The following is a 44415-nucleotide window of genomic DNA, read 5'->3' as shown; positions in this document are numbered from 1 at the left end:
CGCCAGGCCGTAGTGGAGCTGCTGCAGAACTACGGCCTGGCGCTGCTGATCGGGTGGGGCATCGAAGACACTTCGATCCAGGGGCTCCTCGCCGGGTGGAAAGTTGATCGGCATCGCAGTGTATGGCAGGATGGCCCGAGGATTCTTTACCCACTCGCTGATGTAAGTGGCTTGCAATCGGCGATACACCTCATCGAGGGCGGGGGCTTCGTTCGGCATGGCCAACTTCCCAGGACCGCTGGCCGCCAAGCGATGACACTTTCCACAGTACGTTTTCGTATCGTGAATCAGTTTCTCTGCCAGTTCGAGCCGACGTAACCGGTCCTGCTCCTGGACCGCAGCTTCCGGCTGCCCTGCCACCGCCTCCTCCTGCCCTGGAATCCCCGGATGCACAGCCTGAAAGTACCCCACAAGGCAGTCGATCTCCTGGGGACTCAATTTGTACAGCGGCATCGCCAGGGGAACAGCGGGACGAAGGGAAACGGGTTTCCGCAAAAACTCCCGCAACCACGTCTCCTGAACCGCAACCCCTTCGTAACAGAGCGGCGGCGGAACGGCCCCCCATAATTCTGAGGGACCCACATTCAACGCTAGTTGCCGCGCGTAGTTTGCGAGCTGACCATAGAGCTCCGCCGCCCATTCACCCCCGTCCTGCGGATTGATGCCGACGATCTGCGGTTTCGCAATCGGCAGGGCTGCCTGTCCCACTGGCCAAATTTTATTCCCAATTTTTACGGGTCGCCACGGTTCGAAAAAATAGAGCGGATTATCCAAGTCATCGACATCTTCCAGGAGTTGGCCTGCCGTATCACGCTGGGGACGCCCCACAATCACGGCAAAACTGAACACGGAAACAGGTGCTGAAACCGGCTCTCCTCGCGCTTGAGCGGAACCCATGATGTCTTGTGTTTGAGTTTGGGTTTCTGGTCGCGGAGCCATCGGCGGCTCAGGCGGCTCTTCTGTCAGATAGCGAAAAGTCCACCTTTCCGGATGGAGCATATGACACCGATCACAGCCATGACGTTCGATCACCATCCTGCCGACGGCGAGCGCCGCCCTTCGCGAATCCTGGTAGGGCGAATACTCCGGGGGTGTGTGAAATCCAGCTAACCCAAGCACGAACGTCATGATGGCCCAGCGCTGCTCTCGAGTGAGGGGAAACTGCGGCATCCGCAGTCGATGTAGAGGACTCTGGAATGTTATCCCGTAATCGAATATACGGGGTTGCGTTAATTTCAGCCACACCCAACTTTCCGGACGGCGCATCCCTAAAAGCATCACAAGTTCCGGCCGATAGCTCGCCTCGCGATAAAGAGCGCTCCCGGCTGCTGTCTCTTGCAAGAATTGCAGGCTACGACCGAAATCCAGAAGCGCTGCGGGCTTTTGACCGAAGGTGGAAAGATCTGGCCCAATTGCCGGTTGTCCTTCGAAGCCAGGAATACTGTGACACGCGTAGCAGCCGTATCGGGCAATGGCCTTGCGTCCCAAATAACGTAGTTTTTTTTCCCGCGAAACCGGCGCCACTAACTCGGCCAATTCCACAGCCAATCCGGGGCTGAGCCGTTCAATCTCCTCCGAAGCTACCCCGCGATCAGCGTACAACTGGGCCTGCGGGAGACCAAATTCTTCCGCCAGATAAGCGGTCACCACCGCGTCGATCTGAGTCTCATCGACCGTGGGCCGAGCAGGATCGATGTTTCGTTCTGTTCTTTGCAGCAGGAAGCTCGCAAGTGCCCGGATCAAAGATCGCGGTGTCCAGGATGGGGTGTGGGCGGAGGAACTCTCGGCGTCCGCCGAATTGTCGGCTATCGGCTCTGAAGTAGCTAGCTTGTAGAGCCAGGAATCCCCACGCCATTGTGGGCGAGGCATTCGCGTGTCGGGATTGAGCGACCGCGGGTCCTCCAACCAGCGTTCCAGCCACTCCCTGGCCCGCGGCCCAGTCCAGCGCCTTCCTAGGTCAGACAAATCGGGGCCAAGAGTCGGTTTCACCGAAGCGGCGGGAAATTCGCGATGGGTATGACAGGCCAGGCAGCCCTGGGTTTCAAACAGGATTTTCCCCCAAGCTGCTTCGTTCGGCGTGGTATTTTCTGCTGCTGCCGTGGTACCAGAGCTTGTTTGTCTCGACAATTCAACGGAGCGACTTCGGGTAAGAAGGTATTCCGCAATTCCCGCTATTTCCGCAGCGGCAAATCCGTTAACATCAACCACGGCGTGAGAGGACGGCGGATCGATGCCGAAAAAACGCGGCATCTTCGCCAATGGAAGAACGCTCTGGGGATCTGCTATGATCGCTTCTAACTGTTCGCGGGAAAGACGCTCGCCCACATGCCGCAGACTAGGCCCGGGTTTGCCCAGACCACCCAGCCGTTCCCGAGATAATCGAAGCACTCCTAGCAACCGCCGAATTTCCAGTTGGCGAATGTGCTCTTCGGGAGATGGCGACGGAACGCTCGATAGGCCGGAAAGCCAGGATTCGAGTTCTTTTTCCAGCGTCTCAATCCCACGGGAATTGTCGGGCGATTGCAGCACCCGCCGCACGGCTATGACGACGCTCTCCGGCGGATGACGGGCAAGGATTTCCTCAGCTACTTCGGCAGCCGGACCGCGCACTTGCAAATCGGTGCCTAGCCGCTCCCTGCCGACCCCATCGCTGCCGAACCGATGACAGGCATAACATCCGTAGCGTTCGACAAGTCGCCGACCGGTCACCAGTTGAGAGGCCACCAAATCCTGCTCTCGCGGTGTTTCCACAAGGTCATACACTCTTTCGTGACACCGCAAGCAACGGCTTTCGACCAGTGAAGTAGGAGGCATGGGATCGATGGATGCGCAAAACGGGGCCGCCGATTGTTCAACTTCCACCTGCTGCCGAAAATGCTCCGCCCCCAGCACATCTGTGGCCAGCCCCACACCTCCATGACAAATCGTGCATCCGAATCGCCTGACCGGATGGGGACTCTTCTCACCGACATACAAATCCGGGCGAGGATGTCCGGCGAACGGTTCCCCAAGGCCGCGAAGAACGGTGACACTCACAGCGGGAACTTTTTCACTATTGGCGCCAAAATCCGCAGGATAGTAAATATATTTTACTGCGTTAGATAGTGCCTTTTTATCACGCGGGAGCAATTCCAAGCATCGTCGTAATTCGGCTTCCACCTCGTTCGGCGACGCGACATTTCGCGGTCCGATTCTGATGATCTGATCACCTGGTTTGAGGCCGGCTGCTTCCGCGGGACTGCCCCGCTCGACGGCCGCTACTCGGGCCTCCGGATTGCCGAACAACCCACGGGACATCCATCGAATCCCCAAGTTTTTTGTAATTACCGACGATGCTTCTTCGCTGTATTTTATTCCTTCTAAACTATCTATTTTCTTCAGAATAAGCGGCAAAGCGAGTGTGATTGTGTTTTCTTTCTCCATCACGGGACGGGCGGCGGGACGATATTCTGTCGGCTGCGCCCATGGAAAGCTCTTTTCTGTGCCAACCGTTTTGGAAACCTCCTTCGGCTCCGACCCCGGCGTGCTGTGCTCCATCGTCCAATCCACGAACAGATGGCACGTCGTGCAGCGATCTCGCCGCGTCACCACCCTGTCGGAGCTCGGCATTTCCAGGTCTGGGAGAACAATTTCACGGAGCCTGAGGGTCCATCGCCCCGTTCCCTGCAGCCCCTGTGGGTTTCCCCCACCGCCCCCTATCGGCGGCAGGATGACCCAGTCGTTTTTTCCCAATTCCCGCTCCAGCCGCCGGGATTCGGCCCGGACAGTCTCCCCCATCGTTCGTCCTAGCCGCTGGTAGTGCAACCATTCACGATGGTGCTCCCGATAAAGCGCCCAACCGACCAGCCCAAGCAGCACGCCGCAAAAGATCGCGCACAAAACGTGCAAATACACTACAGAATAATGATGTCTTAATGGATTTGTCATAGACCTTCCATCAATTCATGATGGACGTATATTTCGCTCGCGGTCATATATTGATGCCTATCTCCGGGAAATATAGTATGTCATTTATATTTAGGATCCAATTGAGGTACATCTTAATCGCAATCAAGATCATAAACGCCAGCAAAAAACTCATTGTCCAGTGGGTCGGCCCTGACCACTGCGGTACATATCGGCGAACAAATTTTGCTCGCAGAGCCAGCGGCAAGCCACCAAATAATATGCTTACCAAAACAATACCGGGACCTTCCCGGATCAAAACCTTCGCCATATTAACGTCCCTCGCGCGTTGTGCCCCATTTTCTATTCCCCAAATGACGTTCGAAAGTGGACGTGTTTCATTACCCATCGGCTTTTTGATGGTCCGGGGCTCGTAGAGACCATAAAACTGCCAATCTGGACCTCGATAGAACGTTCCTATCACAATGAGGACCACCCACAAAAGATAACCGCTAAGAAATACACTCGTCGCGAACTGACGTTCGCGGAAACCATAGAATCCTGTTTCTTGTGGCCGTGTGTCCACATAAGGAATCAAACACAGGCCCACGATGATAAGGACCGGAATGACCACGCCTGCCAGCCACGGATCGAAGTATACGAGGAGTTCCTGCAATCCCACAAAATACCATGGTGCTTTGGCGGGGTTGGGTGTCCACGTGGGGTCGGCTGGGGATTCCAAAGGTGCGGGAATGAGCAACGCCCACACGAGCAAAACTCCCACCATCGCCAACATGGCGAGAAGTTCTATGTACACCAGATCCGGCCAGACAAAGATGCGCTCTTTCTCGTGAGGCTCCGCCTCTACCGCCGGCTGATTCTGCCGTCTGCGGTGATCATTTTCCGCAGCCAACCCCAATCCGAAAACAAGGCCTGCCAGAGAGGCCGCAATGAACAGCAGCACGGCTACATGATCAGGAGCAAGCACTAGAGCCGCAAAGTTCCTGTCTTCTAGTGAGAGCAGAAACCACAACCACATGCCTACCATGGCATGGACGGCCAGTCGTGGGGACCATCCCGTTTTGACCCCCGTCAAAAAGATAAACGCTGCAGTAAATACCACAAATGTGAAAACGGGAGGCGTAACATAGCGATTGATTGCATATTTCACCCAGTTGGGAAGCGCCCAGGGATGCCCCATGCTCGCAAAAATCCCACCGACTAGAAACAGCAAAACATAAACAGTCGGCGCGATCGCCTGTAACTTCGGTGCGCCAGACCGGGCCAATCGAATGGCCATCCACACGGCGGCAACTAAAACTGACCCAAGATAGAGGATTGCTAATGATTGATCTCTCATTCAACTCTAAAAAATCAAATGTCGGTTTATGATTCTGTCTTCCGGATGATTATCACTACTTAGAAATATTGTTTTCGAAATACAAATTAATCACAGTGGCCCGCTGATACCCCCATCCTTTCTCACGCGCCAGAAATGAAGTCCGCAGAAAAACGTCATGGCCAGAGGGAGGGCCACACAGTGCCAGATATAAAACCTGTTCAGCGTCGCTGGTCCGATCTCGTCACTTCCCAGCAAAAAGTAGCGCAAATCGGAGGAACGGGTTATGAGCGGCTCGCCGTGCAGGGCAAGAAGCTCACTTCCTGGGCCTTGATGCCCGACAAACGGCGCAGCAGCCACCATATTCGTTCCCACCGTCGTCGCCCAGTAAGCCAATTGGTCCCAAGGCAACAGATAACCCGTAAAAGAAAGAAGCAGGGTGAGCACCAGAAGACTCACTCCTATCACCCAATTAAATTCTCGGGGTGGGCGATAGCTGCCCGTCAAAAAAACCCGCAGCATATGGAGCATCACGACCACAACCATGGCGTGTCCTGCCCAACGGTGAAGCTCGCGCATAATTCCGAAATAGACGGAATGTCGCAGATTGAGAATATCGGCGTAAGCATACTCGGGGACAGGCCGATAATAGAACATCAAGGCCACTCCCGTGACGACCTCCACCAAAAAAAGAAAAAACGCAAGCCCGCCCATACACCAGGTGTAGCGTATTCGCACAGCATACCGCGGCAAACCCACCGGATGGATGTGGAGAATAAAGGTATTGAAAATCATGAGGACTTTTTCCCGGGTGGTTCGCGGTAGCGGTACCCGGAAAATACTGCGGTAAAGTCGCGATTGTTTTACTTGATTCCACATTCCCATCCCTGATCCCCTCAACCCACAGCACGTTCCACTATCACGAAGCTTCTCGGATCATCCCACCCGCCGTTTTCCCTACGGAAAGTGAGCCGCGTGTTTACCAGCAGAATTCCATCCACGAGATCAACGGCACACCGTTCCAGAGCTCGCCGGGCCGGACCGCGTAGCCGGTGGCCTTCTTTGCCAAATGCACTGCCATGACAGGGGCACACGAATTGCCGCAAGCCGGCGTCCCATTGAGTCATGCAACCCAGATGGGTGCACGAGGCTTTTAACACGACGATCCGTTCTCCCTGCTCCTCCGATTGCCGGACAACGTAAACGCCCAGCGTGTTCAACCACGCTGTCTGGACGCTATCGGGAATGATTTGATCTACGGGAGCCACGGGGATCCAATCGTCTGCTCTCTGAGGGCTCCTCGGCCAAAGGAATCTCACGCCCGCATAGCTTGCCGAAACACCGAGGATACTCCCAAGGACCGTGAGCACCCGGACAAGCAAACGGTTGCACTCCGCCGCTGCGGCAATGGATTGAACCGCTCTCACAAAGAACTGGCGACGTGCCGCCGACGTACCAGAGGGAAGTCTCTCAGCGGTTCGCGGATTTTCCGGGGGCGATGAATGGGCCAGAACCTTTTCGTCCATCTGCAACAAAAACTCCTGCCGAAAAATGATTTATTTTCGCTGCGCCCAGGGCAGCCCCGATATTGGTCCCTGGCGCTCGTACGGAGGAGCGTGCGTCCTCCTGCGTGTCGCTCGCGCCGTTATCGGCGAGTCGTCCCCTCCCGATTCTCCTATTGTGCCTTATCGCCCCACACAGGTCTAACGCACGGACCAGAGGCATGCATCCCCCGGCCGGACTTACGGTTACACCTTGCCCGCCGAAGCTCGGGATGTGATCGCCCGGCGAGGTTTTTCGTCCCCTGCTCTCTACGCACAGTGGGGGTCGTTCGGTTCCCATTCCGCAGAGCGAACACAGGCGGTGTATCTTCCGACCAAAAAGAGTGTGCTCGAAAATCAGTTTCGGCGGGCACGACAAGCGTGCCCCTCCGGTTCTCCGGAAAACCTGCTTGTCAGGTACGCTTTTCCACCCGCGCGAGACTGAGACAAGGCGCAAACTCCCGGAAGAGCGGCAATCCTTCTCACGCTCCGCCCTATCACCTAAAATCAGGGTCTAAAGCAAGTTGGTAGAGTGGCATGCGATTTGGAAAAGGTCCGACGCGATGAACGTTTTGGTGATTGGAAGTGGAGGTCGGGAACACGCACTGGCGTGGAAACTAAAGCAGAGTCCACTTGCTGATCGGGTATTTGTGGCGCCTGGCAATGCAGGCACAGCCCAGGACGCCGAGAACGTTCCCATTTCCGAAAAAGACTTTGCGGGTTTGATCCGTTTTGCTAAGGCCAACCGGATCGGCCTGACAGTGGTCGGACCAGAAGCCCCGCTCGCTGAGGGGATCGTGGATATCTTCCGCGCCGAGAAATTGCGCATTTTCGGCCCGACCAAAGCCGCCGCGGAACTGGAGGCCAGCAAAGTTTTTTGCAAGCAATTGCTGCGCACAGCCGACGTCCCCACAGCCGATTTCCAGATCTTTTCAGATCCCGCCTCTGCCCGGCGCTACCTCATGGAAAAAGAAGACATGCCGCTGGTGGTCAAAGCTGACGGGCTGGCAGCCGGAAAAGGCGTGATCGTCTGCGACAATCGCGACCAGGCCCTCCAGGCCATCCGGCTCATCGCGGAAGAAAAAGTGTTCGGGTCGGCGGGCGACCGACTGGTCATCGAGGAGCGGCTCCACGGAGAGGAGGCCAGTGTCTTGGCGATTACCGATGGGAAAACGATCGTCACGCTTCAGCCCGCTCAGGACCACAAGCCTGCGTACGATGGTGACACGGGCCCCAATACGGGTGGCATGGGGGCCTACTCCCCAGCTCCGGTGGTAACCGAAGAAGCTCTTCACTGGATCGAGGCCAACATCCTCGTTCCAACCGTGCATGCCATGCGGAAGGCAGGTCGTCCATTCACTGGAGTGCTCTATGCGGGATTGATGATGACGCCGCTTGGTCCGCGGGTGCTGGAGTTTAACGTGCGATTCGGCGATCCCGAATGCCAGCCCCTCATGATGCGGCTGAAATCGGATTTACTGGAAATCCTCAATTTGGCTGTGGATGGCCGGCTCGACCAGCTCGAATCACTGGAATGGGATCTGCGCCCTGCGGTGTGCGTTGTGATGGCCAGCGAGGGATATCCCGGCTCTTATCAGAAAGGTTTTCCGATCCGCGGTTTGGAAGAAGCGGCTCGCCTGCCGGATGTTAAGGTCTTCCACGCGGGAACAGCGATGAAAGATGGCCAAATTATCACGGCGGGTGGCCGGGTGCTGGGAGTAACTGCCCTCGGCGAGAACATCGCAAGGGCGAAATACCAGGCCTACGCGGCCGTCAAATGCATCCGCTGGCAGGGGGCGTGGTGCCGGAAGGACATCGCCGACAAAGCCATTCGGCGTTTAACCCAGCAGAAGGTCTAACCGCCGCACCAGATGCCTGCTGACAGTGAGTTCATCCACTAACTCTGGCGACGCGGCGGTCTGCGGTCCCGAGGCCGTTTTAATCGCGCAAGATCCCTTTCGTTCAGCGTGTCAATCGGTTGTTCAAGCTGATCGGGGGTTAGACCGAAGTCCACCATCGGGAGAGGTTCAGAAAGGGATTGCACGGAGTCTTCTTCGTTGCCGGCCGCCGAGTTGGGCTGGGATGCTCCGGTGGGTGGGCTGTTGCTGGGAATTCTGGTCTCTGAGCCCATGCGGGACGCCGCGTCGGCCACCCTCTCCGGCTCCTCGCCAGTGGTGTTGTCGGGGACTCCGAGCAGCCGGAGCCACTCCTCGGTGTTCATGTTCGAGATGGCGGGTAATTTGGACGGTGCTTCACTTGAACGAAGGGACGAGGGGCCCCGGTAAGATCTTCGCATCAGCAACTCGCGATACCACTTCTCGCTATCCACGAATTTTGCCCGCCGGCGACGCGCCGCCCGCTGGACTCGGTGATCACTCGAGATGACCGTCAGCTTCCGCGGAGAGGTGTGCTCATTAATGAGTCGTTCCAGAAGCGAATCCGCATCGGGATAGCGGACTGCAAACTTGACTAAGATACCACAGTACTCGAACTCGGCCGGCAAGGGGCGCGGAGGGCTGTGCGCATCAAAAACCACGAGAGTTTCCTGGGCTTCTTCGGGTGTCAGATGTTTCACGAGAAAATCCAGAAGCGCCTGACGTGCCGCCCCCAGAGGAGTGAGACCCGCCGCCCCGGAATTTTTCACTTCGATCCCCGAGCAGTTGAGAAAGTTATAGCCATCGACCAAAAAACGAATCACTTCCTTGAGTCTCCCCTCCGCAGACCATAGTCCGACAGGACCCTGTTCCCGCAGCGTTCGCACGACACGCCGTCAAGCTCGCTCACCCCACTGGTATTTTATCACGCCCCCGACCATGACCACGGTGGCGCGACCTTCCATCACCCAACCGGCAAACGGCGTGTTTCTCGACTTGGAATGGAGTTGTTCCGGGTCGACCGTCCATTTCACATCAGGGTCGATGACAGTGACATCGGCGTCCGCCCCGATTTGCAGCGTACCCTTGGGAATTCCGAGAATGCGGGCGGGATTGATGGTAAGTTTGGCGAGTGCCTCGGGCCATGAGAGAATACCAGGCTTGATGAGCCGCATGATGACGAGGGGCAGGGCTGTCTCCAGCCCTACAATACCGAACGGTGCGCGGTCTAGCTCCTGCATCTTTTTTTCCTTGGCGTGTGGGGCGTGATCGGTAGCAATCACGTCAATCGTGCCATCCCGCAGGCCTTCCAGGCACGCTTTTACGTGCTCTTCGGACCGTAATGGGGGATTCATCTTGAAGTTCGAATCAAACGTGCGGAGCGACTCGTCTGTGAGTGTGAAGTGGTGAGGCGTCACCTCTGCGGTGACGCGGACTCCGCGGGCTTTCGCCCGGCGAATAGCCTCCACGCTCCCCAGCGTTGACACATGCATCACATGGAGCCGTCCGCCCGTGGCCTCCGCAAGGGCGATATCGCGGGCTACCATGACCGACTCTGCAGCTGCGGGGATTCCCGGCAGCCCCAGGATCAACGACACCAGCCCCTCGTGCATCACACCGTTGCGAGTGAGCTCGGGAATTTCGCAATGATTACACACCGGCTTGTCGAACATTAAACAGTACTCGAACGCCCGCCGCATCAGTTCTGGGTCGTAGACCGGGGCCCCGTCATCGCTGAAGGCCACCGCCCCTGCCGCCACGAGCTGCCCGATTTCCGCGAGCTCCTGCCCTTTGCGGTCCTTACTGACGCAGGCGATGACGTAGACATTGCAGTGTCCGTCGCGGGCAGCCTTCTGACGGACAAATTCCACAGTTGCCGGAGTGTCAATGGGGGGATCGGTGTTCGGACAACAGGCAATGGACGTGAATCCACCGGCGACTGCCGCCCGAGTGCCGGTAGCAATCGTCTCATCATCTTCGTGGCCGGGCTCACGAAGATGAACATGCATATCGATCAAACCCGGTGAGACGATTTTCCCGCGGGCATCAATCACCCGCTCATCCCCTTTCGGTGTGGGATTGTAGGCGGCGATCTTTCCACCCTCGATGAGGATATCGATGTGATCATCCAATCCCTGACTCGGATCGATGACCCGTCCACCGCGAATGAGAATTCGCTCCATTTTTTCATCCCTCGCCACAAATCACTGTCCGGCGATTGCTGTGTAATACGCGTTGTTGACTTTTTTCGCCGGCAGTGCGCTTTCCGGCCTTTTCACGATCTGAGACGCTCGGCCCGAGTCCTTACATCTCTTACATGGGGTAAACGATGGGCATTAACCGCCTGGTTAGAGCGTCTGGCTTGTCGTCCCCGTCAGTAACCAGAGGACGGCCATGCGGACGGCCACACCGTTTGTCACCTGATCCAGAATCGCCGAGTGCTCACCGTCCGCCACATCGGCGGTTACCTCCACACCGCGATTGATCGGTCCGGGCGCGATGATCAGGATACCCGGCTTGGTACGGGCCAGGCGCTCAGCATTCATGGCGTAAAGCAAAGCATATTCCCGAACAGAGGGGAACGGCCGTCGCGTTTGCCGCTCGAACTGGATCCGTAGCAAGTTGAGCACGTCTACTCGAGGGAGAATCTCGTCCAAACTGTAGGAGTACTCCACACCCAACTTCTCCCAATCCCGCGAGACGAGCGTCGATGGCCCGCACACGATGACGTGCGCTCCCAACTTTTTCAATCCCCAGATATTGGACCGGGCTGTACGGCTATGGGCAATATCACCGACAAGGGCCACGGTAAGGCCCTCGACTCGACCCAGCCGCTGCCGAATGGTCAGGATATCCAGCAGCCCCTGCGTGGGATGTTCGTGGGGCCCGTCTCCTGCATTGATCACCGAGCAGCGGAGTGATTTGGCCAGCAAATGGGGCGTGCCCGGGGTGCTGTGCCGCACGACCACCGCGTCGATTCCCATGGCCTCGAGATTCCGCGCCGTGTCCACCACCGTTTCGCCCTTGGAAAGGCTGCTTGTGGCGGCGGAAAAATCCACCACGTCAGCCCCCAAGCGACGCGCGGCCAGGGAAAAGCTGTTGCGGGTTCGCGTCGAATTCTCGAAGAACAAATTGACGCACGTTTTACCTGTCAATAGCGACCACTTCCTAATCCCCTGGTCGAACGCCCGGCGAAATACTTCCGCCGTATCGAGAATCCGAAGGATTTCTTCCGCCGAAAGTTCCTCCAGGCTGAGCAGGTGGTGGCGATACCAACCTCTACGCAGTTCCAGAAGCTGGGATTGAAATTCGTCCATCTGACGAGCACTCTCTCGGAGCGAAACACCTACGCCCAACGACCGCCTTCCCCGTGCCTCTCCGTTTCGTCAATCTTCCGGTTCAAGACCTTTTCAGACCGAAGCCCAATCGCCAGAATAAAACGCGCGTTTGGATTTTCGGCTGTGTGTGGCGTCCATCATTTGGCCGATTCTAAGGCACGGACTTTCACCCCGCAAGGATGCCCAGCCCGTCATCGATAAAGACTTCCAAGCTGAACGGACCAGATTCGCGCTGATTCCGTCCATGGCCCGTTTATTTCGCCCCTCACTCCTGGTACTTCTGGAACCCGCCCAGTGGACGAGAATACGCGAGGCGGTGGAGCGTCTCGTTCCCGGTGAGTTGGGCGAAGTGTTAGTGATATCGGAAAATGGTCTGGGGACGCCTGGGTCTGCCGATGAGCGTGTCGCCACCGGCGCTTCACAGACTGGGACATCGTTCTCCACCCCCCGGAGCGGGGTCATTCTCCTGACGGATCGAGCGGTACCTCCGGAAAATCTTAGGAGGTTGCTTTATCTCGGCGACAGGGATCGCCAAAGACCGGTTCCCGTGCACACCGTTGGCTTGGGCCATCAATTGCCAGGGGATGTTGTGCTGCCACCCGACACTCCTGCTGAGGCCGTGGCAGAAGTCCTCCGATTGCTTGCGAAGCTCGCACGTTTGCAACTCACCTTCAGACGACGCCGAGAACTGCTGCGTAGGCTGAGACGAGCTGTCTTCCGAGACTCTCTGACGGGCCTGCTCAACCGCAGGGCCTGGCCCAGGGTAGTTCGCTCCGCATGGCAACGCGCAAAAAGGACGCGTCAGCAAATCGTGTTTGCCCTATTCGATCTGGACAACTTCAAGTTGGTGAATGACACCCTGGGCCATCGGCGAGGCGACGAGCTTTTGCGGAGCATCGGACTGGCCGCGCGGCAGGCATGCCGCCGCAGGGATTATCTTTTCCGCTGGGGTGGAGACGAAATCGCCCTCGTGTGCATTATTGGCCCCAACGTGCCAGTTGAACCGATCGTGGAGCGTGTGCGACAGCGTCTTGCCACCAAGATCCCCGAGCTTGGTGACAGGGTCATCACAGCCAGTGCCGGAGTGAGCGTCGTCGCGCCCGGCTCTTCGGGAACATTTTGTCAGCCCCTCGCAAAAATTGCAGAAGAAATGATTCAGCACGCTGATGAGGCGTTGTGCCGCGCCAAATCCCTCGGCGGCAACTCGGTCTGCCGATTCCCCTGAGCTTCCAACAACGCAAGTGGTTGGGCGCCGATCAGCGGACATGACGGCCGCCTAAGCGGAAAACGGGCACAGCGACAGGACTTATCGGACGTCCTGACTGTCCGCCACCACGTTCCCGGCCGTCGCCTCCACAAAAAGTTCCTCCAGGGTGGGCAAAAGCGGCTGATACTCAACAATGTCAATCCCTGCCATGACAAGGCTTCGCAGCACCTCCGCGAGAACCGTTTCCCCCTGCTGGGTCGTTTCAAGCAGCTCCAGGATGACCTGTCCATTTTCCGCTTTGCTCCACCGGATCTGGGGCAGTTGGGTGAGGACGTTCTCGATCCGATCGGCCGCACCCAGGTACTGCACGCGGACGCGGGTACAGCGATCCGTTTTTGCCAGCACTTCTCGCAGGGTTCCAGAAACCACCAGGCGTCCCCGTTCGATAATGCCCACGTGGGTGGCCATATCGGCTAGCTCAGCCAAAACATGACTGGAAAGGAGGATGGTCTTTCCCTCGGCAGCCCATTCTTTGAGAAGGGATTTGAACTCCATTCGGGCAACCGGATCAAGTCCCGCCGTCGGCTCGTCGAGAATAAGAACAGGCGGATCGTGGACTAGTGCCCGCGCAAGGTAGAGCCGCTGCTTCAATCCTCGGGAAAGCTTTCGCACATCGGTTCGGGCGTAAGCCGCCAGCCCGAGCCGTTCCAGGAGCTCCTCGACTCGCCGTCGCCTCATTTGTCGCGGAACCCCATAAGCACGGCCAAAAAAATCGAGAAAGTCCTTTACCCGAAAACCGGGAAATTCGGCAAAGGTGTCCGGAACATAACCCAGGTGGCGGCGCACCTCTCGCGGCTGGCGCGTGACACTGAAGCTGGCGACCACGCCATCACCGGCCGTCGCCCGAATCAGTGTCGCCAGGAAACGAATCGTAGTCGTTTTGCCGGCGCCGTTGCGGCCGATGAAACCGAAGATTTCCCCAGGAGATACCTGGAAAATCAAGTGGTCAACCGCGCAAAAACTGCCGTATCTTTTGGTAAAGGCTTCAAGTTTGATCATGTATTTGTACCGAAACCGTGATATTCCTCTCGCGTGCTCCCAGGTTGAAACGCGCACAATGGGCGACGACGCACCCCGTCGACCAACCATGGCAATATGAATAGCGTAACAAAAGTATAACGGCAGGATAACATCCGCCGGTTCAAATTTTCTCGTTCGACCGAAAATCAAAACAAACGGGACGCACTTTCCAGAGACCCGCCGAGGCTTGTTTTTGTGACAAGCCATGCTACCATAATTCAGGAGGTGAAGTCTCAGTCTCCAAGGGAGGAAGGTCTCACTGTGATCCTCCGACTCCTGGTAGCCTCATGTCTAAAAGGGTGTCGCTGTCCGGCGTAAACCGGACAGAAACGGCACAATCTTTACTGAAAAAGTCATTTTAATCTTCTTCCCGCAGTTAGCTCCCGAATGGCTGTATTTCGGACAAAGCCCAATTCATTGTCATTAATCGCCAACAAATTGATAACACGCGCTGCCACATTCAATCGACAAATCGCGTCGCAATCAATCGGCTCGACTCAATCATGGGAGACAAGGTCATGGCTTCCGATTTTCGTCTGAAGGAAAAGTTGCCGGAGATCACCAACCGACTGGTGGAAACGTACCGCACCCACGGCAGCACAAGCCATCTTGGCCATTGTCCTCTTCCCAATTATGAGGCCGTCATTCAAGCCACCGAGTGGATGAAGGAAATCCTGTTTCCCGGTTACCGCCGACGCGACGGCCTGCACATGGGAAACGTGGTCTATTACGTGGGGGACTTAATGGACAAATTGCATGACCTCCTGACGCAACAAATCGCGCGTGCTTTGCGTCACGAGGCCAATCACACGGCCGAGTGTGACCCGATGAGGCTGGCCGACTTTGAAGCCCTGGGACAGGCCAAGACACTGGCGTTTCTTGAACAACTTCCCGAATTGCGGAAGATCCTGGCCCTGGATGTCCAAGCGGCTTACGACGGCGATCCCGCCTGCAAGTCCCTCGACGAGGTGATTCTCTGCTATCCCGGGTTTGAGGCGGTCACCGTGTATCGTTTGGCCCACCTTCTCCACGAGCTCGAGGTTCCCCTCATTCCACGCATGATGACAGAATGGGCTCACAGCCGCACGGGCATTGATATCCATCCCGGTGCCAAAATCGGCACGTACTTTTTCATCGACCACGGCACAGGCGTGGTCATTGGAGAAACGTGCGAGATTGGCCATCATGTCAAGCTCTATCAGGGCGTCACGCTGGGTGCGCTCAGCTTTTCCACAGACTCGGAAGGTCGGCTGGTGCGTGGGACTAAACGTCACCCCACCATCGAAGATCGCGTGGTTATCTATGCGAATGCCACCGTTTTGGGCGGGCGAACCGTCGTGGGTCACGACTCGGTGATTGGTTCCAGCGTATGGCTCACCCGATCGGTTCCCCCGCATTCCACCGTGCTGCTGGAGCGTCCCAACCTCCGCATTCGCGAGAAGTGCGAGGAACTTCGGCCGGAGAATAGCCTGGCCAACGGTAAAGCCACGCAAGACGCTGCGTGATGACGTCCCTTTTCACCCGGCTGGTCTTCTCAGAGCTGGGGAGGATTCACATCCGCCCGGCCTTCTCTGCGCGTGTTTCGCTCCCGCTAAGGACGCGCAATCATGCCGGACAAAGCGACTCCCAGCACCAGGATCCAGCCACATATGGAGAGGAGTGCCCCGATCGCGAGTCCTGGCGGATAATACGTCCACGTGAGGTGCCAAATTCCCGAAGAAAGAAATACTCCCATAAAGATGCCATCCACACGAACCGGCTCGCACAGCGATTCATAGACTCCCTCTGAAAATTTCACCGACACACGCCAGCCGGGATCAGCTCCCTCTCGCAAGATGACAAGTCCCGGACGGAAAAGCCTCGCTCGTATTTCCACTTTTCCCGGCCGGTATTGAAGAATCTCGGCACATTCCTTTGACACCGCGTGAGAAAGCTCCCCGACCGCTGCGCCTTCGACGGGACCCGTTTTGAAACCAGCTTCAGGCAGCTCGACCACGTGGACCTCGTTCGGTCCCCTTGGCTGTCCGCCGGGAAATTGAATGCTAGCGATCCGCTCCCACGTTTCCCCAAGGCTTCCGCGATGTTCGAAAAGCACCCGCCAATCGTGTGTGATTTCCACCCACGGGGTCTCATTCGCGATCGCGACAGGATCTTCAAGGTAGGTGAAGGGAGCATCGCGGTGGTGCACACTCTGCGGATAGGAAGTCACCCCCAATTGGGCAAGCCAGGATCGTGGTGGCGTCACTTCGCCTGTTTGAAGCCGCCACGCGCGAAGCAGTGATAATAGCACCGCTTGATCAGCGGGAAGGATCGTGCCATAGTTTTCCAGCGGCGCTTCGCCGCGCAACGTTCCCCAACGAAACGCGCCCGTGGCAAATTCCCAATCGCAAATCTCCTGGATCCGATTCGGCGAGGCCTGGGCAGACCACTCGGACGGATACCAGCACCACGGCTGCCAGAAGCGCCGCGGTACCTCTGACGATGCCGCCACGCGTGATACTTCTGGTGGACGCACCGCCACCACAAGCCAGCCATTGTGAAAAAGAAGATCAACTGCAAGGACAACCGAAAGTGCGATCGGCCAAAATGCAGGCCGAAACCAGCGTATGGCAACTCCAACGGCCGTCATCACCCCCAGCAGAGAGACTATGGTCACCAGAGTTTCGGCCGCCGCACGGTCCCTTTGAAAAGGCCCGAAAAGCATGTCATCGGCAGTGGCGGACCACCACTGACTCTGGTGGAGCGCGACCATCAGCACCACGCCGCCGAAGCACACGAGCCCTCCCGTCACGACCACGCGCCGGAAAAGCGTTTTCGCAAGGCCCCGATCTTTCTGAATCTCATCGAGTCCCACACTCGCCAGCACAGCCACGGCCAGTGCGGAAAACACTAGCCATTTGGATGGGTAACGAAACAATCCATAACGCGGCAAACAAAGAACAAACAACCAATACAGCCCTCCCATAGGGGGTAGAATTCCTGCATGGCCCAAGTCATAGCCAGTTAACATCCGGACAATTTCTGTCAGAACTCCCGCCGGTCCATACCATCCCAACGCCGCAACCGCGGAGAGCACGCCCATCCACGACAGCCACACCCTGGCTATCCGGGTGAGAGAATCTTCAACGAAAGGAATCTCGCCCGGCGCCACGGAGCAAAAGTTGCCGGGCAGACGCTGGTGGCATCTGGTGCTGTTTGATCGGAATGTCCTGGCAGCCTTACTGGTGACAAACAACCTGCCTCCCAGGATTGCCAGAAGCGCCGTTATGAACCCCTGATAAAGGGTTGGCACCCACCACCGGCCTTCCTCGACCGCGGCTGTTATCCACCGCGTATGGTATGGAAAAGGGCGGCCGCCAAAATTCGGCCAGAAATACTCGATCCAGCGATATGCAGGGGTCGAAAAATCGTAGATCGCTCGGTAATAATCCTGCCTTTCCTGTTCTGCCACTCTTTGCCACCAGGAGAGGGCCTGCGAAGTAGTTTCAAAATTGGCGTTACCAGGGGCGCTGGTGCTGGCCTCCATCTCCTGGTTCGGCCAACCTGCCAGGAGAGCACGGTCACATCGACTGGCGTACACCGCCGTAGGTATGAGCTGGACGGCAGCCAGGAGGAAAGCCAACCCAAAGACCAGCATCAGTTTGCCACCGATGAAAAAGATGGCCCTCTTCCACGTGTTCACTTGCCCGCCCTGTGTCCGCATTCTTCGAAATTCGATGGCACTTCGCACCAGCCAGGTGACAAGTGCCACAAGTCCACAATGGTAGGCGGTTTGTGGGTCGCCTCCCAAACACATCATCGCCAGCGACACACTACTTTTCATCAACGGACGTCCGGAGTGTCGAAGTTCCCGCACTGTGGTGGTGATGAACCACGTCCAACCGTGCGGCGGACTGGGAGTTCCGCTTGGCGCACGAATATCTGGCTGGGTCACAAACATCAGCTCAAGTAAGCCCGCCAATGCGAAGGGAAGCCATGCACCACTGATCAAGTAAATCGGGTTATAGATTTGAAACAGGAGATACCCTGAAAAAGGGTAGGCGAAGGCCGCCCAGAAGGCCGCCGGGGGTGAAGCTCCCATGCGTCGCGCCAGCCTGAACGCTCCCCATCCCGCCAAAGCCATGTGCGTCAGCAGAAAAAGTAAATAACACCACCGGAAAGGCAGGGGGAGCAGGAATACGATAATGCCAGGGTAAAATACCCCGGCAATTCCTTCAGCCATAAGGGGTGCACCCAAGACCAAGTAAGGGTTCCACCAGGGCCACACACCCGCGTGAAACTGTTCTCGCACGAAAAGCCAGAGTGGATAGTAGAGATTAGCGCTGTCCCGAAAGAGCGGAAGCCAATCCGAGAACACACTCTTTTGAAAAAAGGCCAGCCAGACAACCAACCAATCGAGGATGGCCAAGGCCATCAAGCCCAGCGATCGTACGCGTTGCCGGTGGGTGGAATTCATTCGAGCAGGCGTTATCCCCGAATGGAAAAGGCCATCCGAACGTTTGCAAGCCCTCTACCCCGGCCTCCCTTGTTGCAGTTGATGCGGCTTTTTCACCCAGATCTCCCGCGCCCTCCCTACGGTCCCCGTGCAAGAGGACTACCCTCTGAGCCAAGCGTTTTTCCCAAGCTGGATTACCCCGCCCGGTTCCTGATGAGTCGGCGTGAGAGCCGGGAAAAAGGTATCTTCGGCTAGGGTGGGAAGCGTAATTACTCTCCCCGTCGCGCGACACGGAGCATCGCTCGCAACCGAGCCGCCCGCGCATTCCGTTCGGCAATCGCTTCGTCACCCGCGGCACGGGCTTGGATGACCTGTTCCAATTGTTGATGGATTACGTCAGGGGCCAGTTCCCGAGCGGTGAATGTTCTCGTCGTGACAACCGACACCACGTCGTTCAGAACCTCCACGAATCCGCCTTCAATGTAGAACCGACGGACTTTCTCCTCCTGACGAACGCGCAGCTCGCCTGCGCCCAGCCGAGCGATGAGCGGAGCATGGCGCGGGTAAATTCCCAGCTCTCCATCCGGAAGGGGAACGACCACGGCATCGGCTGTGTCTTCCAGGACTTTACGTTCGGGCGTGACAACAATACAGCGGAGCTCAGCCATTCTTGACACTCACTTCCTCCAGACGGCGCACTGCCGGGGAAAAGGCCCAGCGTAGTTCATTTTTTCTTGGCTTCAAATTTCATTCGCTCAGCCTGCTCGGCCGCCTGTTCGATAGTTCCCACGTACATGAAAGCCTGCTCGGGCAGATGATCCCATTTACCGTCCACGAGTTCTTCAAAGCTGCGAATGGTCTCGGAGAGCGGCGTGATTTCACCCGGCCTGCCTGTGAAGGCCTCGGCCACCAAAAATGGCTGCGAAAGGAATCGCTCAATTCGCCGGGCACGGTGCACGATCAGTTTGTCCTCTTCACTCAATTCTTCCACCCCCAAGATGGCGATGATGTCCTGCAACTCGCGGTAGCGCTGAAGGATCCTCTGCACCCGCCGGGCGATGTTGTAGTGGCGTTCACCAACATACTGAGGATCCAGAAGCCGACTGGACGAGGCAAGCGGGTCCACAGCCGGGTAAATACCCTTCTCGGCAATCGACCGTTCCAGGTAGATGAAGGCATCCAACTGACCAAATGCCGTGGCCGGGGCAGGGTCTGTCGGGTCGTCGGCAGGAACATACACCGCCTGCACCGAGGTGATGGCGCCCCGGGACGTGGACGTAATCCGTTCCTGGAGGGCCCCCATCTCCGTGGCCAGCGTCGGTTGGTAACCCACCGCGGACGGCATCCGGCCGAGCAACGCGGAAACCTCACTTCCTGCCTGCGAAAATCGGAAGATGTTGTCGATAAACAGGAGTACGTCCGCGCCCGTGGTGTCGCGGAAGTATTCCGCCATGGTAAGAGCGGAAAGCGCCACCCGCAAGCGGGCTCCAGGCGGCTCGTTCATCTGCCCGAAGACCATGCATGTTTGTTCGATGACGCGCCGTCCCGTCGAACCGATTTTCGTTTCCTGCATTTCCAGCCAGAGGTCGTTCCCCTCGCGGGTACGCTCTCCCACCCCTGCGAATACCGAATAACCACCGTGCGAGGTGGCAATTCGGGCAATCAGTTCGGTGAGGATCACGGTTTTTCCGAGTCCTGCCCCACCGAACAACCCTGCCTTCCCACCCCGAACGAATGGGGTCAAAAGGTCGATCACCTTGATTCCTGTTTCGAACACCTCCACCTTCGTGGAGAGCTCGGTGACCGGCGGTGGTTCGCGATGGATCGGCCACCAATCTTCAGCTTCGACCGGCCCGCGATCATCGATTGGTTCACCGAGCAGGTTGAACACCCGACCAAGGATCCCCTTGCCTACGGGGACTTTCACCGGTCCCCCGGTGTCTAGGCACTTCATTCCGCGCACCAGACCGTCCGTGCTTCCGAGCGCCACGCAACGGACGCGGCCTCCGCCAAGGTGCTGCTGCACTTCACCCGTCAGGTTGATGCGGACACCTTTGACCTCTTCTTCAATCTTCACCGCATTGTAAATCGCCGGCAGCCGATGCTCAGGAAACTCCGCATCGAAAGTGGAACCGATCACCTGCGTGATTCGCCCATAATTGGGTTCCCGAACAACCTCCACATGGGCTGACTTCGTTTCAGCGGTAGGGCTAGTCATTTCGTCCCTCGATTTTCCTTCTTATAACTCTCATGCGAAGTTTGCAGCTTATTTCGATGCCAGTTCAATCACCCGCTGCGCCGGCTCCCGTGGACCACCATCCAGGGCGGCCTTGCCAGGATTACCCACTTTGTTTCTCCAGGGCCTCTGCTCCACTGACCACCTCGAGAATTTCCGACGTGATCTGGGTTTGTCTTGCCCGATTGTACGCCACACTCAAATTTGCCAGCATCGTGTCGGCATTTTCAGTGGCTGTCTTCATGGCGACCATCCGGGCAATCTGCTCTGCCGCCGCGGAGTCCAGAAAGCACTTGAAAAGCTGCATCTTGTACGCAGTGGGGACAATTTCTTCCACAACGCTCTCCGGAGACGGCAGGAAGTCGTATTCTACCCGGTGCGAAGCCCCGTTTTCATCTCCGATATCGAAATCGCTCAGTGGCAACAGCGCTTCCACGACGGGGAATTGCCGACTGGCGGACTCGAACTTCGTATACACCACTTCCACCTGGTCAATCTCGCCGGCCAAGAACTCCCGGGCATATCGCTCGGCTAGGGCGTTGACGTCTTCGAATCGGGGCCGGGCATCAAAGTGCGTGTACTTCTCATGCACTTCAATACCTCGAAATTTCAACCCCGATATGCCTCTTTTTCCGGATACTTCTAGCCGGACCGACTCCACCTTGTCGCGCCAGTACCGGAGACGGGCCATCGCCAGGCGAAGGATCGATGAGTTGAACCCCCCGCACAGGCCGCGATTGCTGGTAAGAACAAGGAGCACCACGTTATTCACCCCATCATGCGCCTGCATAAGGGGGTGGCTGATTTCCGCCCCGGCTGCCACCAAATGCCCCAGCACCGTGGTCAGCCGCCGGGTGTAAGCTGACGCCGCAAGGGCGCGATCCATGGCCCGTTTGAACCGTGCCGTGGAAATAAGCTCCATTGTCCGCGTGATCTTGCGAATATTGCGGACGGAGCGGCGACGTCGTTCCAGTGTCCTCGCTTTCACCATGGCAACGCCCTACTGCCGTAATTGTCCTGTGTAACTCGCGACCGCCCTGCTCCCTGTACCTTTCTTCCTCAAACCATCATCACGCCGCTGCCGCAACGGCAGACTCCTTCGGTTTTTTCTTTTTCTCAAGATACTGACGGTTAAAGTCGTCCAGGATGGCCACGAGCTTTTCTTCCGTCTCGGCATCCAGGTCTTTCGTGTCCGTGATCCGCTGCCAGACAGCCTTATGGTTGGTGTGGATGTGTTCCAGGAACTCCTTTTCCCATGTCCGCACTTCAGCAACTGGAATGGGGTCGAGATACCCTTTGGTGCCCGCGTAGATGACCAGCACCTGATCGGTCACATGCATCGGCTGGTACTGACCCTGCTTTAGCAGTTCGGTCATCCGGTAGCCGCGGTCCAGCCGGGCCTGGGTTGCTGGATCGAGCTCGGTCCCCAGTTGCGCGAAAGCTTCCAATTCGCGGAAGGCCGCCAGGTCCAGCCGCAAACCACCTGCCACCTTTTTCATCGCCGGAATCTGCGCTTTGCCGCCCACCCGGGAAACCGATATACCGACATTCATGGCGGGACGCTGGCCGGCGAAGAACAAATCCGGCTGGAGATAAATCTGACCGTCCGTGATGGAGATCACATTGGTGGGAATATACGCCGAAACTTCTCCTTCGAGAGTTTCCACGATGGGAAGGGCCGTCAGCGAACCGCCTCCCCGTTCATCACTCAGCTTCGCAGCCCTTTCCAGAAGACGACTGTGGCAATAGAAGATATCGCCGGGATAAGCTTCACGACCGGGCGGCCGACGCATTAGAAGCGAAAGTTGTCGGTACGCCTGGGCCTGCCGGGTGAGGTCATCGTAGATCACCAGAGCGTGCTCCCCTTTGTACATGAAGTACTCCGCCATGGCGCAACCGGCGTACGGAGCCACGTACTGCAGCGGGGCGGGATCGCTGGCTCCCGCCACCACCACCGTCGTGTACTCCATTGCCCCGTAGCGATGGAGCACGTCGATGATCTGGGCAACGCTCGACTCCTTCTGGCCGATGGCCACGTAAAAGCATTTAACGCCCGTGCCTTTCTGGTTGATGATTGTGTCAATGCAAATGGCGGTTTTACCTGTTTTGCGGTCACCGATGATCAGCTCCCGCTGGCCCCGGCCAATCGGCGTCATCGAGTCGATCGCCTTGATACCTGTCTGCAACGGTTCTTTCACCGGCTGACGGTGGGCAACACCAGGTGCCGGACTTTCCACCGGGCGACGTTCCTGGGTAGCAATCGGACCTTTGCCGTCCAACGGGTTGCCCAGCGGGTCGACCACGCGCCCTAAGAGTGCCTCTCCGACGGGCACGCTCAGCAACTGCCCCGTGCTACGGACCTCGTCCCCTTCCTTGATCCCCAGATAATCGCCAAGGATGATCACGCCCACGGAGTTCTCTTCCAGATTGAACGCCAATCCGCGGACGCCCGTGGGGAATTCCACCATTTCGCCAGCCATTACGCCAGAGAGCCCATAGACGCGCGCGATACCATCACCCACCTCCAGTACGCGGCCGACCTCGCGGACGTCGATCTGCGATTCGTACCGCTCAATCTCCTGTTGGATCACAGAAGCGATTTCGTCGGCTTTGAATCTCATGGGCACTCCTGTCGATGATCTGCTGTCTGATCTTCCGTAACTGCGTCTCTACGGAAGCATCCATTATCTTGTCACCCACCTGGATGACAATGCCACCGATAACTCTGGGATCCACCTGCCACTGGACCACCGGCACCCCGCCCACCAATTTCCGAAGCTGGCCTTCCAGCCGCTCCAGCAGGTCTTTTTCGATCGGGGTTGCCGTAATGACCTTCACATGGACCAGCCCCCGACGCCGGTCCCATTCTTCCTGGACTGCCCGCACGATGGGCCCCAAAATATCGAGCCGGTCCCGGCGATTGAGAACCCGCAGGAAATTCATCACCAGTGGAGACACGCGGGCTTCAAAAACACGATTTAGAATCCCCAGTTTCTCCTCATGATTAATGACGGCTGAGCCAAGCAATTCTGCGAACCGCGGAAACGGTTTGAGCACCTCCTCCTCGATGGCCCGCAGCTCTGCCACCAACTCCTCAACCTGACCGGTCTTTTCCGCCGCGTTGAGAAAAGCCTCCGCGTACACAGAGGCGATTTTCTCCGCCGTCACATCGCCGGCGAATTCGGCGGCAAATCGGGCATCTCGGGCTTCCAGGTCCTGTGCCATTGCTCTATCCGTTACGCGGCTTGCTCATTGCTTGGCATTAATACCCCAGCTTATCATGGAGCCTGCCGACCGAAGCCCCCGGTCAATTCAGTCCCGGAGGACGCTGACGGCTGATGGCCTCCATGGCCTGTTCGATCATCCGGGCATGGGCGGTGGGGTCAAGCCGAGCGGCCACCAGTTTCCCTGCCAGATCGACCGCCAACGCCGCCCCGCGCTGGGCCAATTCCTGCAGGGCACGCTCCGTGGCCCGGTCAATCTCCGCCAGTTTGCGGCGATACTCTTCTTCCGCCTCCTGCCGGGCCTTCTCGATGAGCGATTGCCCCACCTGCTGAGCTTCCTGTTTGGCCTTTTCGATCATCGCGCGAATTTCATTTTCTGCCTGTCCCAGCTTGGCCTGATACTCGCTCAGCAGGCGTTTCGCCTCGGCGTTTGCCCGTTCAGCATCTTCGATCTCTCGGCGGATGTGGTCTTCCCGCTGATCAAGGGCCCGGGCGATCGGCTTCCATGCGAATTTTCGGAGTACCACCAGAACCCCCACGAACACCACCGCGGTCCACAGGGCCAAATCCTGCCGAAAGTCAAGCGGATTGACAGCGTCCGCGACCGAAGACCCTTCGCCATGACCACTGCCAGCCTCTGCACCCCAGGCGATCGAGATGCTCTTTGTCCCCAATCCCAAAACGAGAGCGATCAACGCCAGCGCGGCCCATTTGCTCATCTGTTTGACCATACCAATCTCCCACCAATGATGGGCCTTGCCCCTCCTTGGGCTTTCCATCTGCTCCTTTTCGAACGCGGGAACTCGGACAGATTCCAGCGGCCTCAATCACCCAAGCACGGAGTGGCTCCTTGAGAGCTCGCTGGTAAAACGGGCGGCCTTGTCCCTCACCCTGTGAAGAACAGGGCAATCAAACATACGATCAAAGCAAAGAATGTAACGCCTTCAATGAGCGCGGCGGAGACAATCATCGCCGTCTGGATGTTGCCCGCCACTTCGGGCTGACGAGACATCGATTCGACTGCTGCGGCTCCAATTTTACCGATCCCGAAACCGGCTCCCAAGATGATCAGCCCAGCACCGAAGGCACCCCCGAAAAAGATGGAAAATCGATTGGCGCCCTTCGCTTCCTGCACCTGCTGGGCCTGAGCTGTCTGCTCCTGAGCCGGCGCGGCAGCCTCTTCCGCCATCGCCACCATCCCACTGGACCACATCATCAAACCCAATGCGATAGCAATCAGCCACTTGTTCACGGAGCCAGTCTCCTTTCTCTACTGAGGACCCAATTCCTCCGCGGCAGTCTTTCCCATACCGCGGCTTCCCAAGATTCTCCCAACAAGATCTTCCCAATACGCCCTACTACCTTCACATTCCTTCGAAACTCAGTGAGCGTGAACCGACATGCCAATAAAGAGCGCTGCCAGGAAGGTAAAAATGTACGCCTGAAGGAACGCTACGAACAACTCCAACATCATAAGGGCAATCTGTCCAGCGACGCTGGCGATCGTCACCCCAAACCAGAGAATCAGCCAGAAATTGGCCACCGCCGCAATAAAGCTCAGGATCACTGCCAGGACCAAATGCCCGGCAAACATGTTCGCCATAAGACGCACAGCCAACACAGCGTGTTTGATGCACAGGCCAGCAAACTCAATGAGCCATAGCATCAGTTTGAGGATAATTCCCAGGACCCCTTTCAGTTCCATATGGGGCACGAGGCTCTTCACGTATCCGAGCAGGCCGTGCTCCTGAATCCCCGCCCCCACCACCATCGCGAAAGTCAACACTGCCAGCGCACCCGTAACACTTAATGTTCCCGTGGGTGAGCCCGCCCACGGCAACAGCCCCATCAGATTGCAAAACAAGATGAAAAAGAACAAGGTCCACAAAAATGGCAGGTATCGATCAGCCTCGTGCTTGCCGATCGCGGGCCGGGCTACCTGGTCGCGTATGTAACATAGGATGACATCAAAAAATGTCACCAGCCGGCCTTCCGGCGGCCTCCCCCCACGTAATCGCCAAGCAAGCGGGATAAAGATGAGCAGCATGAGGACTGCCACAATCAGCTCCAGCACCATGAACTTCGTAAGCTGGAGCCGAAGCGGAATCTCCACTGCCGGAATGTGGCCGAGCAGCGGCAAGTCAACCGCTCCCAATCGTAAGCTGCCACAATCCAGCATTGGCAATTCGACATGATAGCCGAATGGAAAGTGAAAGGACGTGGCGTCCTTCACATGTTCCCCGGCTACTGCGATGTCCATGCCCATTGTATCACCACTCGCAAGAAGGATTGCGACTGAAATCCCCACAGAGTCGACTACGACGACTCACCCTCACCAAACCGCGACAATTCCATTTACGCATCCGGTGAGGTCATCGCTCGGCCTGCTCTTTGACCCTGGGTTTTTCTGTCAGACGGGATGCGACGACCCAGGTTTGCAGGCCCACAATTAAGGTATAGATCACTACAGAATACAGCAAAGTGCTGACGCTGACCAGCCATCCCGCGCAAATTGCTCCGAGGGCAAGCAAAGCCAGGGGCACAACAACGCGCAAAGTTCCGCCAAGAAGGACCACCAGTCCCTGGGGGCCAGCGTGACCACCGGCTTCCGCCCAGACCGCAGCCAGAACGCCTCCTGCGAGGCAAGCCACGGCCGCCACCACCAGCCGGACGATCTCCACACGGAAGTCCCCCACAACCGCCGCCACAGGCAAAAGGCCGCCCACCCCGAGAATTACACCCAGAAAACCAGCGCGAAACACCGGTGGGCCAAACAACGGCCCACTCAAACGTGAACCTGGTCGGCCATTTTCATCAACACTTCCCACGGGCCCGCCGAAGATGTGACTCGCAAAATGGAATGGTCGCCTACTTACCGCCGTCCATTATCGCGTAGGTCATCCGCTGGACGCTGTCCGTCTGAATGCAACAAATCCTTATAATAGAACTTAACAAAACTTAGCGTTCCGACCGCGATCCCCAAAGCGGTCCCAGCCAATGTAAAAATTGGCAGGGTCCCCACTTTTCTGTCTAGATAAAATCCCCCAATACTAGGGAGTACCAATTCTAGAGCAATCCCCACGATCTGCATTCCGATGGCGTAACCGCGGGCCCAAGATGCCCGGGTATCCCCACCGTCAGGAGGGTTTCCTGGAGTCCTCTCGAAACGTTGTCTACGACTTATCATTCTTACTTACCGCAGGGCCTGCTCCTCGAGCATGCTGTAAGGGGACCGCATCTGGGCTTTTTCAGCGAAGATACATCTATGAAGCATTTATCGCCGTTAAGTAACAAAAAATCGAGATCAATCAACGCTTCACGGACTGACCAGACGCCAGTTTGCGGTTGCGCCACGGTTCTCATTGCTTGGCTGCAACTGTGCTGCCACAGCCAACCCGCCGCCTGCCACGGTTGCGACTTCGACACACTCAGTGTACAATAGGCAATTGGGTATGACAGTAGGCACCGGGAGCCGCGCGGCTCCTGTGGCTCGTGAGTGGCCCAACCCAATGTCGTAACCACCACCCCCTGGACCACCGTCGCGAGCGAACGAGGGCAAGGACGACCTCACCGTTACTGTTACGCTCCCGCGTCTTCGGAAGGCACTTTGGGCGTCGGCCGAAAGCCTTGCAACGCTGCCCACTGAAGGGCATCCAGCGCGGGACGGCGCGGACCAAGTTTCGTGGCAGTCCCCGCCCCAGCGGGTGTGCTTCGGTTGCCGGAGGTCGAACAGTGATCACCGTCGCGGAACTCAGCCTTCACACAGTCAAGGACTTGGCCGAAATGGCCAAGAAAAAAGGCATCCCTCGTTGGCATGCCATGCGAAAGCAGGAACTCATTCAGGCCCTCGTGGAAGTCGCTCGCAAGGAAGCCCGCCAAAAGAAAAACCGTCTGAAAAAAGCCGCCACTTCGAGTGGACGAAAAGCTAAAGCGGGCTCCAGTAGCAAAACATCCGGTTCCAATGGAAAGCCTCAAAAAAGCTCCGCTCGCAAAACAACGCTCAAAATCGAATCCTCATCCACCTCCAAACGCTCTAAAGTATCTCAAAAAGCTCCTCAGAAGACCAGTGTCGTGAAGAAAACCGTGGCTGCGGCCCCGCCGTCGCCCGAGTTGCAGAAAAACCTTCGTCAATGGCAGGAGGAACTCATTGACACCAAGGATTTGGCCGCCACTTCCAACGGCGAAACAACCCCCGCCAAAGACCGCCTCATTTTAATGGTCCGCGATCCCTATTGGCTCCAGGCCTACTGGGAGATTTCCCGACAAAGCGTGGAAAGGGCCCGCGTCGCACTGTCCCAAAACTGGTACCTTGCCAAACCGCTCCTCCGGCTTTGGGAAGTGCGTCGGGACGGCACCAGCCATTCCGAACGGGTGTTTGTGAAGGATATCGAAATTCACGGGCGTGTCAATAATTGGTACATCAACGTGGACAATCCCCCTCGGTCTTTCGAGGTGGACATCGGATACGCCACACCCGATCGCAAATTCTTCTGTCTTGCGCGGAGCAACATCGTAAGCACTCCCCACGCGGCCACCACCGGTAACGAGTTGGACTGGAGTGCTCTGGCAGACGAATTCGAGCGGATCTATGCCCTCAGCGGTGGGTATGATGACACCACCGATACCACCGAGTTACGCGAAGTCCTTGAGGATCGCCTGCGCCGGCCTTTGGGCGGGTCGGTCATCCAGCGGCTCGGTGCCGGTGTGGAGGGTCAGGCCGAAGCTCGAACCAACTTCCGGTTCTTTGTCGACGCAGAGCTGGTGGTCTTTGGCCAGATCCAGCCAGGTTACCACGTTTCCATCCGTGGGGAGCCCGTTACCGTGTGTGCCGACGGCACTTTCTCCATCCGCTTACCGCTCCCCGACCGGCGACATGTGCTCCCCATCGTGGGGCAGAGCCCCGATGGAACGGAACAGCGGACGGTCGTTTTAGCCGTCGAGAGAAACACCAAGGTAATGGAACCGCTCCACAAGGATCACGAACCGGCTGCGTAATAAACCGTCCTCCACGGAGACAGCACGGAGCTTAAAGCGTGCCGGCGCGTCAGGCCTTCTCGAATCTTGCTTCCCGGAGTGCTGTTTAATCCTCCTAGCAAATGAGCCGCCGTAACGGTGCGGCGACTGTCGGCAACCAAGTTCCACGGAACATTCCAGCGTGTCATTCCCTGTCCTTCCTGGAGAGTCCGCGGAAACACCCATGGGTTCCCTTTTGAGGTTATCCCCAGGTTTTGTCTTCATTCCGCCAGGGTTCTTTCCATCATCCGGATGATGAGGTCACTGAACTTACAATAGTTCGCCTCCCTATCTTCACTCGTCCCGGTTTATAATTTGAGATTCTCCGGGTTCGCCCCTTCCGGCTCAACCTACTGTGTCCCAGGCCCACGCACCCAGTCGGGACCTGTTAATCCCGAAAGGTCCGCACCGGTGATCATCTACCGCGAACTGGATGAGATCCAAGACCTGAAAGGCTCCGTGGTGAGCGTCGGCAACTTCGACGGCGTTCACCGAGGGCACGCACGCTTGATTGAAGTGCTTTGCCAAACAGCGCAGAAACTTGGTGTGCCCTCACTGGTAGTGACGTTCCATCCTCATCCGGCGGCGATCCTCAATCCTGATCGCGCACCACCGCCACTGACCTGGCTCGATCGGAAGCTGACCCTGCTTTCTCACACCGGAGTTGACCGAGTCCTGGTGTATCCCACCAATCGCCAGCTTTTGGAAATGTCACCGGAACTTTTTTTTCACGAGATTCTGGTGACCCGCCTCAAAGCCCGGGCAATTGTCGAAGGAGCTGACTTCCGCTTTGGCAAAGACCGTGCCGGGGATATCAGACTTCTCCAGTCAATGTGTTCTCAGCAAGGCATCGACTGTCACATCGTTCCGCCCGTTTTGTTCAACAACGAGCCGGTGTCCAGCTCGCGGATTCGCCAGTGCCTGCTGGAGGGTAAACTCGGGGATGTGACGGCCATGTTGGGCCGACCGTTCCGCACCGTGGGAAAAGTCGTCCGGGGGGCGGGCCGCGGAACTCACTTGGGTTTCCCGACGGCCAATCTCAACGACGTTCCCACCCTCTTGCCCAGGGAGGGTATCTACGCGGGAATCGTTCCGCTCCACGGCCGCCTGTACCCGGCGGCGATCAGCCTGGGCGGTAACCCCACCTTCGAAGAGTGTCAGCGTAAATTCGAGGTGTACATTCTTGACTTTACAGGTAATCTTTATGGACATCTCTTAGAAGTTGACTTTCTTGAGTACCTAAGGGAGATCTGCCGTTACGATTCCGTCGACGCACTTATTGCGCAGATGAACCACGATGTGTCTCAGGTGCGAACAGTTTTCGAGCGGTATTTGGCCGAAACGAAAGCTGAGTCCGCGGGGTGATTCCAAGCGACAGCACGACCAAGACGAAAAACATAACTTGCGGCGTCCAACACGAGCTTCAGCCGACGGACTTTGTCAATGCCGTTGATAAGCTAGAATTTTTCAAGTCAAAACCGAAAAACCTTGAACTGGGCACTGACAGGGGAGACCTTCGATTGAATCGCTGAACTGACTGTAAGTTCGGCGCCAAAGGTAGAAACGTTGCCTCGGCCGGGCTGTACCAAAATAGCAACGACCTGGGCTTATTTCGAAAGAAGATGTGAACTCGAATAGGGAGTGACCTCGTGTTGTGCGAACAAGCCCCCAAAATCGCAACCACGCCGCTGGTTGTCGATTGGCCCCGCCTCTTGCAAGTCTTGAAAGAACACCAAAGGTTCCTGCTGACCACGCATATCCGACCCGACTGTGACGCGATAGGAAGCGAGCTTGCGCTGGCGGATGTGCTGCGGCAAATGGGGCGAGAGGTGGCTTGCGTCAACGCTTTCACCGTTCCCCCTGCCCTACAGTTCCTCGACGAAAACCAGGAGCTCATCGCGCTCTGGGAGCCCCGGGCGAAAGAGGAGATTGACCGGGCGGATATCCTGGTCGTTCTTGACACGACCGCCTGGGCACAGCTAGGCGATATGGGCCCTGTCATCGAAAAATTTCCCCGCAAAAAGATTGTCATCGACCACCATGTGAGCGGCGATGATTTGGGGGCCGAGCTTTTTAAAGACACCCAGGCCGAAGCCACCGGCCGAATCATTGCCGAACTTGTCCGGCGATTGGGTCTTTCTTTCACTCCCCGGTTGGGAAAACTTCTGTTTGCAGCCATCGCCACCGATACCGGATGGTTCCGGTTCAATTCTGTTCGGGCGGAAACATTCGAATTGGCGGGAGAGCTTACCAAGGCCGGGGTAGCCCCGGACAAACTTTATCGGCAACTCTTTGAGAACGAACGGCTGGGGAGGTTCCGCTTGATGGGTCGAGCCATGGCTCGGGCAGAGACTGACCTCGAGGGACGGATCATACACTCCTACATTTTGAACACCGATTTCGCCGAGACCGGGGCCCTGAGTTCCGACACCGAAGACATCATCAATACGACCCTGACCGTGGCGGGGACGGAGCTCGCTCTGATGTTCATCGAGCACACACCGGGACAGTTCAAAGTCAGCTTTCGCAGCCGGTGCCATGTCGATTGCAGCCGGTTGGCTGCCATGTTTGGGGGTGGCGGACACAAATCGGCGGCCGGTGCCACGGTTCCCGGACCGCTGGATGTCGCCCGGGCTCGCGTGCTTGACGCTGCCCGCCGGGCAATGCAACAATAGTCATGCTTGCCGTACCCCACATGGAGTGTTTACAGGATGGGCAGGCCGAGGTGTGGGGAACATCAAATCCCAGGTAATCGAGCGAACAAAAACCGCATCCGTCCCGCCTTGGACTACAGTCCCGATAAATTAACTAAATAAATAAAGGATGCCCCTTGGAGCACTCTCTGACGGCAAGCCCGGGATGGGTCACGATAGCAGGTCAAACCAATGGCAACCCGGCATCGTAAAAGGAAGCGATCAACTGGGCTGGTCTAACCTGGTGAATGCTAACTGAAAGCTCAGGAAGCCGGAAAATTCGTCGGCACATTACCGGGAGCTGAACTATGCAACGACAGAATTTACCGGGGCAATCTCGCGAAAGTTCGCAATCGGCTTCTTTGCCGCCCTGTTGTGCTGCGGCGAACGAACCTTCTTCTGCCCCGAACCGTCGCGGTGTACTGGGCAGCCTCGTGGCCTGGATCCTGGGACTGATCGCGCTCGGCCCGTCGCTGGTTTCCGGCCTGGCCGCTTTTTTGGCGCCGTTGCGGGGCGGGCGCAAAGGTGGACTTCTCGTTCGACTGACAACCCTCGACAACCTGCCGAAAGATGGCTCACCCAGAAAGTTCCCGATTGTGGCTGAAAAGCGCAACGGTTGGACCCTTTCTCGGGAGCCGGTGGGGGCTGTGTATTTGCGGCTCCTGCCCGATGGTGCGGTCCAGGCCCTCCACGTGGTGTGCCCTCATGCCGGCTGCGCTATCGAGTACCGCTCGGGACAAGGTCAGAACAACGCCGGTGAGTTTTTCTGTCCCTGTCACCTTGCGCGATTCGATCTGGATGGTAAACGCCTGGATGCCGTCTCCCCAAGCCCGCGGGACATGGATACTCTCTCTGTAGAGGTTCGCAACGGACAGGAAGTTTGGGTAGAATTTCAGAACTTTCAGGTCGGAACGGCCCAAAAAATCCCCGTCGCCTGAGGTAAGCCATCACTCAGCTTCTGCGACTGTGGGACAAAAAGAGTTGCGCAAATAACGGAAGGCTTACATCTTGGGTGTGTTGAGCTCTGAGGTAACAGGGGTACTCGGCAGAGACAGCAATCCCAACACTTTGGCCACTTGTAAAGGTGCATCAATGACTTTTGTCGATTGGTTGGATGATCGGGTCGGCTGGCGCTCAATCTGGCGGGCAAGTTGCGGTGGCGGCTGCGACGCTCTTGGTCGCTGCTGGTGGCCTGTTTGCCTTTCGGTGATATTCTTCCTCCTTGTTCAGCAGGGCATCACGGGATTTTTCCTTTGGATGTTTTATAGTCCGTCTTCGCAGACGGCCTGGGAGAGTGTGTACTTCATTCAGCACCAGATCCCCCTGGGCTGGCTGTTGCGCGGCCTGCACTACTGGGGAGCGCAAGTCCTCGTGGGCTTTCTGGGATTGACGATTCTCATCCGCATCTTCACGAAGTTTTACACAGCGCCCCGGGAATGGGTGTTTTGGACTCGGCTGCTGCTGCTGGCGTTTGCTCTCGGCGCGTGTCTGACGGGCGACCTCCTGCGTTGGGACCAGGAAGGCTACGCCGCGACGCAAACACGTGTGAGTTTCCTCATGCTTTTGCCCCAGATCGGTGGAGCTCTCTATCGGCTGGCTGTGGGTGGTGCGGAGTTTGGACACCTCACTCTCACTCGCTTCTTTGCTCTGCACGTTGCGGTGTTCGGCATCGGGATCTGGCTTCTGGCACTGGCCCATGCGGCTCTTTCCCGCCGGGCTGCGCGAGCCGTGGAAGAGCGTCCCCAGGATTATCCTCTGACCAGGCCTGACCCTCGGTTTCCAGTCCTCATTCAGGGGCTGGCGTGCCTTGTGACACTGGCCGTGGTCTTCCTTCTCGTTTGTCAGCGGGGACTCCCTGGACTCGGTTCGCTGGCAGCGTGGCATTCTCCAGCAGAACACATGGGTGCACCGCTGGGAGCACCTGCCGATACCGACCCAGCCCACTTCTATGCGGCGGCGCGTCCTGAATGGTCCTTCCGCGGACTGTACGGTTTTTCCAACATTTTCCCTGGTGAATTGAAAATTCTGCCGATCTTCGTTATCCCCGGTTTGATCGCCATCTTGGTCATCCTCATGCCCATTGTCGGACGATGGCAATTGGGGCACGTCTGGAATATCGTCGTTACGTTGGTGATCGTCGGGGGGCTGACGTATTTCACGTATGCCTCGTATCGACACGACTGGATGGACGCTGATTTTCAGAAAGCCAGGGCGGTTGGGGAAGAAGAAGCCAAACGCACGGTGGAACTCATCGCTCTGCGAGGGGGAATACCTCCGGCCGGAGCGTTGAGTTTGCTGCGCGAGGATCCCAAGTTGGAGGGCCCCCGGCTTTATGAGCAACAATGCTTGAGCTGTCACAACTTTTCCGGCCCCGATCCATTGAAGATGATTGGCGACAATCCCAGCGCACCGGATCTCTATGGGTTCGCCAGTCGGGAATGGTTGAAGGGATTCTTCGATCCCCAGCAGATTACCAGCGCGAAGTATTTCGGAAATACGCGGTTTGCGGCGGGCGTGATGGTCCGTTACGTTGAGGAACGCTTCACCAAGCTGCCTCCCGAGGATCAGGAAGCTGTCATTGCTGCGCTCTCTGCGGAAGCGCGGTTGCCGTCCCAGCAGGAAATGGATCGTCGCGATGCCGCATTGATCGCCCGGGGACGTCAAATCATTGCCAGCCAGGAATGTGCCCGATGCCACCGCTTCTACGACGCTGGTCCCGTGGGCCAGGCGCCGGATTTAACCGGGTATGGATCTCGCGAATGGCTCATTGGAATCATCGCCTCCCCGCAGCACGTGCATTTTTACGGTCTTCGCAATGACCGAATGCCACAGTTTATCGAAGACGCCGCGCGACCGGAGAAAAACCGATTCTCACCCACCCAGGTGAGCGTCCTTGCCGATTTCCTCCGCGGAGACTGGCCAGAAAAATCGGATGGCGCTCAGGATCGCGAAAAAGAGGAACCGGCTCCCCCGCCGGCCACATTCGTCCTCGGCCAGTGGGAAGCCCGCAAACGAGACCTCCCGGCGCGGCCGACAGGGGACCGTCAGGCAGAAGCACGGTGGCTCTGGGAATTCGCCCAGTGCTCGCTCTGCCATGCTTTGTCACTACCGGAAAACGGGATTCCGGCCGTCTCCCCTGCTGCGGCCGACTTGGGAGGTTTCGCAACCCGCGAGTGGATCGCCGGTCTTCTCGATCCAAAGCAAATCGATTCTGACAAATATTTTGGCAAGACAACCTTCGCCAAGGGCGATATGGTCGAGTTTGTCAAAGGGAACCTCCGTGAACTGATCAGCGACATCGGAAAAGACGAGTTTGCCAAACTTGTTGATGCCCTGGCAGCCGAAGCCAAAAAAGATTGGCCCGATGGTGAGGAACCCCCGGAACCCGACGAGGACACTCTCCATCTTTTTGAAGATTTCACATGTGCTGACTGCCACAAATTTTACAGCGTGGGTGGCGGATCCGGCCCTGATTTGACCGGTTATGGGTCAAAGAAGTGGATTGCCGCGTTCATTGCCGATCCCAAGTCCAAGCGGTTTTATCCTAAAACCAATGATGGCATGCCCTCTTACCACGCCTTCCCGGACACACCGGGCAAGAATCTGCTGACAAAAGAGGAGATCGACATCCTCGCTGAGTTCCTCGCTCCGAAAAAATAACCGAGGTGCTCCTCCCCCGTTTGATCACACTCGCGCCCGGGTGGGACTTTCCGCGTCAGGTAACTGCCCGGCCTCACGCTTGGCTCGGCACTGAGAGCACCAGCCAATGATCATCATGCGGTGCGTGACGGCTTCAAAGTCGTACTCCCGCGCCACACTTTCCCGAATCTGCCTGAGGGCTTCGCTGCGAAATTCCAAAAGCTGGTGGCATCCCTGACAGTACAGGTGGTCGTGCTCCGGATATCCATACTCGTGCTCGTAGACATACCGATCCCGGATGACCATCCTTTTGAGTAGCCCCGCTTCGACGAGCTCACTGAGCGTCCTGTACACCGTGGGCCGACTCACCTCCCGCGAGTTCATCCGTTCGCGCAGGTGCTCCATCAGGTCTTCGGCATCGAAATGGTCGTGATGGCTGAACACCTCCGTGACGATGATGCGGCGCTGCGAGGTCATTCGCCTGCCGCGCGCACGCAGAAATCGCTCAAAGCGAATAAGAGGAGGCTCCGGCGGTTCGATGGGAAAAACGCGATAGTCCGCCACGTTCAACCGATTTCATCCAGCAAGCGATCCAGGGCAATGCTCAGTTTTTCTTCTGTTTCATACGTCCCTGCCGCGATCTCCTGTCGAATCCGGGCGACAAGATCAGCCCGAATCTCGGGCAGCTCATGGACTTTATCCAGCAACTGGCCCAATTCCGAGATCTGCACTTCATCCTGGATGGGCGTGCTCCCCTGGAAGCTCGAAACCTGATTGGCCCGGTTTAAATGCGGACCACTCAATGCTTGAGCTCCATGAATATGGCTGGGTCCATGAATCTGCATTGCACAACTCCCCTGATGTTGTTCCCTGGTCTTCTCGTCAAACAGCCGCTCAACCTGATTTTAATCTTAATTGTGACAAACCATCACATCACACCTGGCCAATTCCACGGACATACAGCGTTGGGTTCATACTCTCTCCCTGGCAAAGTATATCCTACCGCCGGAGTCCGTGCCATAGCAAATAGAATCCCGCACAACCAATGCGTTTTCGCAGCTTTCCCGTGTTACCTGCTTTTAACCGCGTGCGAGAGGTGAGAGACCGTTCTCGTTGGGAATTTGTGTGAAAAGCCGTTCCGTGGCAGGCCCTTCGCCGTTTCCGCCCTACTTGTCGCCCTCACACTACATGTTTCGGACAGCTCATGTCCCGGTCCTTGGAAAAGCCGTCGCGTACCGCGTCGTGCCGGTGGTATCGCATGATCCCGCCGCGTAAACCAGGGCTCTCTGGCGATCTCTTTCCACACGTAGCGATTGAAACACCTTCGTGCTGCCTGCCGTCAACGTGGGCAGCTACTATGAAACACCGGAATCACGGTACCGTGGCAAAACGCACTGACCGCCATATCGGGCCCTCAGGCAACGCCAACTTGCTCCTCGCGCTTCACCGGTTTCGTTGGGCTGGGAGGCAGAGGCCGGAGGGACACGTCGGTCGTGCCCGGTGAAGATCAACGGATGATCCAAAGTCGAACGGCAGCCGCGACAAGCGTGGTGTGAGAAAATGGCTCGTCCAACATGGAGGAGCGAACCTGACAAGCAGATTCCGCTGGTAAGACGGAGCTGACAAGCAAGTCCCTCCGAGGGGTCCCTCCGTCAGGCAGGTCCGTCAGACGGGGCTATCGCGGAGAACCAATTGGGTCTGCAAAGCAGGCCTTTCGGTGTTCCATGCTGTTCTCCGGCCCTAGGCTTTCCGGGCCTATCGCGATTCCGCGAAACTTTATGACTTCTTCGACGTTGAACACTATGGAAACACCACCAGCCCGTGGTGACCGCCCGGTGGGGAAGCCTTTCTCCGCCGGGCAATTTTTTTGGTACCGATTGTCTACACATTTTTCCAGAAAAACTTGACAGGAGCGACCGTTCCCCATCTCTATCGTCTGGACAGTAGGCCAGCCATAAATCGGGTCGTTTTTCATTCCCTTGGCCCCTCCCGCCAGTTCGACAGAGGTCCCAAGAAAGGAACAGCGTTTGCTTTGCCTTCTCCTGGCCAGCGTGTGGCAACAAAGTGTCCGCACCCCAAACCGACGGCAGCCCGAAGGCCTTAGTTTCAGGGACGGCCACAGTCGATTTGGAAGAAAATTACCAAAATCGGCCGCGAACCCAGAGCGTCCCAAAACCGTCGAAGCAAATAGAAAGACAACACCAACCCGCGTTGGTAAAATAGACAACGAAATGACGTCAACCAAAACCTGGGCTCAGCGGAAAGCTCGCACCGGCCGATAGCTCAAAAGGGAAACTCGGCGGGTAGTTCCCAGGCCCAATAACGCAACAGGGGGATGGCTATGAACGGCGCCCAATTTGATTGCAGCCGAAAGAGCCGTCACGCTCACGAAAACACCCCCGTCCCTATCCGGGTTTCGTCGGAGGCTTTCCGCCGGTTCCAGCAGGAAATGGAAGCCTACTGGGAAAAGGTGATCGCGGAACATGGATCTGCCCGCCGATTCCGGATCGAACGCCGACAATGGCAGCAACGCTCTGCGGACGAAGCCGGCTGCCGTGACGCTGACTGAGTGAGCGCAATCCAGCGCAGCTTCACATCGGCCAGATGATCCTGACTTTACCCAAATCTCCTCACTTATCCATCCAGTTAGCCAAGTCATTGAGCCACTCGGCGTCTGCTTTGAGAGTTAAGTTCGGGAGAACTCTAAGTTTTTCTTCTGCTCCGGCTGCGTGGTAGACTTGGCTTACTAGTTCTGCGTTTTCACGACTCTCTCCAGCCAACCACAATGCATGCGGTGCCGAAAGGGCCAGCAGGCCGGGAAGATCAAAGTATTTCGCAGCGCCGGGGAAGAAATTGGGATCATCAAAAGCATTGACCGATGCGAACCGGAAACCGCCCGTGTCGATGACGGCAAGGTCAACCAGTTCCCCGGCCTGACATCGAGCACCGGCCACCCAGTGTCCCGCCCCTTTCAGACCTATCAGGACCAGCGGTCGCTCGGCCAACGGATGGAGCGTCTTTACCGCGCGGATGGCCAGCAGAATGTCGTGGACTCGCTGTGCGAACATTGGCGGGTTATAGCCGAACGTGTACCCCGCGTAATCCTCTCGCACAAGCCTGGCTTTGACGATCGGTACACCATCGGGGGTGGCCTCCCCCTGTCCCAAGAGATCTGGTAGCAGCAAAGCCGCCCCCTTGCGCACTAACTCAGCAGCAGCCGGATGGAGCTGGCCTTCTTTGCCCAGGACATCCTGTTTCCCATTCTCTGCGACCCAGAGGACACTGGCCTTGACCTCACTTTGGGGAAGAATGAGCCATGCGGGGACGCTCTCCTGCCGAGCGGTTTGCCGGATCACGACTGCCCGCCATTCGCCGTTATCGCGCTGCTCAGTGCGAAGGATCTCGACCTTGACTTCCTCCCCAGAGGGAACCGGCCGCCCAATCATCACGTCGTAGGCACCGCCGATAACGCGGCGGAATTCCGCCCACCCCGACTCGTCCTGCGGTATGAGTGATTCGAGCTGTTTTTGCGTCAACGCGGTCAGATTTTCCAGAAATCGCCGCTCCCATTCCTCACCCCCCTCAGGACGCGGATGCTGGTCATCCCAAACCGTCATCTCTTCCCGAGAAAGCGGCTCGAAGTCTTCCTCCACCACCGGTTCTTTCAGACCCAGGTGGAGATACTTGTTCATCCAGTGATACATAACCTCCCGGGAAACGTAGTTGTAATTGTGGGGAAACTGGAGCAGCGGCTTGGCCATCACCAGGTCGGGAACACCGTATAAGCTGTAGAGCTGCTTTAGTTCGGGCAAGCCCTTGGTGGCGATCTCCTTGGTCCAGTCGTCTGCCGCGGTCATTCCCAAGGGCTTGGGAGCAAACAGGGCGGCAAACTCCACGTTACCGGTATCGATCCGCAAATAGCACGCATTCTCGCACGTGCATCCGCCCTGCATCGCCGTGGAGACCATCACCGCGGGGAAAGACACTGCGGGACGGGGATCCACCGCACACAGGAGAAACGTCTGGGTTCCCCCACCGCTCGCCCCGGTCACCCCAATCCGTTTGGTGTCCACATCCGGCAAGCTGCACACAAAGTCCAAGGCCCGAATGGAATTGAACGTCTGCAGGCCGAGCATGTTTTGCAGATGAAGCTCCGCCTGAGGACTGAAATACCCCCACCGTGTGGGTGTGTTCATGTGTGCCCGCACACCAGGACGATGCGGGAGCTGCACGCTGTCGGCATAGCCCACCATGTCGTAGTGAAAGACAATACACCCCATCCGAGCGAGTTGGACACACCGGGCTTGGAGCGGATAGCGTCCCCCGCGTTCGAAACGCTCGGCTCCGTTCACGATGTCCCAGAGAACCTTCTCCGGACCGGAATCATAAAACCGGCCGTTTTGCCAGTGACCGTGAGGGCAGAGAACCGCCGGAAAGGGCTTCTTTCCATGCTTGGGACGGTACAGATTACCGGTGACGTAGAAGCCCGGATAACTCTCGAAATAGACTTTCTCCACCGTGTAGTCGCCACGATCGACCAGCCCGTGGATGACCGGATGGATGGGCGGCCGCTCTGGCATGGGCCAAAGCCCGGCAGCCACAAGAATCTGTCTCTGCACCCGTTCCCGGCGAGTTTCCCAAGTCTTTAAGTCCTGGGGCGGATGAAAAGGAAAGTAATCGTCAAGCGTCTTCAGTTTCCCAAAACGTGCGTCATCCAGACGATAGTCGGGCGGAAGAATTTTGTTGTCAAAACCAACAGCGGCACCGCTGACACCGGCCACCAAACTCACGGCTAACAGGACGATTGATCGCTTCATCTCTTCCATTCCAACACACGGGTTAAGAAATCACTGAAGCATGTCCTTCCATCGCTTCCCCAAATTCCCCCCGTGTTATAGCAATTGCCTATAGCGGTGCAAGTAGGTGGAGTCTCCCAGTGCTTTCCTCCCATATGAAGTGCGCAATAAAAGTGAGGGAGCTTTCAAAAAGGCGTTTCCAGGAGAATGGCTGGCAAAGCAAAGAATACACCTGCCGAACAGGTGCCTCCGGAAAACGGACCTGACAAGCAGGTCCCTCCGGAACGACGGACCTAACAACCACCCCCTCCAAGCTCCCGAATAGCCCGGATTGCTGGTGCTGTTCTGAGCCCTGCGCTCACTCCCGAATTTTGGCCGGTTTACTCCGACTTTCAACCTTTTCTCTCATGGCTTCACAGAAAAGCGTGCAACCGAAAAGCCGCTTTTGGCGATTGTCGATCGGATTGCGCAACAAAACGTCCCTTCCGGATGACACCTGGAAGAGGCGTGTGGTAGCCCATCACGCTATTGTCACGGAATGCCCAGGGAAGGTCTGCCGGTCATGCACCCAGCTCGGCGCGGCGACGTGTCAGTTGCTGTTGGAGCCGCTGCACGATAGCACTATGCATCTGGCTGACACGGCTTTCCGAAAGGTCAAGCGTGGCGCCGATTTCTTTCATTGTCAGCTCTTCATAGTAATACAGGATAAGGATGAGCCGCTCGTTTCGACTAAGCCCCTTGGTGATGAGGCGCATCAGATCGCTTTTTTCAATCCGCCGGGTGGGGTCTTCCCCCTTTTTATCCTCCAGAATGTCGATTTCCCGTACGTCTTTGTAGCTATCCGTTTCGTACCATTTCTTGTTGAGGCTGATGAGATTGACGGCGCTGGCCTCCATTTTCATCTTTTCCAACTCTTCGATCGTCATGCCCAGCTCCTCGGCCAGTTCGGAGTCAGTGGGCTGACGCCCCAATTTGGCTTCCAGCGTTTTGCACGCCTCGTTGAGCTTGCTGGCCTTGGAGCGGACCAACCGGGGAACCCAGTCCATCGTGCGCAGTTCGTCCAGCATCGCTCCCCGGATTCTGGGAACACAATATGTTTCGAACTTGACCCCCCGGGAAAGATCGAAGGCGTCAATGGCATCCATCAGTCCAAAAACACCCGCCGAAATGAGATCGTCCAGCTCCACACCTTCCGGCAATCTCGCCCAAATCCGCTCGGCGTTGTATTTCACAAGGGGCAGGTAAATTTCAATGAGACGATTGCGCAATTCCTGATTTTGAGGGTTCTTCTTGAACTCGATCCAAAGCTGCTCCACATCCTCCGGAGCGACAGTGGTGGGCATAGAATCCTCCCTGATGGTGCGCTCTCCAGATGAACTCTTTGAATCAGCCGTTTTCTGTTGCGTGACTGTTTTCTGCCGAGATCGAACCGCGGTCGATGACGCCGCTGCCTTTGTGGCTCTCGGGCGACTCATCCTTGCGTCTCCCCCGTGCCTGAATCGTGATGCCTGTACCGATATCGCGATGATTCCCTTAGGGTCCCAGATCCTCTTCTGCCGGTTTCACACCAAATGATTTTTTACCTCATGTCATCCCCCCAACTTGACTGGCCTGTGTCCGGTTGCTCAGCTCCTCTTTCAGCCGCTGCTGAATGGACTCCCTGATGGCCGACTCCGCGATGACTCCCAGAATGGCTCCCACAATGGAAAAAACCACAAGGCACACCCAGCTGCGCAAAAGGATTTCATCGACATTCCCACCGTGAATTAGACCGTGCACGATGGCACCGACCATCGCCAGAGGTCCCAGAATTCCGGCACAAATCCGACCCACGGTTCTGATCCACTTTCTGGTGGAAAAACCGAATCTTGCCCAAGTTTTGTAACTTTGTTGGCCGAGATAGGTAATCGGGGGCCTTGCGGTTCAATCCAGCCATTCTTTGAGGGCTCCATCTTTATCGGCCAGAATCGTATCCAATATTCAGCGTTTTTCCCCGTCTTTAGGCTGTTTTCCTTCACCGACATTTTCCACTGAGCCCGCACAAACGTTTTCCTCGGTAGAGGTTGCCACCTTCTCTCCCTCGTCTTGCCCTATCCGGTGGGTGGCGAAATCACCCACAAGCGAATTCTCGGCTAGGACCAGCCGAAACACGCATTCCGTCAGTCCCGCGATCCCTTTCCACCACGTCTGGGCGGACTGCCATACTTCCGTGTGGCCTGGCCCACCGCTTGCAATTCTCACCTCCTGTCTCTTTCCATGGTCCATGGGTGTCAAGCAGGTGTGCGAGTCTTCCAAGCCGGCCACCTCCGGAAGTACAGCGATCGGAGGGCTGACAGCCATGAAGCGCTCGCAGGCGACCTGAAGTCGATGCCCCATCTCCGCGCCAACCGTCATATCAGAAGTGCGATTGACCACCACGATACTCCGCTGGGGAACCCCCTGATCGCGAAAACGCTTAAGCCACTTGTAGGCCGCCATCACAGCAAGCGGCTCCGCGGTTGTGACGAGCACAACCGCCTCAAAACAAGCCCAGTCGGGGGCAGAAGCCTCCCCGTCGCCCGACTCGCAGTCTACGATAATCCAGCAAATGGAGCCTATCCCGTCGTCCTCCTCAAGGATTGGTTTTGTCGCCACATGGGTGCGATCAACCTCCCACACGAGTTGTTCACTGCCAGCCGGCATCGCCTGCGGATCATGCATGAACAGGCCCTGCGCCAGTTGAGTTGCCTTGGTGCTCGGAATCGGTTGGGGCACAGTCGGAAGGAGGTTGTTCACCTCCATTGCCACGCCCCTAGGGCTTTTACTTTTGGGGGCACGAATATATTCGGCCTTACGTTCCCACAATCGCAGGCATGTGTGGAGGGCTTTAGCCACCGTGGTCGCGCCCACACCCAGCTGCAGGCCCCGCACGCCGACACGGAGAGCGCTCGGCCGTGGCGACTTACTCCGGCGTTTTTCCACAACCAGTTGTCGCAGTCGAAACGCCTGGTCTTGGATGGTCAGAGTATGTCGTGTGCAACGAACGTCCATGTTCTATTCGCGGTGCGATACTGCCGCTTTTTCGTCAGCGGAAAGAACTAATTTCCCCCGAGTTTCAATTCAAACTTCTTGCTGGTCTTGCACCATTCGAATGCGGTTTTGCCGTGATCCTATTTGCAGGTCACATCGTTTTGTTTACTTTTCACGCTGAAGCTGGATGTCCCAATTCTCTGTGCCCTCTTCAAACGTCTTCCAGTGCTTACGCGTGTGGCTCCCTCACGAGGCCTTCCATTCCCAGAATCAAGCGCGCTACCCGGGCGGGCTGTGCCGTCTCGATGTCGTCAGGGACGTTTTGCCCGTTTGTGAGATAGCTCAGAGGCAATCCGGCGGCTCGCAAAACGGGAAGCAATCCGCCAAAAGAGGGCGACTCGTCGAGCTTGGTGAGGATGAGCGCCGTCGGCCGTACCGTCCGGAACCGCTCAAGTGTTTGAAGAAGGGCCTTTGTCCCCGCCACACTGCTCAAAACCAGGTGGATTTCGTCTGCAGCAGCTTCCGTGAGGAGGGCGCGAAGTTCGCGGATTTTGATGTCGTCCTTGGGACTCCGTCCTGCCGTGTCGATGAGCACAAGATCGAGCGTGTCAAAACTTCTCACGGCCTCTTGCATTTCGCGAGGCGTGGATACCACTCGCATGGGCAGATCGATGATGTCTGCATAAGTCCGAAGTTGCTCGACGGCGGCGATGCGATAGGTGTCCATGGTGATGAGACCCACCCGGCGGTTCTCTCGCAACCGAAAATTGGCGGCAAGTTTCGCGATCGTCGTCGTTTTCCCCACACCGGTGGGTCCAACCAGGGCACACACCCGACATCGCCCGGGCGTCAGCCGAATCGGCTGAGTCGCTGCCAGCTCGCTTTCCAGAATTCGTGCCAGGCGTGCCTTGATGAGCATGGGCTCGTCCATCCGATCCCGCAATGATTCTCCCCGAACACGCTCCAGCAGTTCTCGCGCATCCTCCTCGCTGAGGTCCGCGTCAATGAGATCGGCATACACTCGAAATAGCGGCTCCGGCCAATCATAGAGCGCGGAAGAGCCGGTCCGCCGGCACAGGATGCTGAGCATGTGCTCCATGTATTCC

At 57.2% G+C, this 44415-nt stretch carries 33 protein-coding genes and 1 pseudogene; 9 read left to right on the top strand and 25 right to left on the bottom strand.

Annotated features, from left to right (window positions below; translation table 11 throughout):
- The 4 genes from ABJK56_RS04510 to ABJK56_RS04495 form a co-directional block, all read right to left on the bottom strand.
- On the bottom strand, positions 1–3927 hold a 3927-nt coding region (locus ABJK56_RS04510), incomplete at its 3' end, for a PDZ domain-containing protein (RefSeq protein ID WP_347243469.1).
- 43 nt (positions 3928–3970) lie between these two features.
- Positions 3971–5245, bottom strand: coding sequence for a hypothetical protein (locus ABJK56_RS04505; protein WP_347243468.1), 1275 nt, complete (start codon positions 5243–5245; stop codon positions 3971–3973).
- A gap of 90 nt (positions 5246–5335) precedes the next feature.
- The gene (locus tag ABJK56_RS04500) at positions 5336–6109 is read right to left on the bottom strand and encodes a cytochrome b N-terminal domain-containing protein (protein ID WP_347243467.1); all 774 of its coding nucleotides are present in this window, start codon (positions 6107–6109) and stop codon (positions 5336–5338) included.
- Positions 6110–6120: 11 nt separating this feature from the next.
- A complete protein-coding gene (locus ABJK56_RS04495) occupies positions 6121–6750 on the bottom strand; it encodes a Rieske 2Fe-2S domain-containing protein (protein ID WP_347243466.1) in 630 nt (209 codons plus the stop codon).
- A 578-nt stretch (positions 6751–7328) separates the two neighbouring features.
- Here ABJK56_RS04495 and purD point away from each other — a divergent pair.
- Positions 7329–8624: a phosphoribosylamine--glycine ligase gene (purD, locus tag ABJK56_RS04490; protein WP_347243465.1), complete on the top strand. Its 1296-nt coding sequence runs from the start codon at positions 7329–7331 to the stop codon at positions 8622–8624.
- A 38-nt stretch (positions 8625–8662) separates the two neighbouring features.
- On the opposite strand, the gene ABJK56_RS04485 is transcribed toward purD, so the two are convergent.
- The 3 genes from ABJK56_RS04485 to ABJK56_RS04475 form a co-directional block, all read right to left on the bottom strand.
- Positions 8663–9463, bottom strand: a complete 801-nt coding sequence (locus ABJK56_RS04485) for an NYN domain-containing protein (RefSeq protein ID WP_347243464.1) — start codon at positions 9461–9463, stop codon at positions 8663–8665.
- A 72-nt stretch (positions 9464–9535) separates the two neighbouring features.
- Entirely contained in the window at positions 9536–10840 is a 1305-nt protein-coding gene (locus ABJK56_RS04480; RefSeq protein ID WP_347243463.1) for a dihydroorotase, read from the bottom strand.
- Positions 10841–10987: 147 nt separating this feature from the next.
- A complete protein-coding gene (locus ABJK56_RS04475) occupies positions 10988–11956 on the bottom strand; it encodes an aspartate carbamoyltransferase catalytic subunit (protein WP_347243462.1) in 969 nt (322 codons plus the stop codon).
- 265 nt (positions 11957–12221) lie between these two features.
- Between ABJK56_RS04475 and ABJK56_RS04470 the strand changes: the two genes are divergently transcribed.
- Entirely contained in the window at positions 12222–13202 is a 981-nt protein-coding gene (locus tag ABJK56_RS04470; protein ID WP_347243461.1) for a GGDEF domain-containing protein, read from the top strand.
- An 81-nt stretch (positions 13203–13283) separates the two neighbouring features.
- Here ABJK56_RS04470 and ABJK56_RS04465 read toward each other — a convergent pair whose 3' ends face one another.
- Entirely contained in the window at positions 13284–14243 is a 960-nt protein-coding gene (locus ABJK56_RS04465) for an ABC transporter ATP-binding protein (protein ID WP_347243460.1), read from the bottom strand.
- A gap of 539 nt (positions 14244–14782) precedes the next feature.
- Here ABJK56_RS04465 and epsC point away from each other — a divergent pair.
- Positions 14783–15769 carry a serine O-acetyltransferase EpsC gene (gene epsC / locus ABJK56_RS04460; protein ID WP_347243459.1) on the top strand — a complete coding sequence of 329 codons (987 nt, stop codon included), beginning with the start codon at positions 14783–14785 and terminating at the stop codon, positions 15767–15769.
- A gap of 86 nt (positions 15770–15855) precedes the next feature.
- On the opposite strand, the gene ABJK56_RS04455 is transcribed toward epsC, so the two are convergent.
- The 10 genes from ABJK56_RS04455 to ABJK56_RS04410 all read right to left on the bottom strand — a co-directional run bounded on the left by ABJK56_RS04455 (position 15856) and on the right by ABJK56_RS04410 (position 26987).
- Complete coding sequence (locus ABJK56_RS04455; protein ID WP_347243458.1) at positions 15856–18720, bottom strand: hypothetical protein; 2865 nt, start codon at positions 18718–18720, stop codon at positions 15856–15858.
- 248 nt (positions 18721–18968) lie between these two features.
- Entirely contained in the window at positions 18969–19367 is a 399-nt protein-coding gene (gene atpC / locus ABJK56_RS04450) for an ATP synthase F1 subunit epsilon (protein ID WP_347243457.1), read from the bottom strand.
- A gap of 56 nt (positions 19368–19423) precedes the next feature.
- Positions 19424–20917, bottom strand: coding sequence for a F0F1 ATP synthase subunit beta (gene atpD / locus ABJK56_RS04445; protein ID WP_347243456.1), 1494 nt, complete (start codon positions 20915–20917; stop codon positions 19424–19426).
- A 121-nt stretch (positions 20918–21038) separates the two neighbouring features.
- Positions 21039–21926 carry an ATP synthase F1 subunit gamma gene (atpG, locus tag ABJK56_RS04440; protein WP_347243455.1) on the bottom strand — a complete coding sequence of 296 codons (888 nt, stop codon included), beginning with the start codon at positions 21924–21926 and terminating at the stop codon, positions 21039–21041.
- 79 nt (positions 21927–22005) lie between these two features.
- Positions 22006–23556: a F0F1 ATP synthase subunit alpha gene (gene atpA, locus ABJK56_RS04435; RefSeq protein WP_347243454.1), complete on the bottom strand. Its 1551-nt coding sequence runs from the start codon at positions 23554–23556 to the stop codon at positions 22006–22008.
- Positions 23507–24160, bottom strand: a complete 654-nt coding sequence (gene atpH / locus ABJK56_RS04430) for an ATP synthase F1 subunit delta (protein WP_347243453.1) — start codon at positions 24158–24160, stop codon at positions 23507–23509. The genes atpA and atpH overlap by 50 nt, the downstream gene beginning before the upstream one ends.
- Before the next feature lie 82 nt (positions 24161–24242).
- Positions 24243–24890, bottom strand: coding sequence for a F0F1 ATP synthase subunit B (atpF, locus tag ABJK56_RS04425; RefSeq protein ID WP_347243452.1), 648 nt, complete (start codon positions 24888–24890; stop codon positions 24243–24245).
- Positions 24891–25045: 155 nt separating this feature from the next.
- A complete protein-coding gene (gene atpE, locus ABJK56_RS04420) occupies positions 25046–25411 on the bottom strand; it encodes an ATP synthase F0 subunit C (protein WP_347243451.1) in 366 nt (121 codons plus the stop codon).
- A 129-nt stretch (positions 25412–25540) separates the two neighbouring features.
- A complete protein-coding gene (gene atpB, locus ABJK56_RS04415) occupies positions 25541–26419 on the bottom strand; it encodes a F0F1 ATP synthase subunit A (RefSeq protein WP_347243450.1) in 879 nt (292 codons plus the stop codon).
- Between the two features lie 112 nt (positions 26420–26531).
- The gene (locus tag ABJK56_RS04410; protein ID WP_347243449.1) at positions 26532–26987 is read right to left on the bottom strand and encodes a hypothetical protein; all 456 of its coding nucleotides are present in this window, start codon (positions 26985–26987) and stop codon (positions 26532–26534) included.
- A 904-nt stretch (positions 26988–27891) separates the two neighbouring features.
- Between ABJK56_RS04410 and ABJK56_RS04405 the strand changes: the two genes are divergently transcribed.
- The 5 genes from ABJK56_RS04405 (at position 27892) to ABJK56_RS04385 (ending at position 35525) form a co-directional block, all read left to right on the top strand.
- Entirely contained in the window at positions 27892–29154 is a 1263-nt protein-coding gene (locus tag ABJK56_RS04405) for a DUF4912 domain-containing protein (RefSeq protein ID WP_347243448.1), read from the top strand.
- A gap of 429 nt (positions 29155–29583) precedes the next feature.
- Positions 29584–30537, top strand: coding sequence for a bifunctional riboflavin kinase/FAD synthetase (locus tag ABJK56_RS04400; protein WP_347243447.1), 954 nt, complete (start codon positions 29584–29586; stop codon positions 30535–30537).
- A 284-nt stretch (positions 30538–30821) separates the two neighbouring features.
- Entirely contained in the window at positions 30822–31847 is a 1026-nt protein-coding gene (locus ABJK56_RS04395; protein ID WP_347243446.1) for a bifunctional oligoribonuclease/PAP phosphatase NrnA, read from the top strand.
- Positions 31848–32173: 326 nt separating this feature from the next.
- Positions 32174–32803, top strand: a complete 630-nt coding sequence (locus ABJK56_RS04390) for a Rieske (2Fe-2S) protein (protein WP_347243445.1) — start codon at positions 32174–32176, stop codon at positions 32801–32803.
- A 154-nt stretch (positions 32804–32957) separates the two neighbouring features.
- On the top strand, positions 32958–35525 hold the full coding sequence (locus ABJK56_RS04385) for a cytochrome b N-terminal domain-containing protein (RefSeq protein ID WP_347243444.1): 2568 nt from the start codon (positions 32958–32960) through the stop codon (positions 35523–35525).
- Positions 35526–35549: 24 nt separating this feature from the next.
- Here the strand turns inward: ABJK56_RS04385 and ABJK56_RS04380 are convergent, their stop codons facing one another.
- Together ABJK56_RS04380 and ABJK56_RS04375 are read right to left on the bottom strand one after the other, a co-directional pair.
- A complete protein-coding gene (locus tag ABJK56_RS04380) occupies positions 35550–36068 on the bottom strand; it encodes a Fur family transcriptional regulator (protein ID WP_347243480.1) in 519 nt (172 codons plus the stop codon).
- 2 nt (positions 36069–36070) lie between these two features.
- Positions 36071–36349 (bottom strand): flagellar biosynthesis anti-sigma factor FlgM, encoded by a 279-nt coding sequence (locus ABJK56_RS04375; protein ID WP_347243443.1) that lies wholly within the window; start codon positions 36347–36349, stop codon positions 36071–36073.
- Positions 36350–37845: 1496 nt separating this feature from the next.
- Here ABJK56_RS04375 and ABJK56_RS04370 point away from each other — a divergent pair.
- The gene (locus tag ABJK56_RS04370; protein WP_347243442.1) at positions 37846–38073 is read left to right on the top strand and encodes a hypothetical protein; all 228 of its coding nucleotides are present in this window, start codon (positions 37846–37848) and stop codon (positions 38071–38073) included.
- Positions 38074–38134: 61 nt separating this feature from the next.
- Here the strand turns inward: ABJK56_RS04370 and ABJK56_RS04365 are convergent, their stop codons facing one another.
- The 5 genes and pseudogenes from ABJK56_RS04365 to ABJK56_RS04345 form a co-directional block, all read right to left on the bottom strand.
- The gene (locus tag ABJK56_RS04365; protein ID WP_347243441.1) at positions 38135–40321 is read right to left on the bottom strand and encodes an acetylxylan esterase; all 2187 of its coding nucleotides are present in this window, start codon (positions 40319–40321) and stop codon (positions 38135–38137) included.
- Between the two features lie 539 nt (positions 40322–40860).
- Positions 40861–41643 carry a FliA/WhiG family RNA polymerase sigma factor gene (locus ABJK56_RS04360; protein WP_347243440.1) on the bottom strand — a complete coding sequence of 261 codons (783 nt, stop codon included), beginning with the start codon at positions 41641–41643 and terminating at the stop codon, positions 40861–40863.
- 241 nt (positions 41644–41884) lie between these two features.
- On the bottom strand, positions 41885–42133 hold the full coding sequence (locus tag ABJK56_RS04355) for a hypothetical protein (RefSeq protein ID WP_347243439.1): 249 nt from the start codon (positions 42131–42133) through the stop codon (positions 41885–41887).
- A 147-nt stretch (positions 42134–42280) separates the two neighbouring features.
- Positions 42281–43330 (bottom strand): hypothetical protein, encoded by a 1050-nt coding sequence (locus ABJK56_RS04350; protein ID WP_347243438.1) that lies wholly within the window; start codon positions 43328–43330, stop codon positions 42281–42283.
- Between the two features lie 208 nt (positions 43331–43538).
- A pseudogene (locus ABJK56_RS04345) lies at positions 43539–44415 on the bottom strand (hypothetical protein); the annotation flags it as partial.

The organism is Thermogutta sp., assembly GCF_039793925.1.
GTDB lineage: Bacteria > Planctomycetota > Planctomycetia > Pirellulales > Thermoguttaceae > Thermogutta.
The sequence above is the reverse complement of the archived record's forward strand: the minus strand, read 5'-3'. Positions and strand labels throughout refer to the sequence as shown.

Excerpts from the sequence above, each read along its gene's own strand:
- ABJK56_RS04370 (WP_347243442.1), top strand. The coding sequence starts at position 37,846 with ATGAACGGCGCCCAATTTGATTGCAGCCGAAAGAGCCGTCACGCTCAC.
- ABJK56_RS04465 (WP_347243460.1), bottom strand. The coding sequence starts at position 14,243 with ATGATCAAACTTGAAGCCTTTACCAAAAGATACGGCAGTTTTTGCGCG.
- atpC (WP_347243457.1), bottom strand. The coding sequence starts at position 19,367 with ATGGCTGAGCTCCGCTGTATTGTTGTCACGCCCGAACGTAAAGTCCTG.
- atpG (WP_347243455.1), bottom strand. The coding sequence starts at position 21,926 with ATGGTGAAAGCGAGGACACTGGAACGACGTCGCCGCTCCGTCCGCAAT.
- ABJK56_RS04495 (WP_347243466.1), bottom strand. The coding sequence starts at position 6,750 with ATGGACGAAAAGGTTCTGGCCCATTCATCGCCCCCGGAAAATCCGCGA.
- ABJK56_RS04500 (WP_347243467.1), bottom strand. The coding sequence starts at position 6,109 with ATGGGAATGTGGAATCAAGTAAAACAATCGCGACTTTACCGCAGTATT.
- atpF (WP_347243452.1), bottom strand. The coding sequence starts at position 24,890 with ATGGTCAAACAGATGAGCAAATGGGCCGCGCTGGCGTTGATCGCTCTC.
- ABJK56_RS04470 (WP_347243461.1), top strand. The coding sequence starts at position 12,222 with ATGGCCCGTTTATTTCGCCCCTCACTCCTGGTACTTCTGGAACCCGCC.
- atpD (WP_347243456.1), bottom strand. The coding sequence starts at position 20,917 with ATGACTAGCCCTACCGCTGAAACGAAGTCAGCCCATGTGGAGGTTGTT.
- atpB (WP_347243450.1), bottom strand. The coding sequence starts at position 26,419 with ATGGACATCGCAGTAGCCGGGGAACATGTGAAGGACGCCACGTCCTTT.
- ABJK56_RS04375 (WP_347243443.1), bottom strand. The coding sequence starts at position 36,349 with ATGCAGATTCATGGACCCAGCCATATTCATGGAGCTCAAGCATTGAGT.
- purD (WP_347243465.1), top strand. The coding sequence starts at position 7,329 with ATGAACGTTTTGGTGATTGGAAGTGGAGGTCGGGAACACGCACTGGCG.
- atpH (WP_347243453.1), bottom strand. The coding sequence starts at position 24,160 with ATGGCACAGGACCTGGAAGCCCGAGATGCCCGATTTGCCGCCGAATTC.
- ABJK56_RS04505 (WP_347243468.1), bottom strand. The coding sequence starts at position 5,245 with ATGAGAGATCAATCATTAGCAATCCTCTATCTTGGGTCAGTTTTAGTT.
- ABJK56_RS04475 (WP_347243462.1), bottom strand. The coding sequence starts at position 11,956 with ATGGACGAATTTCAATCCCAGCTTCTGGAACTGCGTAGAGGTTGGTAT.
- ABJK56_RS04360 (WP_347243440.1), bottom strand. The coding sequence starts at position 41,643 with ATGCCCACCACTGTCGCTCCGGAGGATGTGGAGCAGCTTTGGATCGAG.
- ABJK56_RS04385 (WP_347243444.1), top strand. The coding sequence starts at position 32,958 with ATGACTTTTGTCGATTGGTTGGATGATCGGGTCGGCTGGCGCTCAATC.
- ABJK56_RS04390 (WP_347243445.1), top strand. The coding sequence starts at position 32,174 with ATGCAACGACAGAATTTACCGGGGCAATCTCGCGAAAGTTCGCAATCG.
- ABJK56_RS04365 (WP_347243441.1), bottom strand. The coding sequence starts at position 40,321 with ATGAAGCGATCAATCGTCCTGTTAGCCGTGAGTTTGGTGGCCGGTGTC.
- ABJK56_RS04455 (WP_347243458.1), bottom strand. The coding sequence starts at position 18,720 with ATGAATTCCACCCACCGGCAACGCGTACGATCGCTGGGCTTGATGGCC.
- epsC (WP_347243459.1), top strand. The coding sequence starts at position 14,783 with ATGGCTTCCGATTTTCGTCTGAAGGAAAAGTTGCCGGAGATCACCAAC.
- atpA (WP_347243454.1), bottom strand. The coding sequence starts at position 23,556 with ATGAGATTCAAAGCCGACGAAATCGCTTCTGTGATCCAACAGGAGATT.
- ABJK56_RS04350 (WP_347243438.1), bottom strand. The coding sequence starts at position 43,330 with ATGGACGTTCGTTGCACACGACATACTCTGACCATCCAAGACCAGGCG.